This is a genomic window from Priestia endophytica DSM 13796 (assembly GCF_900115845.1).
GTDB classification, from domain to species: domain Bacteria; phylum Bacillota; class Bacilli; order Bacillales; family Bacillaceae_H; genus Bacillus_I; species Bacillus_I endophytica.
The window spans coordinates 1-54,401 of sequence record NZ_FOXX01000020.1 but is presented as its reverse complement, the minus strand read 5'-3'; the positions used below and the strand labels follow the sequence as shown (position 1 = coordinate 54,401).

The 54,401-nt window shown below is 37.0% G+C and carries 56 protein-coding genes, 1 tRNA gene and 3 rRNA genes; 57 read left to right on the top strand and 3 right to left on the bottom strand.

Annotation, left to right across the window (positions count from 1 at the left end; genetic code table 11):
* The 13 genes from BM012_RS23195 to rsmI all read left to right on the top strand — a co-directional run.
* Positions 1-112, top strand: a 23S ribosomal RNA gene (locus BM012_RS23195); the annotation flags it as partial.
* A gap of 71 nt (positions 113-183) precedes the next feature.
* Positions 184-299, top strand: a 5S ribosomal RNA gene (gene rrf / locus BM012_RS23190).
* Between the two features lie 222 nt (positions 300-521).
* On the top strand, positions 522-713 hold the full coding sequence (locus BM012_RS23185) for a sigma factor G inhibitor Gin (protein WP_061803119.1): 192 nt from the start codon (positions 522-524) through the stop codon (positions 711-713).
* Positions 714-828: 115 nt separating this feature from the next.
* Positions 829-2,280: an aminotransferase class I/II-fold pyridoxal phosphate-dependent enzyme gene (locus BM012_RS23180; RefSeq protein ID WP_061803120.1), complete on the top strand. Its 1,452-nt coding sequence runs from the start codon at positions 829-831 to the stop codon at positions 2,278-2,280.
* On the top strand, positions 2,277-2,906 hold the full coding sequence (gene tmk / locus BM012_RS23175; protein ID WP_061803121.1) for a dTMP kinase: 630 nt from the start codon (positions 2,277-2,279) through the stop codon (positions 2,904-2,906). The genes BM012_RS23180 and tmk overlap by 4 nt, the downstream gene beginning before the upstream one ends.
* An 85-nt stretch (positions 2,907-2,991) precedes the next feature.
* Entirely contained in the window at positions 2,992-3,321 is a 330-nt protein-coding gene (locus tag BM012_RS23170) for a cyclic-di-AMP receptor (protein ID WP_061803122.1), read from the top strand.
* A gap of 15 nt (positions 3,322-3,336) precedes the next feature.
* Positions 3,337-3,777, top strand: a complete 441-nt coding sequence (locus BM012_RS23165) for a YaaR family protein (protein ID WP_061803123.1) — start codon at positions 3,337-3,339, stop codon at positions 3,775-3,777.
* 16 nt (positions 3,778-3,793) lie between these two features.
* A complete protein-coding gene (gene holB, locus BM012_RS23160) occupies positions 3,794-4,786 on the top strand; it encodes a DNA polymerase III subunit delta' (RefSeq protein ID WP_074842912.1) in 993 nt (330 codons plus the stop codon).
* Positions 4,787-4,790: 4 nt separating this feature from the next.
* Entirely contained in the window at positions 4,791-5,621 is an 831-nt protein-coding gene (locus BM012_RS23155; protein WP_019395142.1) for a PSP1 domain-containing protein, read from the top strand.
* A gap of 11 nt (positions 5,622-5,632) precedes the next feature.
* Positions 5,633-5,977: a DNA replication initiation control protein YabA gene (yabA, locus tag BM012_RS23150; RefSeq protein ID WP_061803124.1), complete on the top strand. Its 345-nt coding sequence runs from the start codon at positions 5,633-5,635 to the stop codon at positions 5,975-5,977.
* A 58-nt stretch (positions 5,978-6,035) separates the two neighbouring features.
* The gene (locus BM012_RS23145; RefSeq protein WP_061803125.1) at positions 6,036-6,776 is read left to right on the top strand and encodes a tRNA1(Val) (adenine(37)-N6)-methyltransferase; all 741 of its coding nucleotides are present in this window, start codon (positions 6,036-6,038) and stop codon (positions 6,774-6,776) included.
* A complete protein-coding gene (locus BM012_RS23140) occupies positions 6,769-7,026 on the top strand; it encodes a GIY-YIG nuclease family protein (RefSeq protein ID WP_061803126.1) in 258 nt (85 codons plus the stop codon). The genes BM012_RS23145 and BM012_RS23140 overlap by 8 nt, the downstream gene beginning before the upstream one ends.
* Positions 7,026-7,898, top strand: a complete 873-nt coding sequence (gene rsmI, locus BM012_RS23135) for a 16S rRNA (cytidine(1402)-2'-O)-methyltransferase (RefSeq protein ID WP_061803127.1) — start codon at positions 7,026-7,028, stop codon at positions 7,896-7,898. Before BM012_RS23140 ends, rsmI begins: the two co-directional genes overlap by 1 nt.
* A 26-nt stretch (positions 7,899-7,924) precedes the next feature.
* Here the strand turns inward: rsmI and BM012_RS23130 are convergent, their stop codons facing one another.
* On the bottom strand, positions 7,925-8,209 hold the full coding sequence (locus BM012_RS23130; RefSeq protein ID WP_019395137.1) for a transition state genes transcriptional regulator AbrB: 285 nt from the start codon (positions 8,207-8,209) through the stop codon (positions 7,925-7,927).
* A gap of 646 nt (positions 8,210-8,855) precedes the next feature.
* Between BM012_RS23130 and metG the strand changes: the two genes are divergently transcribed.
* The 26 genes from metG (at position 8,856) to BM012_RS23000 (ending at position 33,305) form a co-directional block, all read left to right on the top strand.
* The gene (gene metG / locus BM012_RS23125; RefSeq protein WP_061803128.1) at positions 8,856-10,811 is read left to right on the top strand and encodes a methionine--tRNA ligase; all 1,956 of its coding nucleotides are present in this window, start codon (positions 8,856-8,858) and stop codon (positions 10,809-10,811) included.
* A 98-nt stretch (positions 10,812-10,909) separates the two neighbouring features.
* Positions 10,910-11,680: a TatD family hydrolase gene (locus BM012_RS23120; protein ID WP_061803129.1), complete on the top strand. Its 771-nt coding sequence runs from the start codon at positions 10,910-10,912 to the stop codon at positions 11,678-11,680.
* 222 nt (positions 11,681-11,902) lie between these two features.
* Entirely contained in the window at positions 11,903-13,117 is a 1,215-nt protein-coding gene (locus BM012_RS23115) for a G5 and 3D domain-containing protein (RefSeq protein WP_061803130.1), read from the top strand.
* A gap of 123 nt (positions 13,118-13,240) precedes the next feature.
* On the top strand, positions 13,241-13,795 hold the full coding sequence (gene rnmV / locus BM012_RS23110; RefSeq protein WP_172460186.1) for a ribonuclease M5: 555 nt from the start codon (positions 13,241-13,243) through the stop codon (positions 13,793-13,795).
* A gap of 1 nt (position 13,796) precedes the next feature.
* Complete coding sequence (gene rsmA / locus BM012_RS23105) at positions 13,797-14,672, top strand: 16S rRNA (adenine(1518)-N(6)/adenine(1519)-N(6))-dimethyltransferase RsmA (protein WP_061803132.1); 876 nt, start codon at positions 13,797-13,799, stop codon at positions 14,670-14,672.
* Between the two features lie 103 nt (positions 14,673-14,775).
* A complete protein-coding gene (gene yabG, locus BM012_RS23100; RefSeq protein WP_061803133.1) occupies positions 14,776-15,639 on the top strand; it encodes a sporulation peptidase YabG in 864 nt (287 codons plus the stop codon).
* A gap of 182 nt (positions 15,640-15,821) precedes the next feature.
* Positions 15,822-16,079: a biofilm formation stimulator Veg gene (gene veg, locus BM012_RS23095; RefSeq protein WP_019395129.1), complete on the top strand. Its 258-nt coding sequence runs from the start codon at positions 15,822-15,824 to the stop codon at positions 16,077-16,079.
* Positions 16,080-16,191: 112 nt separating this feature from the next.
* A complete protein-coding gene (locus tag BM012_RS23090; protein ID WP_061803134.1) occupies positions 16,192-16,365 on the top strand; it encodes an alpha/beta-type small acid-soluble spore protein in 174 nt (57 codons plus the stop codon).
* 142 nt (positions 16,366-16,507) lie between these two features.
* On the top strand, positions 16,508-17,374 hold the full coding sequence (gene ispE, locus BM012_RS23085) for a 4-(cytidine 5'-diphospho)-2-C-methyl-D-erythritol kinase (RefSeq protein ID WP_019395127.1): 867 nt from the start codon (positions 16,508-16,510) through the stop codon (positions 17,372-17,374).
* A gap of 55 nt (positions 17,375-17,429) precedes the next feature.
* Positions 17,430-18,254, top strand: a complete 825-nt coding sequence (gene purR, locus BM012_RS23080; RefSeq protein ID WP_019395126.1) for a pur operon repressor — start codon at positions 17,430-17,432, stop codon at positions 18,252-18,254.
* Between the two features lie 21 nt (positions 18,255-18,275).
* A complete protein-coding gene (locus BM012_RS23075) occupies positions 18,276-18,650 on the top strand; it encodes a RidA family protein (RefSeq protein WP_061803135.1) in 375 nt (124 codons plus the stop codon).
* A gap of 214 nt (positions 18,651-18,864) precedes the next feature.
* The gene (gene spoVG / locus BM012_RS23070; protein WP_019395124.1) at positions 18,865-19,155 is read left to right on the top strand and encodes a septation regulator SpoVG; all 291 of its coding nucleotides are present in this window, start codon (positions 18,865-18,867) and stop codon (positions 19,153-19,155) included.
* A gap of 186 nt (positions 19,156-19,341) precedes the next feature.
* Positions 19,342-20,718, top strand: a complete 1,377-nt coding sequence (glmU, locus tag BM012_RS23065; protein WP_061803136.1) for a bifunctional UDP-N-acetylglucosamine diphosphorylase/glucosamine-1-phosphate N-acetyltransferase GlmU — start codon at positions 19,342-19,344, stop codon at positions 20,716-20,718.
* Positions 20,719-20,736: 18 nt separating this feature from the next.
* The gene (locus tag BM012_RS23060; protein WP_019395122.1) at positions 20,737-21,690 is read left to right on the top strand and encodes a ribose-phosphate diphosphokinase; all 954 of its coding nucleotides are present in this window, start codon (positions 20,737-20,739) and stop codon (positions 21,688-21,690) included.
* A 104-nt stretch (positions 21,691-21,794) separates the two neighbouring features.
* Entirely contained in the window at positions 21,795-22,418 is a 624-nt protein-coding gene (locus tag BM012_RS23055; RefSeq protein ID WP_061803137.1) for a 50S ribosomal protein L25/general stress protein Ctc, read from the top strand.
* Between the two features lie 159 nt (positions 22,419-22,577).
* The gene (pth, locus tag BM012_RS23050; protein ID WP_061803138.1) at positions 22,578-23,138 is read left to right on the top strand and encodes an aminoacyl-tRNA hydrolase; all 561 of its coding nucleotides are present in this window, start codon (positions 22,578-22,580) and stop codon (positions 23,136-23,138) included.
* 59 nt (positions 23,139-23,197) lie between these two features.
* On the top strand, positions 23,198-23,428 hold the full coding sequence (locus tag BM012_RS23045; protein WP_046218470.1) for an anti-sigma-F factor Fin: 231 nt from the start codon (positions 23,198-23,200) through the stop codon (positions 23,426-23,428).
* A gap of 71 nt (positions 23,429-23,499) precedes the next feature.
* Positions 23,500-27,039, top strand: a complete 3,540-nt coding sequence (mfd, locus tag BM012_RS23040) for a transcription-repair coupling factor (protein WP_082802503.1) — start codon at positions 23,500-23,502, stop codon at positions 27,037-27,039.
* A 301-nt stretch (positions 27,040-27,340) separates the two neighbouring features.
* Complete coding sequence (gene spoVT / locus BM012_RS23035) at positions 27,341-27,877, top strand: stage V sporulation protein T (protein WP_019395117.1); 537 nt, start codon at positions 27,341-27,343, stop codon at positions 27,875-27,877.
* 193 nt (positions 27,878-28,070) lie between these two features.
* The gene (locus tag BM012_RS23030) at positions 28,071-29,651 is read left to right on the top strand and encodes a putative polysaccharide biosynthesis protein (protein WP_061803140.1); all 1,581 of its coding nucleotides are present in this window, start codon (positions 28,071-28,073) and stop codon (positions 29,649-29,651) included.
* A 13-nt stretch (positions 29,652-29,664) separates the two neighbouring features.
* The gene (yabN, locus tag BM012_RS23025; protein WP_061803141.1) at positions 29,665-31,131 is read left to right on the top strand and encodes a bifunctional methyltransferase/pyrophosphohydrolase YabN; all 1,467 of its coding nucleotides are present in this window, start codon (positions 29,665-29,667) and stop codon (positions 31,129-31,131) included.
* A 17-nt stretch (positions 31,132-31,148) separates the two neighbouring features.
* Positions 31,149-31,415, top strand: a complete 267-nt coding sequence (locus tag BM012_RS23020; protein ID WP_061803142.1) for an RNA-binding S4 domain-containing protein — start codon at positions 31,149-31,151, stop codon at positions 31,413-31,415.
* Between the two features lie 92 nt (positions 31,416-31,507).
* Complete coding sequence (gene yabP, locus BM012_RS23015; RefSeq protein WP_019395113.1) at positions 31,508-31,816, top strand: sporulation protein YabP; 309 nt, start codon at positions 31,508-31,510, stop codon at positions 31,814-31,816.
* The gene (gene yabQ, locus BM012_RS23010; protein ID WP_061803143.1) at positions 31,813-32,436 is read left to right on the top strand and encodes a spore cortex biosynthesis protein YabQ; all 624 of its coding nucleotides are present in this window, start codon (positions 31,813-31,815) and stop codon (positions 32,434-32,436) included. Before yabP ends, yabQ begins: the two co-directional genes overlap by 4 nt.
* Positions 32,437-32,441: 5 nt before the next feature.
* On the top strand, positions 32,442-32,810 hold the full coding sequence (locus BM012_RS23005) for an FtsB family cell division protein (protein WP_061803144.1): 369 nt from the start codon (positions 32,442-32,444) through the stop codon (positions 32,808-32,810).
* A 93-nt stretch (positions 32,811-32,903) separates the two neighbouring features.
* On the top strand, positions 32,904-33,305 hold the full coding sequence (locus BM012_RS23000) for a S1 domain-containing RNA-binding protein (protein ID WP_061803145.1): 402 nt from the start codon (positions 32,904-32,906) through the stop codon (positions 33,303-33,305).
* Between the two features lie 98 nt (positions 33,306-33,403).
* Here the strand turns inward: BM012_RS23000 and bioB are convergent, their stop codons facing one another.
* Positions 33,404-34,384 carry a biotin synthase BioB gene (gene bioB, locus BM012_RS22995; protein WP_061803146.1) on the bottom strand — a complete coding sequence of 327 codons (981 nt, stop codon included), beginning with the start codon at positions 34,382-34,384 and terminating at the stop codon, positions 33,404-33,406.
* Positions 34,385-34,730: 346 nt separating this feature from the next.
* Positions 34,731-34,804, bottom strand: a tRNA-Met gene (locus BM012_RS22990).
* A gap of 264 nt (positions 34,805-35,068) precedes the next feature.
* On the opposite strand from BM012_RS22990, the gene spoIIE reads away from it, so the two are divergent.
* The 18 genes from spoIIE to BM012_RS22900 form a co-directional block, all read left to right on the top strand.
* A complete protein-coding gene (gene spoIIE, locus BM012_RS22985) occupies positions 35,069-37,546 on the top strand; it encodes a stage II sporulation protein E (protein ID WP_061803147.1) in 2,478 nt (825 codons plus the stop codon).
* 84 nt (positions 37,547-37,630) lie between these two features.
* Complete coding sequence (locus BM012_RS22980) at positions 37,631-38,371, top strand: vWA domain-containing protein (RefSeq protein ID WP_061803148.1); 741 nt, start codon at positions 37,631-37,633, stop codon at positions 38,369-38,371.
* Positions 38,337-39,317, top strand: coding sequence for a protein kinase domain-containing protein (locus BM012_RS22975; RefSeq protein WP_061803149.1), 981 nt, complete (start codon positions 38,337-38,339; stop codon positions 39,315-39,317). Before BM012_RS22980 ends, BM012_RS22975 begins: the two co-directional genes overlap by 35 nt.
* An 81-nt stretch (positions 39,318-39,398) precedes the next feature.
* On the top strand, positions 39,399-40,787 hold the full coding sequence (gene tilS / locus BM012_RS22970; RefSeq protein WP_061803150.1) for a tRNA lysidine(34) synthetase TilS: 1,389 nt from the start codon (positions 39,399-39,401) through the stop codon (positions 40,785-40,787).
* A 29-nt stretch (positions 40,788-40,816) separates the two neighbouring features.
* On the top strand, positions 40,817-41,356 hold the full coding sequence (hpt, locus tag BM012_RS22965) for a hypoxanthine phosphoribosyltransferase (RefSeq protein ID WP_061803151.1): 540 nt from the start codon (positions 40,817-40,819) through the stop codon (positions 41,354-41,356).
* 97 nt (positions 41,357-41,453) lie between these two features.
* The gene (ftsH, locus tag BM012_RS22960; RefSeq protein WP_061803152.1) at positions 41,454-43,394 is read left to right on the top strand and encodes an ATP-dependent zinc metalloprotease FtsH; all 1,941 of its coding nucleotides are present in this window, start codon (positions 41,454-41,456) and stop codon (positions 43,392-43,394) included.
* Positions 43,395-43,536: 142 nt separating this feature from the next.
* Entirely contained in the window at positions 43,537-44,310 is a 774-nt protein-coding gene (locus BM012_RS22955; RefSeq protein ID WP_061803153.1) for a type III pantothenate kinase, read from the top strand.
* Positions 44,311-44,333: 23 nt separating this feature from the next.
* Positions 44,334-45,215, top strand: coding sequence for an Hsp33 family molecular chaperone HslO (gene hslO, locus BM012_RS22950; protein ID WP_061803154.1), 882 nt, complete (start codon positions 44,334-44,336; stop codon positions 45,213-45,215).
* Between the two features lie 131 nt (positions 45,216-45,346).
* Entirely contained in the window at positions 45,347-46,291 is a 945-nt protein-coding gene (gene cysK, locus BM012_RS22945; protein ID WP_061803155.1) for a cysteine synthase A, read from the top strand.
* A gap of 131 nt (positions 46,292-46,422) precedes the next feature.
* The gene (gene trpE, locus BM012_RS22940) at positions 46,423-47,850 is read left to right on the top strand and encodes an anthranilate synthase component I (RefSeq protein WP_061803156.1); all 1,428 of its coding nucleotides are present in this window, start codon (positions 46,423-46,425) and stop codon (positions 47,848-47,850) included.
* Positions 47,847-48,428: an aminodeoxychorismate/anthranilate synthase component II gene (gene pabA / locus BM012_RS22935; RefSeq protein WP_061803157.1), complete on the top strand. Its 582-nt coding sequence runs from the start codon at positions 47,847-47,849 to the stop codon at positions 48,426-48,428. Before trpE ends, pabA begins: the two co-directional genes overlap by 4 nt.
* A 2-nt stretch (positions 48,429-48,430) precedes the next feature.
* Positions 48,431-49,291, top strand: coding sequence for an aminodeoxychorismate lyase (pabC, locus tag BM012_RS22930; RefSeq protein ID WP_061803158.1), 861 nt, complete (start codon positions 48,431-48,433; stop codon positions 49,289-49,291).
* Positions 49,292-49,297: 6 nt separating this feature from the next.
* Positions 49,298-50,158 carry a dihydropteroate synthase gene (folP, locus tag BM012_RS22925; protein ID WP_061803159.1) on the top strand — a complete coding sequence of 287 codons (861 nt, stop codon included), beginning with the start codon at positions 49,298-49,300 and terminating at the stop codon, positions 50,156-50,158.
* Entirely contained in the window at positions 50,151-50,513 is a 363-nt protein-coding gene (gene folB / locus BM012_RS22920) for a dihydroneopterin aldolase (protein WP_061803160.1), read from the top strand. Before folP ends, folB begins: the two co-directional genes overlap by 8 nt.
* Positions 50,510-51,040: a 2-amino-4-hydroxy-6-hydroxymethyldihydropteridine diphosphokinase gene (gene folK / locus BM012_RS22915; RefSeq protein WP_061803161.1), complete on the top strand. Its 531-nt coding sequence runs from the start codon at positions 50,510-50,512 to the stop codon at positions 51,038-51,040. The genes folB and folK overlap by 4 nt, the downstream gene beginning before the upstream one ends.
* 100 nt (positions 51,041-51,140) lie before the next feature.
* Complete coding sequence (gene dusB / locus BM012_RS22910; protein ID WP_061803162.1) at positions 51,141-52,139, top strand: tRNA dihydrouridine synthase DusB; 999 nt, start codon at positions 51,141-51,143, stop codon at positions 52,137-52,139.
* Between the two features lie 112 nt (positions 52,140-52,251).
* Entirely contained in the window at positions 52,252-53,742 is a 1,491-nt protein-coding gene (lysS, locus tag BM012_RS22905) for a lysine--tRNA ligase (RefSeq protein WP_061803163.1), read from the top strand.
* 355 nt (positions 53,743-54,097) lie between these two features.
* Positions 54,098-54,401, top strand: a 16S ribosomal RNA gene (locus BM012_RS22900); the annotation flags it as partial.

The window sequence follows — 54,401 nt, the reverse complement described above, 5'->3', positions numbered from 1 at the left end:
TCCCATTCTTCGGAAGTAAGATCCCTGAGAGACGATCAGGTAGATAGGTTAGAGGTGGAAGCATGGTGACATGTGGAGCTGACTAATACTAATCGATCGAGGACTTAACCTAAGAATTGATCATAATCGGATATGTTTTTCCTTGCGCTTGTTATTTAGTTTTGAGTGAACAACTCTATATAGTCTGGTAACCATAGCCAAGAGGTCACACCTGTTCCCATGCCGAACACAGAAGTTAAGCTCTTGAGCGCCGATGGTAGTTGGGACTTTGTCCCTGTGAGAGTAGGACGTTGCCAGGCATCATAGAAAAAAGGCTGATCTATAATAGATCAGCCTTTTTATGTATTTACAAAGAAAAGATATGTTGTCTTCATTTATGGACCATGCACTAGAAGAATGTACTCTTCATATAATACGCTAATTAGTATTTCAGCCTATAATCTAGTTATCTTAAACTCTCTTAATGTGTATATTCTCTAAAGTGCTGGTTATACTGTATTAGTAAGAGGAGGGAGAAATGAATGAAGACGAATCATCAAAAAGAACAATGTATGGTATGTGAGGAATATAGAGAAGAAGGAATTAGGGTATTATTTTCTTTCCTATGTAGAGACTGTGAGAAAGAAATTGTGGATACAGAAACAAATGAAGTAATGTATGATTACTATGTGAAAAAACTAAAGCGAATGAATACATCTAAAGTTGAATTATAGTCTGCTTCTTATTTTAATAAAGAAGCAGTCTTTTTTTTATCGTTATTCTATTGTTTCGCAAGTTCTTTTTATTTGCTACTATTGGTTAAGAGAGATAAAAAAGGAATTGATGAAAATGACATCTCAATCAAACACTCCATTATATTCTAAATTAGTAGACCATATGAGAACAGAACCTTCTTCTTATCATGTGCCAGGACATAAAAATGGAGAGGTCTTTCCTCTTCTTGGAAAATCACTTTTTCACGATTTATTGAAAATAGATGCAACAGAAATAACGGATCTTGATGATCTTCACGCTCCCGAAGGTGTGATTAAAGAAGCACAGGACTTAGCCAAAGAGCTATATAAAGTAGAGCAAACTTTCTTTTTAGTTAACGGTTCAACAGCTGGTAATCTTGCTTCAATTATGTCAGTATGCAAGGATGGCGAACAGATTCTCGTTCAACGTGATTCTCATAAATCTATTTTAAATGCCTTGAAGTTAACAGGAGCCCACCCTTTATTTTTAACTCCAGAGATTGATTCTCAAACTGGATTGTCACTAGGAATAACAGAAGATGATATAAAGCATGCTATTGAGAATTATCCAAACGTTAAAGCTATAGTACTTACAAATCCAAGCTATTACGGTGTTTCTAATAATCTTTGTTCCATTATTAAGCATGCACATGCTAAGGGGATACCAGTTATTGTAGATGAAGCACACGGAGCTCATTTTATTTTAAATGGCTTTCCGATGTCATCTGTCAGTTTAGGAGCAGATATAGTAATTCAATCAGCTCATAAAACATTACCAGCAATGACAATGGGATCATACTTACATGTTCAAGGTGACCTTATTGATAAGGAAGAACTTTCTTACTTTTTATCAATACTTCAATCAAGTAGTCCTTCATATCCTATTATGGCTTCTTTAGATTTAGCTCGCTTTTATCTATTCTCTTTATTAGGGAAAGAAGATTATATTCTTCATTCATTAAAGAAATTTAGAGAAGAAATAGCTTGTATAGACGGTATAACTGTCCTAAATCCTGATTATGTTAATATTAGTCATGATCCCCTAAAGCTTTCTATAAGTCTTGATGGATTATCAGGTTATGACCTTCAAGCTTTATTAGAACAGCGAGGTATATATTGTGAGTTGGCAAATGAAAAGAGCGTACTACTTATTTTGCCGTTAAAAACAAATTTTTATGATGAAAAATTGATCCATAACCTTAAAGAGATTGCTGTACAACAAGTGTCTCAATGTCGGGAACAGGCAGTTTCTAGCTTCTTCTTACATAACTTTAGAAAAAATGTACATCCTCTAGATGTGACATATCAAGAAGGGAAAATCCTGAAAAGAAGAAGGGTTCATATAGATGAGGCAAAAGGAAAAGTAACAGCTAGAAATATAATCCCTTATCCACCTGGAATTCCTCTTTTCATGGAGGGAGAGAAGTTAGGGGAAGATGGGATTTCTTACTTAAAAAAATTAATAAATGAAAATGTACATATTCAAGGAATACAAAAGCCTGAAAATGTAATTGAGATTTTTGTACGAGAGGACGAGGAAGTATGACAGAACGTTTTATTACCTTTGAAGGACCTGAAGGAGCAGGGAAAACTACTATTATAAATAAGCTACAGGAAGAATTAGAAAGTCGCAGTATTCCAGCTATTTTTACAAGAGAACCTGGGGGAATCGAAATCTCCGAGAAGATTAGAAGCATCATTCTAGACAAAGAGCATACAACAATGGATGGCAGAACAGAGGCTCTTCTCTATGCCGCAGCAAGACGTCAACATTTAGTTGAAAAGGTTATACCTTCTTTAAAAGAGGGAAAGTATGTTATATGTGACAGGTTTATTGATAGTTCTTTAGCTTATCAAGGTTACGCAAGAGAAATTGGCCTAGAAGATATTTTTTCTATTAATTCTTTTGCAGTTGATGGCTATATGCCTGATATTACATTTTACTTAGACCTTGATGTTGAAGCAGGATTAGAAAGAATAAATCAAAATAAAGATCGAGAGGTAAATCGCCTTGATTTAGAAACATTAAGTTTTCATAGGAAAGTTAGAGAAGGTTATCTAACTCTTCAAGAGAAATTTCCAGAAAGAATCATAAAGATTGATGCAGATCGAACAGTTTCTGAAGTTTTTGAAGATGTACTTTATCATTTTCAAAGGAAGTATAAACTCTGAAACATTTCGTCATTAGAGAAAATTTCTTGATATAATAAAGGAAAATATGAGAACTATATAACCTTATGGAAAGGGAGTATGTAAAATGAAACTTGTTATAGTAGTGGTTCAAGATGCAGACAGCACAAAATTTTTAGATGCGCTCGTAGAAAATAATTTTCGTGCTACAAAGCTTTCGAGTTCAGGGGGATTCTTGAAATCTGGAAATACAACGCTTATGATTGGTACAGATGATGATCGTGTTGATGAGCTTTTAGAGGTAATTAAGAATAACTGCCAAAACCGCAAGAAATTCGTTTCTCCACTTTCACCTATGGGTGGTAACGTAGATTCTTATATTCCATACCCTGTAGAAGTAGAAGTTGGTGGTGCAACAGTCTTTGTATTACCAGTTGAAGCCTTCCATCAGTTCTAAAATGAAGGGATAAAAATGAAAATTAATCAAGATGCTCCATTATATATTGAGCAAGGTAGACAACAAAGTCAGAAGGTCACGTCTTCCCCGCTAAAATTTCAGGACCTCGTTGGGAAACAGGCAAATAAACTACAGCTGCAACAGCTACAGCAGCTTATGGCAGGAATTGAAGATCAAGGACAGCGCCTTGCTCACTCTCGAACATTACGGGAAATGGCTAAATATAAGATGCTTATAAGGCGTTTTATTAAGGAAGCTGTAGAATTTGGATTAGATCTTAAGGATTCTAGAAGTTTTAGTTATGATGGACAGACCCAAAAACTAACAACTGTTGAAGAGATTGATGAAAAGTTAATAGAGCTTACTAAGGATATAACAAATCAACAAGCAAACTCGATCTCTTTACTAAAAACGTTGGGTGAAATTAAAGGCCTTTTAATTAATTTATATATGTAATTTGAAGTGAGTGAAAATCGTGAAAACATGGAGAGAACTTGAAGACATTCAACCAAAAGTGATGAAAATGATTGAGAACAGTTTAAACAAGGGACGTGTCTCGCATGCATACTTATTTGAAGGCGGACGAGGCACAGGAAAGAAAGATGTAAGCTTTCAAATGGCTAAAAGTTTGTTTTGTACAAATAGGGATGGAGCCAAACCTTGTTCTACTTGTTCAAATTGTAGACGTATTGAATCACAGAATCATCCTGACGTTCATTTCATTTCTCCTGAAGGTCAGTCTATTAAAAAAGAGCAAATTCAATATTTACAAGCAGAGTTTCAGAGGACAGGTGTAGAGTCAAGAAAGAAGCTCTATATTATCGAGCATGTTAACAAGATGACGCCAAACGCAGCAAACAGTTTATTAAAGTTTTTAGAAGAGCCGCATGCAGACACATATGCTATCTTATTAACTGAGCAGGTTCATCAGTTACTTGATACAATTGTGTCAAGATGCCAAGTACTTTCATTTCAACCACTTACTCCACAGGTTTTAGTTGATACCCTTGTTGAACATAGCGTCTCTCCTTCTACTGCACAGTTATTATCTCACTTAACGAATAGCCTTGAAGAAGCTTTACAGTTAAATGAAGATGAATGGTTTGGACTTGCAGGAAAGTTAGTGATAAAATTAAATGAAACATTAGTAACAAGACCAGAACAAGCTCTGTTTTTTATCCAGGAGCAGTGGATTTCCCATTTCAAGGATAAAGAACAGTATGAGAAAGGCTTGCATCTCCTTTTACTATTGTATAGAGATTTAGTGCAGTTACAGGCTGATAATGAACAGACTATCGCTTTTATAGGTTATAGAGAACAACTTAAGAAGCAGGCTTTGCAAACAACACAAAGAAAAAGTGTTCAACGTTTGGAAGCTGTGCTAAAAGCTAAGCAGAAGCTAAGCTCCAATATGAATCCACAGCTATTAATAGAGGAGCTGGTGTTGGAATTACAGGAGGGATAGGAGCTTGTATGAAGTAGTAGGTGTTCGCTTTAAAAAAGCGGGGAAAATATATTATTTTGATCCAGGAGAGCTTAAGGTTGATAATGGAGAATATGTTATCGTTGAAACTGTTCGAGGGGTCGAGTTCGGAAAAGTAGTCATTGGCAGCAAAAAAGTTGAAGAGGATGATATTGTTCTTCCACTGAAGAAAGTGATCCGAATTGCTAATGTAAAAGATAAATTGAGCGTAGAAGAAAACCGACAAGCAACAAAGAAGGCTTATGAGATATGCGTAGAGAAAATTGCTTATCATAAACTTGAAATGAAACTTGTAGACGTTGAGTATACGTTTGATCGAAATAAAGTAATTTTTTATTTTACTGCGGACGGACGCATTGATTTCCGTGAATTAGTTAAAGACTTAGCTTCTATTTTTAGAACACGGATTGAACTTCGCCAGATTGGTGTAAGGGATGAAGCCAAACTTTTAGGTGGTATCGGACCTTGTGGTCGCATGCTTTGTTGTTCTACATTTTTAGGAGACTTTGAACCTGTGTCTATTAAGATGGCAAAAGACCAAAGTTTATCTTTAAATCCTACAAAGATTTCAGGGTTATGTGGCCGTTTGATGTGCTGCTTAAAATATGAGAATGATGAGTATGAGAGTGCAAAAGAAGAATTACCTGATGTAGGAGAGTCTATTAATACGCCAAATGGAAAAGGGCGCGTTGTTGGGCTGAACTTACTAGAACGTATTTTACAAGTAGAACTCTCTGACCGAGAGCGGGTTGTGGAATATACGTTAGATGAAATTATGCATGAAGGGGCTATTTCCATTCAAGCCACTGATCAATGAGGTGTATAGGTTTGGATAAGAAAGAGATATTAGATTCTGTAATGGGTATGGAAGAGCAGATTGGATATCTGTCAAAACAGCTAGGAAGCTTAAAAGAACATCTTGCTGAACTCATTGAAGAAAACCATCACGTGACGTTAGAGAACAAACATCTACGAGAGAGACTTGAAAGAACGGAAACCAAATTAAAATCCAAAAAACCAAAAGAAAATGTACAAAAACAAATTGATATTGGTGAAGGATATGATAATTTAGCTCGTTTGTATCAAGAAGGTTTTCATATTTGCAATGTTCACTACGGAAGTGTTCGGAAAGAAGATTGTCTTTTTTGCTTATCTTTTCTAAATAAAAAGTAAAAGGGGTGCCTAAGGGCACCCTTTTATACGGCTTTAAAAGCAAGAAAGGGAAATGATAATGGTCAATTTAAAACATGATGAGCGTTTGGATTACTTATTAGGAGAAGAGCGTTTGCGTATTATTCAAAGTCCAACTGTCTTCTCCTTTTCTTTAGATGCCGTTTTGTTGGCTAAATTCACATATGTGCCAATTCAAAAAGGAAATATTATCGATTTATGTACAGGAAATGGGGTTATTCCTTTTCTTTTATCAACACGCTCTAAAGCATCAATTACTGGAGTTGAAATTCAGGAGCGACTCTATGATATGGCTACTAGAAGTAATGAATATAATGAGCTACAAAAGCAAATCTCTTTTATTTTAGGTGACTTAAAAGAGATGCCAGCAACGCTCGGCACAGGAAAATATGATGTTGTAACATGTAATCCTCCATATTTTCCAACTCCTCAAAAGGAGGAAAGAAACAAGAATGAACATTATGCTATTGCAAGACACGAGATTTTATGTAATTTAGAAGATGTTATCAAAGCGAGTAGTGCCCTTGTGAAACAAGGAGGGAAAGTAGCGCTTGTTCATAGACCGGGACGTTTGTTAGATATTATAACCTTAATGAGAGAGTATCGTTTGGAACCGAAAAGAATTCAATTTGTTTATCCGAAGGAAGGGAAAGAAGCGAACACCCTCCTTGTAGAAGGAATAAAAGATGGGAAACCTGATTTAAAAATCTTACCGCCTCTATTCGTGTACAATGAAAAAAATGAATATACAAAGGAATTGAACAAAATTCTTTATGGGTGAGCATTTTTTCTATGTTTTAGAATGTCGGGATAAGAGTTTTTACGGTGGATATACAAATAACATGGAAAGACGATTAACAGTGCATAATGAAGGTAAAGGCGCAAAGTATACTCGTGCCCGCCGTCCTGTCGTTTTATTGTACAAAGAAGAATTTGAAACAAAAAGTGAGGCAATGAAAGCAGAATATGCTTTTAAAAAACTAACGAGAAAAGAAAAAGAGCGGTTTTTAGAAGAAAGGAAGAATGAATGATGTGGCAACAAAAAAGCTATCAGCAAAATAGTGAAAAAGGGTCATTATATTTAGTTCCAACTCCAATTGGAAATCTAGAAGATATGACATTTCGTGCTATTCGTTCATTAAAAGAAGCAGATTACATTGCAGCAGAAGATACGAGACAAACAAGGAAGCTCTGCAACCATTTTGAGATTGAGAAGAGCATTATAAGCTACCATGAACATAATAAACAACAAAAAGGAAAAGAAATCATTCATGATTTGCTGCAAGGTAAAACAATTGCTCTTGTAAGCGATGCAGGTATGCCATGTATCTCAGACCCTGGAGTTGATCTTGTTGAACTAGCTTTACAAGAAGAAATTGCAGTTATTCCATTACCAGGTGCAAATGCAGCTCTAACGTCTCTTATTGCTTCTGGCTTAAATACAGAGCATTTTATGTTTTATGGATTTTTACCTCGGCAAAAGAAACACCGTAAGGAAATTATAGAAGAGCTAAATAAGGAAAGAAGAACCCTTATTTTTTATGAGGCTCCACACCGATTAAAAGAAATGCTTCTAGCTATTCATGATGGAATGGGAAACCGCAAAGCAGTCATTTCACGAGAGCTTACAAAGAAATTTGAAGAGTTTATTAGAGGTTCACTAGATGAATTAATTGATTGGTGTAATGATGGAGAAGTACGCGGTGAATTTTGCATTATAGTCGAAGGGAATCAAGGAGATATAAAAGATGATAAAGAAGTCTGGTGGGTTTCTTTATCGATAATTGAACATGTTGATCATTATATACATAAAGGTCAATCAAATAAGGAAGCACTAAAAAGTGTTGCAAAAGATCGGGGAATATCGAAAAGAGAAGTTTATCAAGATTATCATATAAAATAAAAAAGAGAGGAATTCCTCTCTTTTTTTTATTTTGAAGACTCTAAGTTATCTTGAATTTCTTTAATAATTTGTTCTGCACCTTCACGGCTTAAGATTAGACGACCATTAGCAATTTGCATGTTATCGTCAGAAACTTCACCTGTTACTTGGCAAGTCATGTTTGGTTTGTACTTTTTAAGGATAATGCGGTCCTCATCCACATAAATTTCAAGAGCATCCTTTTCAGCAATACCAAGTGTACGACGTAATTCGATTGGAATTACTACACGACCCAATTCATCAACTTTACGAACAATACCTGTAGATTTCATAATTAGTTTCTCCTCCCATGAATAAGCTTTCTCTATATAATTTCGTCAATATTCGACATTTTCTTCTCTGATTTATCATATCAGGATTTCCAAAAGCAGTCAATAATTTATTTCGAAATTGAGCTATTTTATTTAAAAAAAGCTAATTTCAGTAAAAATAGGATATTTAAAGGGATAAAGTACCTTATAAGGTTTAAAATTGTTTAAAATAAGCCTAATATTTACTTTAATTATATTTTATTGAATTAAGCAAAGTTTGACAAGAAATATGCATATTTCGACACGAAACGACAAAATTGGTTTTTTTTACTACCGTTAAAACAAAATGAAAGGAGAGGTGTATCTTTAAAGAAAGTGGGAGAGGATGATAGGAGACTATCTTTTATAAAGGAAGCTAGCTTAATTCTATTGAAGATACCCCTTTTAAAAAGCATTGAGAAAATAGTAATATAGTATATAGAAGAAATTTATTTCATTCATATAAAAGTGAGAAAACTTTCTCAATGCCGGCAAAGGAAAAAAGCGTAGAGAAAGAGCTTTATGTGTGCGCTTTTACTTTTTCTATGATATAACACTCGTATCTAGACGGCTCATAAATACATTCGACATTATATTGATAAAGAAATTAATGGAGGTTTGGCGACATATGACAGAGCAGAAACAAAGTTTTTACATTACGACCCCTATCTACTATCCAAGCGGTAACCTGCATATTGGACATGCTTATACAACGGTAGCTGGGGATGCAATGGCTCGCTATAAACGTTTAAAGGGGTTTGACGTATATTATCTTACAGGAACAGATGAGCATGGACAAAAAATTCAGCGTAAAGCAGAAGAACAAGGGATTACTCCTATTGAGTATGTAGACAATATCGTATCTGGTATTAAATCTCTTTGGAGTAAATTGGATATTTCATATAATGACTTTATCCGTACAACAGAAGAACGTCATAAAGTTGTTGTTGAAAAGATTTTTGATCAACTTGTAAAACAAGGCGACATCTATCTAGACGAATATGAAGGATGGTACTGTACTCCTTGTGAATCATTCTTTACAGATCGTCAGCTTGAGGATGGAAAATGTCCAGATTGTGGCCGTCCAGTAGAGAAAGTTCGAGAAGAATCTTATTTCTTTAAAATGAGTAAATATGCAGATCGTTTACTACAATTTTATGAAGAAAATCCAACGTTCATTCAACCAGAATCTCGTAAAAATGAAATGATCAATAACTTTATTAAACCAGGTCTTGAAGACTTAGCGGTTTCTCGTACAAGCTTTGAGTGGGGAATTAAAGTTCCAAACAATCCTAAGCATGTTGTGTACGTATGGATTGATGCTCTATCAAACTATATTACAGCACTTGGCTATGGAACAGATGATGATACAAAATACCAAAAATATTGGCCAGCAAACGTTCATCTTGTTGGAAAAGAAATTGTACGTTTCCATACTATTTATTGGCCAATTATGTTAATGGCATTAGATTTGCCATTGCCAAACAAAGTATTTGCACATGGTTGGTTATTAATGAAAGATGGAAAGATGTCAAAATCAAAAGGAAATGTTGTTGATCCTGTTACTCTTATTGATCGCTATGGATTAGATGCATTACGCTATTATCTATTACGTGAAGTTCCATTTGGTTCTGATGGAGTCTTTACACCGGAAGGATTTGTTGAGCGTACAAACTTTGATTTAGCAAACGACTTAGGAAATCTTGTGAACCGTACGATTGCGATGATTAACAAGTATTTTGATGGTGAGATCCCGGCTTACAGTGGACCTGTAACAGAATTTGATGAAACTCTTTCTGTATTCCAAAAACAAACGGTTACAAAATATGAAGAAGCAATGGAAAAAATGGAGTTCTCTGTTGCTCTAACAGCTCTATGGCAATTTGTAAGCCGTACGAATAAGTATATTGATGAAACACAGCCATGGGTTCTTGCAAAAGAAGAGGATAAAACGAATCTTGCATCTGTTATGGCTCATTTGGCAGAATCTATTCGTCATATGGCGATTCTTTTACAACCTTTCTTAACTCAAGCACCAAAAGGCATTTTTGCTCAACTTGGACTTGAAGATGAGAAACTTCAAGCATGGGAAAGCCTTCAACAATTCGGAGCAATCCCAGCAGGTGTAAAAGTAGTGAAAAAAGGGCAGCCTCTTTTCCCACGTTTAGATGTGGAAGCTGAGGTGGCTTATATTAAAGAGCAAATGCAAGGTAGCGCTCCAGCTCCAAAGGAAGAGAAGAAAGAAGAAAAGCAGGAAAGCCCAGAAATCACAATTGATGATTTTATGAAAGTGGACCTTCGTGTTGCTCAAGTTCTAAAAGCAGAACCTGTTAAAAAAGCAGACAAGCTACTAAAAATTCAACTTGATCTTGGTTATGAACAGCGTCAAGTTGTGTCAGGTATTGCCAAGTTCTATAAAACTGAAGATTTGGTGGGGAAAAAAGTTATTTGTGTAACTAACTTAAAACCTGTTAAACTTCGCGGAGAACTTTCACAAGGTATGATTTTAGCAGGGGAAGAAAACGGCGTATTGTCTCTAGCTTCTGTTGATCAAACACTAGAAAATGGTGCCCGTGTGAAGTAAAGATGAATTAGCCTCTTCAATTTTTGAAGAGGCTCCTTTTTTACTTTAAAATAGACGTAGTTTCATGTGAAACGAAAAAGATAGAAGAGGTGTTGATTTTGTTATTTGATACACATGTTCACTTAAATGCAGATCAATTTGATGAAGACTTAGAAGAAGTGATTAATCGAGCTCTTGAAGCAGATGTTAAGCAAATGGTTGTTGTTGGATTTGATCGTCCAACAATTACGAAAGCAATGGAGCTTGTAGAAAAATATGATTTCCTGTATGCAAGTGTTGGTTGGCATCCTGTTGATGCAATTGATATGAAAGATGAAGATTTAGAATGGATTGAAGAGCTATCAGCACATCCAAAAGTTGTAGCAATCGGAGAAATGGGATTAGATTATCATTGGGATAAGTCTCCAAAAGATGTGCAAAAAGAAGTTTTTCGTCGTCAGGTTCGTTTAGCTCGTAAAGTAAATCTTCCTATCATCATTCATAATCGTGAAGCAACAGAAGATGTGGTCGAGATTCTAAAAGAAGAGAAAGTTGAAGAAGTTGGCGGGATTATGCACTGCTTTAGTGGAAGTCTTGAAACAGCTAAAGAATGTATAGATATGAACATGCATATCTCATTTGGTGGACCGGTTACATTTAAAAATGCAAAAAAACCGAAAGAAGTGGCAGCAGAGATTCCACTTGATCGATTATTAATTGAAACAGACTGTCCTTATCTTGCTCCACACCCAAATCGTGGAAAGCGAAATGAACCGAGTTACGTTACACTTGTAGCTGAACAAATTGCTGAATTAAGAGGTATTAGTTACCAAGAGCTAACAGAAAAAACAACTGAGAATGCCCAAAAATTATTCGGCATAAATCGATAAATTTTTTAACATTTCTTAAACAGAGCTGTCCGTAAACTCAATGTTTAAAAAGGGTTCTACTCGTCTCCTTCTTCTCATAGGATAGCCTTGTCGACAAGTTGTTCTTCCATTCCACTAGCCTTTTAGACATAATATACTATATCCCTAGCATGGTTAGCGGAGGGTTGACAAGTTGTAGAGGACTCTATATAATCTTCGCGAGAGAAGGAGGCGTTTTTCATCGTGTTAAGAAGTATGAAAAAGCTGTTACCTAATCCTACTCTAAACAAAAGGTTTTTGACGATTGCAGTGAGTATCGCAGCCTTTTTATGTTTAGTAGGATTCGCCGGTTTTAAGGCGAGCCAAACTTCTGTTTCTTTCAGCGCAGACGGCAAAAAAGAAAAATTAAGGACAAATGCCGATACAGTAGAAGAATTGCTGGAAGAACAACATATCAAAGTCAAGGATCAAGATTATCTATCACATAAATTATCAACAGATCTTAAGGAAGGGATGAATGTATCTTGGATACCATCTCGACCCATACAGTTGACTATTGATGACAAGAAGGAAAAGGTATGGACAACAGCAGATACAGTAGAAGGATTATTAAAACAAGAAGGAATAAAGTTGAACGAACATGACAAAGTAAGTCCTAGCCTTAAGAAAGGGATTGAAAAAAATAATCAAGTTCAAATCAACAAAGCCTTTCAATTCACTTTCCACTATAAAGGAGAAACAAAGAAAGTGTGGTCAACTTCGACTACGGTCGCTGACTTTTTAGCCCATCATAAAATACAAAAGGACGATATGGATCAAGTGAATCCAAGTTTATCTACTAAAGTCGAACCAGGTATGAATGTAACGTATACAGATATTGAAAAAGTCACCGATGTAGTGGAAGAACCAGTGAATCATGCTGTTGTAAAAAAAGAAGACCCAACGCTGCCTAAAGGACAAGAGAAGGTTCTTAAAGAGGGACAAGATGGGGTTGTAAAGAAGGAATATGAGATTACGAAAGAAAACGGTCAAAATGTTTCGAAAGAGCTCTTAACAGAAGAGCCTTTAAAAGAGAAACAGGACCGTGTTATTGCTGTTGGTGCAAAAGTTGATAAACCAGTTTCCCAGACAGCTGGTGTCGTAAATGTGTCTTCAAAAGGACAGTCTGGAGAAGAAATTACTGTTTCAGCAACCGCATATACAGCTTCATGTAATGGGTGTTCAGGTACAACAGCAAATGGCATGAATTTAAAAGCAAACCCAAATGCAAAAGTTATTGCTGTTGATCCAAACGTTATACCACTTGGAAGTAAGGTATATGTAGAAGGTTATGGATATGCAACGGCTGCAGACACAGGTGGAGCTATTAAAGGTAACCGAATTGATGTATTTTTTGCTGATAAATCACAGGCCTATAAATGGGGTCGTCGAAATATAACCGTTCGAGTTGTAAATTAATATATAATAGATGAAAGATGCAGAGGGGATTTTTCTCCTCTGTCTTTTTTAGGTTAAAATAAGGTATGTTCTAATATATAAGACGAAACAGATTGAGGAAAGTTTCACCATATGGAGGAAAAAATGAAAATCAAAGAAATTATTGTTGTTGAAGGAAGAGATGACACTACGGCTGTACAACAAGCTGTTGAAGCAGATACAATTGAGACTAATGGTTCCGCTATTAATAAAGCTACAATTGCAAAAATTCAACTCGCTCAACAAACACGAGGTGTTATTGTATTCACAGATCCTGATTATCCAGGAGAGCGGATACGTAAAATTATTAGTGAACATGTTAAAGGATGTAAGCATGCTTTTTTACCAAAACAGCAAGCAAAGCCGAAGAAAGGGAGAGGTCTTGGTGTTGAGCATGCTTCAAGAAAAGATATTCGTGATGCTCTTCAAAATGTGTATGAAGAATTTATTGATATTGAGGAAGAAATTACACATCAAGATCTTATGATTGCAGGTTTGATTGGCGGTAGTGCAGCAAAAAAAAGAAGAGAAATACTAGGGCAGTTTCTGAAGATTGGTTATGCAAATGGAAAACAGCTGCATAAACGACTTCTCATGTTTCAAATTACAAAAGAACAATTCAAAGAAGCAATGGTACGTGTGCTAGAGGAGGAAAAGTAAGATGAAAGATATTGCAACCCCATCGAGAACAAATGAGATATTAAAAAAATATGGATTCACATTTAAAAAAAGTTTAGGTCAAAATTTCCTTATAGATCCTAATATTTTAACAAGTATTGTTCGTTATGCAGAGCTTGATGATAAAAAAGGTGCGATTGAGATTGGACCGGGAATTGGAGCCTTAACAGAGCATTTGGCAAGGACTGCAAAGAAGGTTGTAGCCTTTGAAATTGATCAACGTTTGCTTCCTATTCTAGATGAAACATTAGCTCCTTATGATAACGTGGAAGTCTTGAACCAAGATGTTCTAAAGGCAGATCTCAAAAGTGTATTAGAAGAACAGTTTGCAGGAATAGAAGATATTATGGTTGTAGCAAACCTTCCTTACTATGTGACAACTCCTATTTTGATGAAACTATTAGAAGAAGAGCTTCCGCTTGAAGGTATTGTTGTTATGCTTCAAAAAGAAGTCGGAGACCGCATTTCGGCTAAACCTGGTACAAAAAGTTATGGATCTCTTTCAGTAGCTATTCAATACTATTCTGAACCTGAAACAGTTATGACAGTGCCAAAAACGGTATTTAACCCACAACCGAACGTTGATTCATCTGTTATTCGCTTAAAAATGCGTAAGACCCCACCTGTTAAACTTGATGATTCAGCTTATTTCTTTACGGTTGTCCGTGCTTGTTTTGGACAACGTCGTAAAACAATATTAAATAATTTAACGAATAATTTAGAAGACGGAAAGAAATATAAAAAAGAAATTGAAGAGGCTCTTCAATCTACAAATATTGATCCAAAGCGTCGAGGAGAAACATTGACAATTGAAGAGTTTGCTCTTTTAAGTAATACGTTAAAACGCACGATTGGATAAAAATAACGAGTAGGCAATCACCTTTTCCACACATATTCATACTCTATGGTTAGATAAGTTTGTTTTAACAAATCGACTTTGAGGCTGTGACGGAGTGAATAACATGAATATTAATGTTGGTGATATCGTTGCAAGATCTTCTTATAACAGAGATGTACTATTCAGAGTAATTGATATTCAGGGGGAAATTGCTGTTTTATATGGAGAAGAAGTGAGGCTAGTGGCGGATGCTCCGCTTGATGACCTAGAAGCAGTTCAGAAGCAAGAGTATATGGATAGAAAGTCCAAAGAAGAGCAGCGCATCCAGCGCTCTTTTTCCCTTATTAAACAAGATTATGAACTAACACGAGAGCAAAGTGAATATGAAGCAACAAATGGGTATGAGGAAGAAAAACGTTTTTTTCAACTGCCAGGCAAAGTGCTTCACGTCGACGGAGATGCTAGCTACTTACAAAAGTGTTTAACTTTTTATGAGAAGCTTAACATTCCTGTTTATGGAGTGCATTGCTTGGAGAAGGAAATGCCTCAAAAAGTCCCTGCTTTAATTGACGAAATACGCCCTGACATCCTTGTTATTACAGGACATGATGCTTATTCTAAATCAAAAGGGAAAAAAGGGGAAATTGAGGCCTATAGACACTCAAAACATTTTGTGGAAACAGTGCATGAAGTGCGTAAAAGAATTCCTAATTTAGATCAGCTTGTTATCTTTGCAGGTGCTTGTCAATCACACTTTGAGTCCCTTATTGGAGTTGGAGCAAATTTTGCAAGTTCTCCCTCTCGAGTGAACATTCATGCTCTAGATCCTGTGTATATTGTGGCTAAAATTAGCTTTACACCCTTTACTGAACGTATTCGGGTATGGGATGTATTACGCAATACGTTGACAGGGGAAAAAGGAATAGGTGGAATAGAAACGAAAGGCCTTCTTCGTACTGGTATGCCTTATAATATCTTAGAAGAATGAGTTCTCTCAGGCTGCATGCCTAGGGGACTTTTTTTGTACATAAATTTCGAAAAATAGAAAATAATAATTTTGATAGGATATAGGCGAAATACATATTGACAATATCTATGTACAATTGTTATAATTTTAAATTTGACTCATTGCATGATTCGTGCTATAATGAAGTCAGCGAGGTGGATAGCATGGGAAAAACTTTGGCAGAGATTAAGCAAACATTGGATTTGCAATTGGGAAAGCGCCTTACTTTAAAAGCAAATGGTGGAAGAAGAAAAACCATTGAACGTTCTGGGGTTTTAACAGAAACATATCCGTCTGTTTTTATCGTAGAGCTAGACCAGGCTGAAAACTCTCTTGAGCGAGTGTCTTATAGCTACACAGATATTTTAACGGATACGGTTCAACTAAAGTTCTTTGAAGATCCAGCTAACGGTTTAGCATAGCATAAGCGGGCAGTAAACTTTTGTTTGCTGCTTTTTATTTTGTTTTTCTTGTACATACTAAAACAAGACATCTTTTTGATGTCTATGAGCGCAGTCTTGAAGGAGGATTAGTATGGCGAGAAGACGAATACTTTCGAATAAAGCAAAAGAGGAAATAGCAAAAGAACTTGGGTTCTATGATACTGTAAAAGAACAAGGGTATGGAGCCATAACTTCGAAGGATGCAGGAAACATTGTGAAAAGAGCAGTCGAGATTGCAAAAGCAGGGCTTAATAAGCAAGTATAAATTGGAAAGAAAGAGAAAAAGCCAAAGCCATGCGCTTTGGCTTTTTTGTATAGGCACGAATTTGTCGAATTAAAGACATTCAAATTGTATAATTTATGATAAAATAGCCTTAAACTTGTAGTACGTGGAGTAGGTGAAGAGAATGAAGCTTTCAATGAAAGCACCAGCAAAAATAAATTTATCATTAGATGTATTAGGCAAACGTCCTGATGGGTTTCACGAAGTAGAAATGATTATGACTACAATTGATCTTTCAGATCGAATTGAGCTTGAAGATAGATATGATGGAAAAATATATGTTTCTTCTCACAATCGATATGTACCAGATGATCAGCGGAATTTAGCTTATCAGGCAGCTCAACTATTAAAAGAGCGCTTCAAAGTTTCAAGAGGGGTAACGATTACAATCACAAAAATTATCCCTGTTGCAGCAGGATTAGCTGGAGGAAGCAGTGATGCAGCCGCTACTTTAAAAGGACTAAACCGTTTATGGAATTTAGGTTTGTCAGTAGATCAGTTAGCTGAAATTGGAGCAGAGATTGGTTCTGATGTTTCATTTTGCGTATACGGAGGAACAGCTCTTGCAACAGGTCGTGGAGAAGTGATTCAACATATCGATCATCCTCCAAAATGTTGGGTAGTATTAGCAAAACCTGAACTAGGGGTTTCAACCGCAGAAGTTTACCGTAACTTGAATTTAAAAAACATCGAGCATCCTGATGTACATGGAATGGTTGATGCATTAAAAGAGAAAGATTACGATAAAATGTGTAATCTTGTTGGAAATGTATTGGAAACTGTAACATTAAATCTGTATCCAGAAGTATCTCAGATTAAAGAACAGATGATTAAGTTTGGCGCAGATGCTGTTTTAATGAGCGGAAGCGGTCCCACTGTTTTTGGTCTTGTTCAATATGATTCTCGTATGCAACGTGTGTACAACGGATTGAAAGGTTTTTGCGATAAAGTGTACGCTGTACGCATCATAGGAGAAAGAGTAGTTGATTAAAACCGTATCATAGTGTTATATTTACTTTAAAACATACGGATTTTAGGAGGAAGAGATGAAGTTTAGACGCAGTGGACGACTTATTGATATGACTCATTATTTTCTTCAGCATCCAAGACGGCTTATTCCATTAACATACTTTGCCGATAAGTATAAATCAGCAAAATCATCTATTAGTGAAGACATGGTTATTGTTAAACAAACTTTTGAACAGCAAGGCATCGGAACATTGATTACGCTTCCAGGAGCTGCGGGAGGCGTGAAATTCATTCCAAAAACATCAAAAGAAGAAGCGAAAGCTTTTGTTGATGATTTGTGCGAAATGATTGAAAGCCCTGAACGTTTACTTCCAGGTGGCTACTTATATTTAACAGATATCTTAGGTAACCCAAAAGTTGTAAACAAAATTGGACGTTTATTTGCTTCGACTTTTGCGAATCGAGATATCGATGTTGTAATGACCGTAGCTACAAAAGGAATTCCGCTTGCATATGCTGTTGCTCAATATTTAAATGTACCTGTTGTAATTGTACGTAAGGATAGTAAAGTAACAGAAGGTTCAACAGTGAGCATTAATTATGTTTCAGGATCTTCTAAGCGCATTCAAACAATGCTGCTTGCTAAAAGAAGCTTAAGCATTGGGTCTCGCGTTCTTATTATTGATGATTTTATGAAAGCAGGCGGGACTGTAAATGGAATGATAAGCTTGCTTGAAGAATTTCAGGCTACAGTTGAAGGCATTGGCGTTCTTGTCGAATCAGAAGACATTGAGGAACGTCTTGTTGATGAATATATCTCTCTTGTGAAACTTTGTGATGTTGATACAAGAGGAAAGCAAGTAAGAGTAACAGAAGGCAATTACTTTCAATATTATTCATAAGAAACCTGAGGGGGAAAACGTATGCGCTACATACAAACAGATCAAGCACCGCAAGCAATTGGACCATATTCACAAGGAATTATTGTAAATAATATGCTTTATAGCTCAGGACAAATCCCATTGAGAGCAGATGGAACCCTTGTTGAAGGAAGTATTGAAGAGCAAACAGAGCAAGTCTTTGCAAATCTTCAAGCAATTCTAGAAGAAGCAGGAGCTTCATTTGATACAGTTGTTAAAACAATGGTCTTTCTAGATGATATCAATGACTTTCAAGCTGTAAATGAAGTGTATGGCTGCTACTTTGCTGAACATAAACCAGCTCGTTCTTGTGTAGAAGTTGCGAATCTTCCTAAAGGAGTAGGAATTGAAATTGAAGTTATTGCTCTTGTAAAGTAAGAAAGTAAAGAAAAACTCCCCACAAATTACAATTTGTGGGGAGTTTTTCTATTTTATCACCTTGAAAAGAAGAAAAATCCATCTATTTTTAAAATAATAAAAGATAATGATCTATTTTTTCTGATTTTTAGGAAAAATTTTTGTAGAAGAGAAGGAGATTAGAAAATTCTGTGGAATTATTATGGTAAAGCTTCATGAAAAGGTGGTGAACAGGATGGAAGTAACTGACGTAAGATTACGCCGTGTTAACACAGACGGACGTATGCGAGCTATCGCTTCAATCACATTGGACAACGAGTTCGTAGTACATGATATTAGAGTCATCGATGGAAATAACGGATTGTTTGTAGCTATGCCAAGCAAACGCACTCCAGATGGAGAGTTCCGTGATATTGCCCATCCAATCAACTCAACTACTCGAGGTAAAATTCAAGATGCTGTTTTAGCAGAATATCACCGATTAGGTGAACTAGAAGTTGAATTTGAAGAAGCAGGAGCTTCATAATGATATTTAAAAAGAGCCTATATTTATAGGCTCTTATTTTTGGTTTTTTTCCTCCAAAATCTTCTTGTAAACCCTTTCTTCATAAAAAACTCTGTAAAAAATATGTACTTTTCATCGTTTTCTTGAAATACCTTCATATTTAAGATATATTTTTAATGGATAAAAAGGACAAACTGGAGGTCCATTATGACAAATAGATATGCGGTTATATTGGCTGCTGGGCAAGGAACAAGGATGAAATCATCTCTTTACAAGGTGTTGCACCCTGTATGTGGGAAACCTATGGTTGAACATGTTGTAGATCAGCTAAGAACCCTAAACCTTGACAGCATTGTAACAATTGTTGGGCATGGTGCAGAAATGGTGAAAACACAGCTTGGTGATCGTAGCCTTTATGCACTACAGGAAGAACAGCTTGGAACGGCTCATGCAGTAATGCAAGCAGATTCAGTTTTGAAAGATAAGAAAGGAACAACAATTGTTGTTTGTGGAGACACACCGCTTATTACAAGCGAAACAATTGAAGCTGTTCTAAATTATCATGATCAAAACGAAGCAAAAGCAACAATTCTAACAGCACACACGGATAATCCAACAGGATATGGTCGTATTGTCCGCAATGAAGAAGGTCATGTTTTAAAGATTGTGGAACACAAAGATGCAACAGAGCAAGAGAGAGAAATTGGTGAAATTAATACTGGGACGTATTGCTTTGATAATGAATTCTTATTTTCTGTGCTTTCTCAAGTATCAAATGATAATGTTCAGGGAGAATATTACTTACCCGATGTTATTGAGATTCTTCAATCAAAAGGTGAAAAAGTGTTAGCATATCAAACAGATGATTTTGCGGAAACACTAGGTGTTAACGATCGCTATGCACTTTCACAAGCAGAAGCTACAATGCGCGCGCGTATTAATAAGAAACATATGTTAAATGGGGTTACAATTCAAGACCCTGCAAACACATATATTTCAGCTGATGCAGAAATTGGCCGTGATACAGTTCTATTACCTGGCGTTGTAATTAATGGTAAAGTATCAATTGGTGAACGCAGCGTTATTGGACCACACTCTGAGTTGAAAGACTGCCAAATTGGTGAAGAAACAACAATTCGTCAATCAGTTGTGCACGATAGTGAAGTAGGTCATAAAGTAAATATTGGTCCTTTTGCTCATATTCGTCCTCAATCTTTAATTGGTGATGAAGTACGTGTAGGCAATTTTGTAGAGATTAAGAAATCTACTTTTGGTAAAGGAAGCAAAGCTTCTCACTTAAGCTATATTGGTGATGCAGAAGTTGGCAAAGATGTGAACCTTGGTTGTGGTTCAATCACTGTAAATTATGATGGAAAAAATAAATTCTTAACCAAGATCGAAGACGGTGCTTTTGTTGGGTGCAACTCTAACTTAATTGCTCCTGTTACAGTAGGAAGTGGAGCGTATGTAGCGGCTGGTTCAACAATCACAGATGATGTACCAGGCGAAGCACTATCTATTGCTCGTGCGAAACAAGTGAATAAAGAAGATTACGCAAATAAAATAAATAACAAAAAGTCCTAACGGAGGGTACTCATTATTATGTCAAGAGATTATACTTCTGAAAAAATTAAAGTTTTTTCCTTAAATTCAAATCCTGCTTTAGCAGAAGAAATTGCTAAAGTAATTGGAGTTGGGCTAGGGAAATGTTCAGTTACTCGTTTTAGTGATGGAGAAGTTCAAGTTAACATTGAAGAAAGTATTCGCGGCTGTGATGTTTTTATTGTTCAGTCTACAAGTGCACCTGTTAACGAACGACTAATGGAACTTCTTATTATGATTGATGCACTTAAGCGTGCAGCAGCTAAAACAATCACAATTGTTATCCCTTACTATGGTTATGCTCGTCAAGATCGTAAAGCTCGTGCTCGTGAGCCAATCACAGCTAAGCTTGTAGCAAACCTTCTTGAAACAGCAGGAGCGCATCGCGTGATTGCACTTGATTTACATGCTCCTCAAATTCAAGGTTTCTTTGACATCTTAATTGATCACCTTATGGCAGTGCCTATCCTAGGAGAGTACTTTAAAGGAAAAGAGTTAGATGATATTGTAATCGTTTCTCCAGATCACGGCGGTGTAACAAGAGCAAGAAAGCTTGCAGATCGCTTAAAAGCTCCGATTGCGATTATTGATAAGCGTCGCCCACGTCCAAACGTAGCAGAAGTTATGAACATTGTTGGACAAGTTGAAGGAAAAACAGCAATCCTAATTGATGATATGATTGATACAGCAGGTACAATCACACTTGCTGCAAATGCACTTGTAGAAGCAGGAGCAACACAAGTTTATGCTTGTTGTACACACCCAGTGCTTTCAGGCCCTGCGATTGATCGTATCCAAAACTCTAAAATCAAAGAGCTTGTTGTTACAAATTCTATTGCACTTACAGATGAAAAGAAAATTGATAAAGTAACACAGCTATCTGTTGCACCTCTAATTGGAGAAGCAATTATTCGCGTTTACGAAGATCAATCTGTTAGTACACTTTTTGATTGATTTGTAATTGTATTTTACCTTTTATGTTTAGCAATCTTTAAAAAAGGGTATTTCTAATACTGTACACAAATAAAGAGAAACTAAAACATGGAAGGTGAAGTAGATTGAGTAATCAATTACAAGCACACGTACGTGAAGATTTAAAACGTTCAGCAACTAGAAAATTACGTGAAGATGGCAGTGTCCCTGCTGTTGTATATGGATATAATCAAAATTCAAAGTCTATTTTTCTTGATTCTATAGACTTCATTAAAACAATGCGTGAAGTAGGTCGAAACGGTGTATTAACACTTGTTGTTGAGAAAGATAAGTTCCCTGTAATGCTACATGATGTTCAAGTTGATCCATTAAAAGATCAAGTTGTACATGCTGACTTTTATGTTGTAAACATGAAAGAAGAAGTAGATGCAGAAGTGACAATCTCTCTTGTGGGAGAGCCAGCAGGAGTTAAAGATGGCGGAGTGTTATCACAAGCATTAAACGAAATTTCAGTTCGGGCTCTTCCAAATGATGTTCCGTCTGTGATTGAAGTAGATGTGTCTCATTTAGGCATCAACGATTCTATCACAATTTCGGACATCCCAAAAGAAGGCAAGTACGAAATTACAAATGAAGACTTAGAAGAAACAATTGCTTCTGTACTTCCTCCTCGACAAGTAGAGGAAGTTGAAGATGAAACAGCGGCAGAAGAGACAGAACAAACTGAAGAAGCAAAAGATGGAGAATAAAAGTACAGGACGTAACCTTTTGATGGTTACGTCTTTTGCTATGAACAAGTAACTGCAGCTAAAAGAGAAATGGTTAGTTACTTGTGTGGAAAGAGCCAATTTGTGCTAAAATAAAAGAAGCACAATAAACTTAATAACAGGTGAAAGGGGTACCAAAAGTTGAAAGTGATTGTAGGTTTAGGGAACCCTGGGAAACAATATGAGCGTACACGCCACAATATTGGATTTATGATTGTTGATGAACTCTCTGATCATTTCAATATTCCTTTGAATCAAACAAAGTTTAATGGAATGTTTGGGATGGGGCATGTTCAAGGCGAAAAAGTATGCTTGTTAAAGCCTCTTACATATATGAATTTATCTGGCGAATCTCTTCGTCCACTTATGGATTACTACGATGTGGAGATTGAAGATATTGTTGTTATCTATGATGATCTAGATTTACCAGCAGGTAAAATTCGTTTAAGGCAGAAGGGCAGCCCAGGAGGTCATAATGGAATTAAGTCCATTATTCAGCACGTACACACTGATCAATTCAAACGAGTTCGTGTTGGAATTGGTCGCCCTCAAACAAATATGAAAGTTGTTGATTATGTTCTTGGCCGATTCACAGATGATGAGATGATAAGCATGAAGGAAGCTATGGAACGTTCTGTCCTAGCTTGTGAGAAATGGCTAAATGAACCGTTTTTAAATGTTATGAACACGTACAATAGCTAATAGAATAAGATATAGAGAACATGTCCATACTAAGGGTAAAATACTTAGGAGGACCTTTTATGTCTATTCACTATGTATGCAGACACTGCGGACATAAAGTAGGTACGTTAGAGGAAAAAGTCGTTGATACAGAGAAATTAGGATTTAATCATTTAACAAATGAGGAACGAACTTCGTTCATTCAATATGCAGAAGACGGAAGTATGTCAGTGAATGTAATTTGTGAAGATTGCCAAGAAGCTTTAGAACGAAATCCAGATTTTCATCAGTATTCAACATTTATACAGTAATACGCTTTGGTTGTAATATACCAAAGCATTTTCTATTTGAGTTACGTTGTTTTAAAGAGGAGGAGACGATGTTGCAAGGATTAAAGAGACACTTCGAGCATCATAAAGAAATCGAAGGAATTTTAAATGGAGTCCAAGAAGGAATTAAAGAGCAGCTTGTTACGGGGATCTCGGGTTCTGCACGCGCAGTATTGATGGCAAGTCTCTATGAAAAAGAGGAAGGGAAACGGCCTCTTTTAGTTGTAACCCATAACTTATATCAAGCACAGAAGGTACATGATGATCTTACAAATCTGTTGCCTGAACAAGACGTATTTCTCTATCCTGTAAACGACGTACTTGCTTCAGAATTTGGTACGGCAAGTCCTGAATTAAGAGCACAGCGCCTAGAAGTGTTAAACTTCTGGAACAGGGAAGAAAAAGGAGTTGTTGTTGCTCCATTGCAGGGGATATTGCAGCTTCTTCCACCTAAGTCAGTTTGGAATAAAAATCAGCTTACATTTCAAGTTGGTGTAGACATTGATGTAGAGTATGCTATTGCAAAGATTAACGGACTTGGTTATGAACGAGCTTCAATGGTTTCAACACCAGGAGAGTTTAGCGTACGCGGAGGCATTATTGATATTTACCCTCTTACAGAAGAAAATCCAGTCAGAATTGAATTGTTTGATACCGAGGTAGATTCAATTCGAACTTTCACAGCTGAAGAGCAACGTTCAGTAGATAAGCTAGAGAGCATTACAATTGGTCCTGCGACAGAATTACTTCTTACAGAAGAACAGCTTATTCAAGGTGCAAAGTCACTAGAAGCAGCTCTTTCGAAAACTTTAAAGAAAGTGAAGGATGAAACTGTAAAAGAGCAGCTTGTTGAAAAAGTTCAATATGAGATTGAACAGCTTAAAAATAAGCAGATTTTTGATGATGTCTCAAAATATTTTCATCTTCTTTATGAAGAAGCAGCTAGTTTACTAGATTACCTACCTGAAAATGGTGCTGTGTTCTTCGATGAAATTACAAGAGTACATGAAGCATCAGAACAGTTAAAGAAAGATGAAGCTGATTGGGTTACAAATCAGCTTATGGTTGGAGAATTTGTACATGACGTCCCGCTTTCTCACAACATGGCAACCCTTCTTCAAAAGCATAAAGCGCCATTTATCTATATGTCATTATTTTTGAAACATGTTCCAAATACAAGTCCGCAAAACATTGTAAATATCTCTTTTAAAGCAATGCAGCAGTTTCACGGGCAGATGAATTTGTTCAAGGGAGAAGTTGAGCGTTGGGTTAAAAACAACTTTACGATTGTTGTACTTGGTCCAACTTTGGAACGAGTAGATAAACTGGAGTCTGTTCTTCGCGACTATGATCTTGACTCTGTTATTTTGAAAGAAGATTCACAGCTCATTCCAGGCACAATTCAAATTGTAGAAGGTGATTTACAGTCTGGATTTGAGCTCCCAATGCAGAAGCTTGTTGTGATTACAGAAGAAGAGTTATTTAAGAAGCGTGTTAAAAAATCAAAGAGACGTCAAAAACTTTCAAATGCAGAGCGAATTAAAAGTTATTCAGAGCTTAATGTTGGTGATTATGTTGTTCACGTAAATCATGGAATTGGTAAATATCTAGGCATTGAAACGTTAGAAATCAACGGTCTTCACAAAGATTATCTGAACATCCGATATGAAGGCACAGATAAACTATACGTACCTGTTGAACAGATTGACCAAGTACAGAAATATGTTGGTTCTGAAGGCAAAGAGCCTAAGCTCTATAAATTGGGCGGTAACGATTGGAAGAAAGTGAAGCGTAAAGTAGAGGCATCTGTTCAAGATATCGCAGATGATCTTATTAAACTTTATGCAGAACGTGAAGCAAGTAAGGGATATCCATTTGCTCCTGATAGTGATATGCAACGTGCGTTTGAGGCATCTTTCCCATATCAAGAAACAGAAGATCAACTGCGCTCAATTGCGGAAGTGAAGAAAGATATGGAACGCATCCGTCCTATGGATCGCCTTCTTTGTGGAGATGTTGGATATGGAAAGACCGAAGTTGCTATAAGAGCAGCATTCAAAGCCATTCATGAGGGAAAACAAGTGGCTTTTCTTGTGCCGACTACAATACTAGCTCAGCAGCACTATGAAACAATCCGTGAACGTTTTCAAGACTATCCAATTAACATTGGCCTTTTAAGCCGTTTTAGAACAAGAAAGCAGCAACAAGAAACAGCAAAAGGACTAAAATCAGGGGTTATAGATATTGTGATTGGAACACATCGCTTGCTTTCTAAAGATATTAAGTATAAAGATTTAGGGCTACTTATTATTGATGAAGAACAGCGTTTTGGCGTTACACATAAGGAAAAAATAAAACAGCTAAAAGCTAATATTGATGTTCTAACATTGACAGCAACGCCAATTCCAAGAACATTGCATATGTCGATGCTTGGGGTTCGCGATTTATCTGTTATTGAAACACCTCCTGAAAACCGTTTTCCTGTGCAAACTTATGTACTTGAATATAACCCTCCACTTGTAAGGGAAGCAATTGAACGTGAACTTGCTAGAGATGGGCAAGTGTACTTCCTTTATAACCGTGTAGAAGATATTGAGCGTAAAGCAGAAGAAATCTCAAACCTTGTTCCTGATGCACGTGTTGCTTATGCGCACGGTAAGATGAATGAAACGGAGCTTGAAGCAGCTGTGTTAAGTTTCTTAGAAGGAGAATATGACGTTTTAGTGAGTACAACTATCATTGAAACAGGTGTTGATATTCCAAATGTTAATACATTGATTGTACATGATGCAGATCGTATGGGACTTTCACAGCTTTATCAGCTACGCGGACGTGTTGGTCGTTCAAATCGAGTTGCATATGCTTATTTCACATATCGTAAAGACAAAGCTCTAAGTGAAGTAGCTGAGCAAAGACTGCAAGCAATTAAAGAGTTTACGGAGCTTGGTTCTGGATTTAAGATTGCAATGCGTGATTTATCCATTCGTGGAGCAGGGAACTTACTAGGAGCCCAACAGCATGGCTTTATTGACTCTGTTGGTTTTGATTTATACTCACAAATGCTTAAAGAAGCAATTGAAGAGAGACAAGGCAGCGGGGAAGAAGAGAAAGTGGATGTTGAGATTAATATTAACCTTGATGCCTACATCCCAGATCAATATATTGTAGACGGTAGAATGAAAATTGATATGTACAAACGATTCCGCGGGATTGAAAGTCTCGAAGATCTTGAAGATTTGAAAGAAGAAATGATGGATCGCTTTGGTGATTATCCTGCTGAAGTGGGCTACTTATTTAAAGTTGCTGAAATGAAAGTGTACGCAGCTGAGAATGGAGTAGAATCTGTTATGCAATCTAAGACAGAAATCTCTATTCTCCTAACGGAGAAGGCAAGTGCCGAGATTGATGGACAGAAGCTATTTCAGTTAGGAAATGAGTTTGGACGAATGATGGGGTTTGGTATGGAAGGAAACCGTGTCAAAGTTGTAGCAAATATTAACCGTCTAAAAGAAGCTGAATGGCTTCCGATGATTTTGAAATTCGTAAAAAATCTAAAAGATGTTCGAAAAGAACAAAAGGTGAAATCTGTCTAACTTTTTATGAACAAAGCACACTTTCTAGAATGATACATTAATGACAAATATGACATTAAAATTAAAATATTACAAGTAGCCAATATTATGTTAACAACGATTGTCTTTCTGTTCAAAACACTCCATAATGGGGTAGTAATGACTAAATGTGGCATAAAATCGTATAAAACGTCGCTTTTTATAAAAAAAACCAACTATTTGCGTATAGAAGTTAATATGTGAAGGATACTAACTTCAACATTGGTGATAAATTCAACCATGACCAATTATTCATCATCTTATGAAAGTGAGGCTTTGTTTCATGAAAGCAACAGGTATAGTTCGCAGAATTGATGATTTGGGGCGTGTTGTAATCCCAAAAGAAATTAGAAGAACATTAAGGATTCGCGAAGGAGATCCACTAGAGATTTTCGTTGATCGCGATGGTGAAGTGATTTTAAAGAAATACTCACCAATCAGCGAATTAAGTGACTTCGCGAAAGAATACGCTGAAGCATTATATGACAGTTTAGGTAACCCAATCTTAGTTTGTGACCGAGATTACTTCATTGCAATCGCAGGAGCATCTAAAAAGGATTATCTGAACAAAAGTGTAGGCCAGCTTCTTGAGACAACAATGGAAAATCGTAGTTCTACTATTGTTACAGAAGAGAAGACAATTGAGCTTGCAGATGGTCATGAAGAAAAAGTATCGTCATATACAATTGGACCTATTATTGCCAATGGAGACCCAATTGGAGCTGTCGTTATCTTCTCAAAAGAAGGAACAGTCTCAGAAATTGAGCACAAGGCTGTTCAGACAGCAGCTGGATTCCTTTCTCGTCAAATGGAACAATAATTAGTAAAGGTCTACTTATTTTTATCTATCTTTATAAACCAGATACTTAAGCGTATAAAAGAAAGAAGAGATATCAACAAGCACTCTGCTGCTTGGGTATCTCTTCTTTTTTTAGGTGAAGGGATATAGAGCATAATAGAAAGTAGCGTGATATAATACAGGTGTTGTAAATGGGTTAAAGAAGGTAGACGATATGAAAAGAAAAAACAAAATTCGTTCTTCAATGATTTGGAATGGAGCGATTATCCTTACGATTTCAGGGCTCATTACTAAAGTGTTAAGTGCTGTATATCGTATTCCATATCACTACTTATCAGGTGATATTGGATTTTATATTTATCAACAAATTTATCCGTTTTACGGCATTTCTGTGTTCTTAAGTACATTTGGTTTTCCTGTTGTCATTTCAAAATTGTTAACAGAACAAAATTCAGAGAGAGAACGAAGAGAAGTTGTTAGAGTTTCCTTTGTATTTCTCCTCCTATTTAGTGGGTTTCTTGCTCTTTTTCAATATACAACAGCTGATTATATTGCCGGAGCAATGGAAGACAAAGGGCTTACTCCCCTTATTCAACTTGTATCTCTTTCCTACTTGTTTATTCCATTCATGGCCGTGATTAGAGGATATTATCAAGGTGAGAATAATATGTTTCCAACCGCTCTATCACAAGTGACGGAGCAGTTCGTTCGAGTAGGATGTATCTTGCTTTTTGTGTATCTTTTCATCCAAACAAGACAAAGTATTTACGATGTAGGGGCTGCTGCTATACTAGGTTCATTAATCGGCAGCGGAGCAGCACTAATTGTTTTACTTTCCTTTGTCCTTCGATTAAGGAGAGAGAAAGTAGGATCAGTGCGTCTGTTAGGCTCTTTTCGAATTATAAGGAAATTAGTTTCTCAAGGGTTTTGGGTTTGCTTAAGCGGAATGAGTCTTTTGTTTATGCAACTTATTGATTCATTTACACTATATGGCGAGCTAACCTCAGGAGGAATTGATGAGATTACGGCTAAAGTGTTAAAGGGAGTATATGATAGAGGGTTGCCTCTTATTCAACTTGGAACGGTTGTTGGCACGGCTTTCTCTTTATCCCTTGTTCCTGTTATTTCAACAGCTTTTCTACAAAAGGATCGAAGGCTTCTTCAGTATAAGGCAAGCTTAGCTCTACGTGTAGGAACGGTTGTTGGCTTTGGAGCAGCTGGTGGTTTATGTCTTATTATTAAACCAACAAATGCTATGCTTTATGGAGATTACAGAGGCTCTGATGTTCTTGCTATATTAAGTATTACAGTGGCATTCACAACTCTAGCTGCAACAAGCTCAGCTATTATTCAAGGGATGAATAGAGTCTATATACCAGCTCTCTCAGTGCTCATAGGTATCATTGTTAAGTGGCAATTAAACGAATTGTTAGTTCCTTCTTTCGGAACAAAAGGAGCTGCATTTGCTTCTGTGATGTGCTTTGCTTTCATTACGTTTGGAAATGTAACGTATTTGCGGGTTATTCGTGTGCTTCCACGGCTTTCTTTTTCCTCACTTTATACAGTGTTGAAAGCATTATTGGTTATGGCGGTTGTTCTAATAGTTTATCAACTCTTATGGCCAGTTATAGTGAGAGATGAAGGAAATCAACATGCACTAGTTGCCCTAACAAGTGTTGTACTTGGAGGTCTAGTTTATATGAGTACAATTTTGAAGATGGGGATGTTTACATTAGAGGAGCTTGCAATGCTTCCACTTGGAGGCAAGCTTGCAAAGTTAGGACGGAAGAGATAAGAAAGGTGATAAAATGGCAAAAAAGATTACAGTACTTGGTCTAGGTGCAGGTGACTATGATCAACTTACAATTGGCACATTAAAAATTCTTCAAGGAACAAAAGAAGGATATATTAGAACAAAGCACCATCCACTCGTCTCTCAGTTAGAAGCAGAGGGCATTACTTTCCAATCCTTCGATGATAGTTATGAAGCGTTTAAGACATTTGAAGAAGTATATGAACATATCTCAAATGTCTTAATTGAAAAAGCTGCAAAAGAAGATGTATTATACGTTGTACCAGGCCATCCGATGGTTGCAGAACAGACTGTACAGCTTCTTTTGCAAAAAGGGAAAGAGAAAGAAGTGGAAATTGAAATTAGCGGAGGCCAAAGCTTTTTAGATCCGTTATTTACGGCAGTGGAAATAGATCCTATCGAAGGCTTTCAACTTCTTGATGGAACAAGCCTAAAGAAGGACGAAATTCAAGTTACACAACATGTAATCATTGCTCAAGTCTATGATGGATTTGTTGCTTCAGATGTAAAACTTGTTCTAATGGAGAAACTTCCTAACGAGTATCCCGTTTATATTGTAAGGTCAGCAGGAAGTCAGAACGAAAATGTTCAAAAAGTGCAGTTATACGAACTTGATCATCATATTCGAGAGGTTGATAATCTTTTGACGCTTTACATACCTCCTGTAAAAGATGAAGAAGTGTTGTACAAACAGTTTCCAACACTCCGCTCTATTATTGCAACATTAAGGGGTCCTGACGGCTGTCCGTGGGATCAGAAGCAAACACATGAATCACTACGATCTTATGTGTTAGAGGAAGCGTACGAGCTCATTGAAGCAATTGATAATGGGGATGATGATCATATTGTAGAAGAGCTCGGAGACATCCTTCTTCAAGTAATGCTACATGCTCAAATTGGAGAAGATGAAGGCATGTTCACTGTTGATGATGTGATTGAAGGCATATCTGCCAAAATGGTTCGTCGCCATCCTCACGTTTTTGGCAAGAAAGAAGCAAATAATGTGGAAGATGTGTTAACAAATTGGGAAGAAATAAAAAAACAAGAGAAGCAAGATCGTGAGTCTATTTTAGACGGAATTCCATTATCAATGCCTTCACTATTAAAGGCTTATCATATCCAGAAAAAAGTCTCTAAAGTGGGCTTTGACTGGGATGATGTTGCTCCGATGTACGATAAAGTACAAGAAGAGCTCGAAGAATTTAAACAAGAAGTTAAAAAATCAACAGAAGTGACCGAAGAAATGATGGAAGAGTTCGGTGACATTTTGACGGCCATTGTTAATGTGGCTCGCTATTATAAAATCGATCCTGAAGTAGCCTTGGCTAAAAGCAATGCAAAATTCATAAATAGGTTCAATTATATTGAAGAACGGGTAAAAGAACGAGGGGCGGACTTTAGAGATTTTTCTCTTGAGCAGCTTGATGAGTTCTGGAATGAAGCAAAGAAAAAAGGTTTATAGATAGAAAGGTGAGTAAGATGAGACTTGATAAATTTCTTAAAGTATCAAGATTAATAAAACGTCGTACGTTAGCAAAAGAAGTGGCAGATCAAGGTCGTATCACTGTTAACGACCAAGAAGCAAAAGCTAGTACGAAATTAAAAGAGAATGATGTATTAAAGATTAAATTTGGCACAAAAGAAGTGACAGTAAAAATTAATGCACTTCAAGAAACAGCTAAAAAAGAAGAAGCCTCTTCTCTTTACACAATTGTAAAAGAAGAGTATACATCAGAAAGAAAGTAGGCTTGTTCTAAATAGCTCTTCCACCTCATATACCTAATGTGAAAAGACTCGTGTGAGGATCTCATGAATTCATTAGATGAGGTGAGGGGACAATGAATCAATATCATGATATGACAGGGGGCACAAAGGATACAAGTGCACCCAACCACGATATAGTGATGAAAGGCCGTAGACTTCTTGATATTACAGGTGTAAAGCAAGTGGAGAGTTTTGATACAGAAGAATTCTTGCTTGAGACGGTAATGGGTTTTCTTTCAATAAGAGGACAAAATTTACAAATGAAGAACTTAGATGTAGATAAGGGAATCGTATCGATTAAAGGTAAAATTTTTGATATAGTGTATCTAGAAGCAAACCAGTCGGAGAAAGCTAAAGGATTCTTTAGCAAGCTGTTCCGATGACCCTAAATGTTCAGTTTTATACGATGGTAGCAATGGCGCTCACAGGATCATACCTTGGGGCTGCCATTGATACGTATCGTTTTTTCTTTAATCGACAGTTAGTTTCTCGCTGGATTGTATTTTGCCATGATATTGTATTTTGGCTTTTGCAAGCCGTTCTTATCTTCTATGTATTGTTCGTTGTAAATGAAGGGGAGCTACGGTTCTATATTTTTCTTGCCCTGTTATGTGGGTTTGCCGCATATCAAAGCTTATTTAAGAAACCGTATCAATCGCTGTTAACCTTTCTTGTACGAGCCGTCGTTTCTCTATACTTATTTGTCGTTCGACTTATAAAAGGACTTGTTGTTAAACCAATATGGTTCATTATCCAGACTCTTATTGCCATCGTACTTTATGTAGGTAATCTTCTTTTCACTGTAACACTTACCGTGTTGAAGATTTTCTTATTCCCCTTAGCTTGGCTTCTCAGAATCATTTGGAGAATGTTGCCGACTTCAGTCCAACAATTTTGTTACCGTTTTTTTCAATCTTTAAAAGGATTTTCCGTAAAAATCAAGAATATAACAATTGGGCTTAAACAGTATTTGCTGTTCTGGAAACGGAAAAAGGAGGAGTAGTGAACGTGGGAGTAAGAAAAAGTAAAAATGTAACCTCGCTACCTTCAAGCCATGTGGAAACCCAACAAAAACAACTGGATTCCAAAAGTCGTCGCCGTGTTGGACTTATTAGGCGTCTCACTGTTTTTGGCATCTTTGCTCTCATCTTTAGTATCTTTATTACTGTAAAGCTTTTTTCACAGCAGTCAGCTATTGAAGAGAAGAAAGCAGAACATAAGCAGTTAACAGAAGAATTAACGAAGCTTGAGAAGAAAGAGAAAAGCCTCAATACGGAGATTAAGCAGTTGAACGACGATGATTATATAAAGAAGTTAGCAGGAAAAGATTATTTCTTAACTGAAGATGGACAGATTATTTTCAATGTAAAAGATTAACGGCACTTTATGTGCGTTGACAGCGTGAAATTTAGTTTTGTATAATATATAATAAATTGACTTTTTTACATTTTAAGGAGGAGCATTTTTTTTATGTCAATCGAAGTAGGCAGCAAGTTACAAGGTAAAGTAACAGGTATTACACATTTCGGAGCGTTTGTTGAGCTTTCAGAAGGTACAACTGGACTTGTTCACATTAGTGAAGTAGCTGACAACTATGTAAAAGACATTCGCGAACATCTTCAAGTCGGTGATCAAGTAGAAGTAAAGGTCATCAATATTGAGAAAGATGGAAAGATCGGCTTATCAATTAAGAAAGCAAAAGATTCATATCGTCCACCAAGAAAGCGTCAAGAACGTCCTAGCAATCGTCCAAATACAGAGAACTTTGAGCAAAAAATGTCGCGTTTTTTAAAGGATAGTGAAGATCGTCTTGCTTCCCTAAAACGTAACACAGAGTCAAAACGTGGCGGTCGTGGAGCGAGAAGAGGTTAACTTGCTGCTGATGAAGCGATAAATGAACTACTGTGAGTAATAATGCTCATCTTTTATAGATACGCATAAGAGCAGCCTAATCATTAGGCTGCTCTTTTTTATAGCGCACATTCCTCGATTTCAAATCCCAAATCTTCAATCATTTTATGGTCATATTCTGCCTCTTGTCCATCTGTTGTTAAATAATCTCCAACAAAAATAGAATTAGCTGCATAGAGCCCTAAAGGCTGAAGCGAACGAAGGTTTACTTCACGACCACCTGAAATACGAATTTCTTTGCTTGGATTGATAAATCTCATGAGAGCAAGGATTTTTAAGCATGCTAGTGGTTCTAGTGGTTTTTGGTCCTGCAAAGGAGTACCTTTAATTGCATGAAGAAAATTAACAGGAATTGAATCAACATTAAGATCTCTCAATGAAACAGCAATCTCATAGATTTGTTCATTTGTTTCACCCATCCCAAAAATACAGCCTGAGCAAGGAGAGATTCCTGATTTCTTCACTTCGTTCACTGTACTTACTCTATCTTCATATGTATGAGTAGATACAATGGAAGAATGGTTGTCTCGATGGGTATTGAGATTGTGGTTATAGCGATGAACACCAGCTTGTTGCAGTCTCTGTGCTTTTTCTTCATTAAGGAATCCTAAACATGCACAAATTTTTAGAGAGGTTGTTTTTGTGATTTCTTCCACAGCTCCCGCAACTTCCTCAACGTCCCGTTTTGAAGGGGCTCTACCACTTGCCACAATACAGTAGGTCCCTGCTTGACGTTTTATAGCTTCCTGTGCTCCTGCTATAATTGTTTCTTTGTCTAGCATAGGATATTTCTCAATAGAAGCGTTTGACACAATAGATTGTGAACAGTATCCACAATTCTCAGGACAGAGTCCACTTTTGGCATTAATAATCATATTGAGCTTTACTTTGTTCCCAAAATAATGAGAGCGAATAGTATAAGCTGCATTCATGATTGAGAGAACTTCAACATTATGAGCTTCAAGAATTTCTAGTGCCTCTTTCTTTTCTAGTAGTTCACCTTCTAATACTTTTCTAGCTAAATTAGTCCATTTTGACATAGCTTTCACTCCATTTCTACTAAATGTTAACTTTATAATAATAAAGGTTAACATTTAGTAGGGAGACTGACAATTATCAAAACGTGTCGCTAATCCATGGATTTAATAGATTAATAATCAATTTAATATTTTAGAAAAATTTATTTTATACATATAGCCTTTCCTTAAGGGGGTTTTTAAGAATAAAGGTTTTATTTCAATATAAAAAATAAAGTAGGAATTTTATTTTTGAAAAACAAGAAAATTAAAATGTTAAGAGATATAGTAGTATTAAAGGAATGCAGAAAAAGTGGAAAAACGAAAAAACCCCTTCGTACGACAATGTACGAAGGGGTTTTTGTAGAAATAGCGGCGGAGGGGATCGAACCCCCGACCTCACGGGTATGAACCGTACGCTCTAGCCAGCTGAGCTACACCGCCAATTAAAGACAAATTAAATCATACTATGACTATAGAGAAGTGTCAATACATTTGGTATATAAAGAGAAATAAACAACTTTTATAACGAGTTACGCCATTTATCTTAGAGCTTAATAGAGAAGAGTCTAACATTTTGTATAGTTTTTGAAAGTTCAGTAGAAAAGAGTCGAACGATTTTTTTAAACAACCCCTTCTTTTGACAAAAAAAAGAATTTGTCCTCTGTATAATGAGCACTAAGTATTTCTATACAGGTGGTGAACGAAGTGGAGAAGACAGAAAGAAACTATGCCAGTCCAATCCCGAATTTAGTAGCAGATCGAACAAAGAAGGAGACGTCAAAATTTTTCCTAGGTCTTCAGCTTAAGTTGGAGAATCTGCTGTTTCAAAGTGGTTTACTCATCCTGATTACCGGATTTTTATTAGGACGAGCTCTTATTCTTATGGAGATTATGCCGTTTGCTCTTCCGTTTGTAGCAGCGGTTTATGTTATGAAGAAAGAGAAGCTCGGGGTAAGTGCTTTAGCCGTTCTAGGTGGGGCATTTACCATTTCCGTTGAGAAAGGTGCCTTTGTTCTTTTATGCGTTTTTGCCTTCCTCATTTTATACAAGGTAAGTGGATTTCTCTCAGTTGAACCTGCGCGAAAACTACCGCTTATCGTTTTTGTAACAATGCTTATTGTAAACCTCTCTCTTTCTTACACATCAGCTTGGACGCTTACAGTATATGACGTTACACTTGCAGTTGTAGAGTCAGGCTTAAGCTTTATTTTAACAATGATTTTCCTTCAAAGTATTCCGCTTATCTCACAAAAGATTAATCCACATGCTTTAAAGATAGAAGAAGTCATTTGTTTAATCATCCTTCTTGCTTCTGTTATGACAGGAACAACTGGATGGGAGATTTATGGGCTTTCCATCGAACATATTTTATCTCGTTACTTGGTTATTGTTTTTGCTTTTGTAGCAGGAGCAACTGTTGGCTCAACAGTTGGGGTTGTGACGGGTTTAATTCTAAGTCTTGCAAATGTCTCAAGTTTGTATGAAATGAGTTTGCTTGCTTTTTCAGGCCTTCTTGGTGGGTTATTAAAGGATGGGAAAAAACTTGGCGTATCGTTAGGTCTTATCGTTGGGACATTGCTTATTAGCTTGTACAGCAAGCCAGATGAAATTCTTTCACTCAACTTGTACGAATCACTTGTTGCGGTTGGCTTATTTTTACTAACACCAAAAGGGATAATCGGCAAAATTAGCAAACTTGTTCCTGGAACAGCTGAGCACAGCAATGAGCAACAGCAATATTTGCGAAAAGTGCGTGATGTAACAGCTAATCGTGTTGAACAGTTCTCAAATGTATTTGAAGCCTTGTCTTCTAGCTTCTCCAAAAATACATTTTATGATAATGAACAGAATGAAGAAAAAGAAGTTGACTATTTTTTAAGTAATGTGACAGAAAAAACGTGTCAATTATGTTTTAAGAAAGAGCAGTGCTGGGGGGCACAGCTTGATACAACTTATGATTATATGACAGAGATTATGCAAGAAGTTGAGAATGGAACGATGAAAACAAATCAACGTTTGAATCGTGAATGGGACAAGCATTGTGTGAAATCGAAGAAAATGATTGAAACAATGGAAAAGGAGCTCACCTATTTCTATGCAAATAAGCAGCTCAAGCAACAAATTATTGAAAGTCGCAAAATTGTGGCAGAGCAACTTTCAGGTGTTTCTCAAGTAATGAAAGATTTTGCTGATGAAATTCAAAAAGAGCGTCAGCACCTTTATGTTCAAGAGGAGCAAATTGTTGAGGCTTTAAAAGGGTTTGGGATAGAAGTGAATCAGATTGAAATCTATAACCTTGAACAAGGAAATGTGGATATTGAAATGTGGGTTCCTTATTGTGAAGGACGTGGAGAATGTGAAAAACTTATTGCCCCGCTCCTTTCAGATATTTTAAATGAAACCGTGATTGTAAAAGAAGAAAAATGTGCTCCTTATCCTCAAGGATATTGTCATGCTTCCTTCTGTTCTGCACAAGCTTATGTGGTGGAAACAGGAGTAGCTCATGCGGCAAAAGGCGGTGGATTTATTTCTGGGGATAGTTACTCCATCATTGAACTTAGTCGCAATAAACACGCTATTGCAATTAGTGATGGAATGGGAAATGGAGAGCGTGCACATTGTGAAAGTACAGATACGCTTCAGCTTCTAAAACAAATTCTCAAAACGGGTATTGAAGAAAAGATGGCCATTAAATCTGTGAATTCTATTTTGGCATTAAGAACAAATGAGGAGATGTATTCAACGCTTGATCTTGCTATGGTAGATTTACAAGATGCAAATGCCAAATTCCTTAAGATCGGTTCAATCCCAAGCTTTATCAAGCGAGGGAACAAAATTATTAAAATACAAGCTAACAATCTACCAATTGGGATTATTGATGAATTTGAAGTTGATGTGGTAAGTGAGAAACTAAAAGCAGGAGATTTGCTTATTATGATGAGCGATGGGGTATTTGAAGGGCCTCGCCACGTTGAAAATTACGAAATGTGGATGAAACGCAAGATTAGCGAGATTGAAACAGATCATCCGCAAGAAGTAGCGGACATTATTATGGAAGAAGTTATTAGAACAAAAGCAGGAGTTATTGATGATGATATGACGGTGGTTGTTACAAAGATTCAGCATAACATTCCAAAATGGTCATCAATCCCTGTTCATTCTCAAGCTCAAAAACAAGCATAGACAATGAGATCTCCTTCTCTTATAAGGTATATACCGAGACATTTTCGTCCATGATGGTAATACCGAATTTGAGGAGGAGATCTTGTGCGAAACGGGACAATTAAACAAATTCTATTAATTACAGACGGTTATTCAAATACTGGGGAAGATCCAGTTGCAATGGCTGCTCTTGCAAAAGAACAAGGCATTACTGTAAATGTCATCGGAGTTATGGAAAAGGATTTGATTGATGAACAGAGTACAAATGAGATTGAGAACATCGCAATGTCTGGTGGAGGCGTTAGTCAAGTTGTCTATGCACAAAATTTATCTCAAACAGTCCAGATGGTTACACGCCAAGCGATGACTCAAACTATTCATGGGGTTGTAAACAAAGAACTTCAACAAATTCTAGGATCTGAAACGAAATTGGAAGACCTTCCTCCAGAGAAGCGTGGGGAAGTAATGGAAGTTGTAGATGATTTAGGTGAAACGTCTAATTTAGATATTCTCATTCTGGTAGATATGAGTGCAAGTATGAAAAGTAAACTACCAACGGTTAAAGAGGCGTTGCTTGATTTATCGCTAAGTTTAAATGCACGGATTGGATATAACAATTACTCTATCTTTTTATTTCCTGGGAAAAAGAAAGATGTAGAGAAACTTCTAGACTGGACCCCTAATCTTAATAAAGTTTCTGCAATTTTTCCAAAGCTCACAGCTGGAGGAATCACCCCAACAGGTCCAGCACTTGAGGAAGCAGTAAAACATTTTAAGAAAAAACGCTCAACGAGAGGGCGGCTTGAAGAATATGATGAGAGATCAATTGAGGAATCAGGTTTGTAATTTAAAATCAGGGACAGCTATTTCAGGAAAATGGCATTCTCATAAATATTACATTGTACGTAAATTAGGAGAAGGTGCAACAGGAGTTGTGTATCTTGCTCAAAATGAGAATGACGAACAGGTAGCTTTAAAAATTAGCTTTGCAAATATGTCTGTGACAGCAGAGGTAAATGTGCTAAAACAGCTAAGTAAGGTCCATGGAAAAGTCCTTGGGCCTTCTTTGTTAGATGTAGATGACTGGGCTGTAAAACAAGGAACAGTGATGCTTTCTTTTTATGTGATGGAATATTTAAAAGGAGAAGGTTTTCTTCCCTTTATTTCTCGTAAAGGGGAGGAATGGATAAGCGTTCTTGTTCTTCAGCTTCTCGGAGACTTGGAAGGTTTACATCAAGCAGGATGGACATTCGGGGATCTAAAGCCTGACAATTTAATTGTAACCACAAATCCCTTTAGACTTCGCTTGTTAGATGTTGGAGGAACGACACAGCATGGTAGGGCTATTAAAGAGTTTACCGAATTCTTTGATCGTGGATATTGGGGATTAGGATCAAGGAAAGCAGATGGAGCTTATGATTTATTTGCTGTTGCTATGATTTTTATCAATGGAGCTTATCCAAAGCAATTCCCAAAACAAGAACAGCCACTAAAGCAGCTTGAAAAGTGTATTGATGAAAAAAAGATTCTTCGTCCATATAAAAAGCCGCTTATGAAAGCCTTAAAAGGGGAATATAGTGCAGCAAGTTACATGAAAAATGATATTTTAAACGTTGTTAAAGGAGGAGATAAAAAACCTCAATCTTCATCATCCACGAATAACACTACTTATGCAACGACAGGCCGTAGAAGACGCGTCAAGCGTAAAAAGAAACGAACAGCTGAAACATTCTTTCTTCTTATATCTGTAGCTATTGCTTATTTTGTTTATTTTTTTATACAAGTTTGGTAGTTATTATTTGAACAAAATTCTTTATTCATACTTCCTCATCATTTACTCTAGAGAGAGACGCAAAATATAAGGATGACAAAGATGAAGACAAAAGTTGAAAAGTTTATAAGAAAACATTGTTTACTGAAAGAAAATGATAATGTTATTGTAGGAGTTTCGGGAGGACCTGATTCTCTAGCTCTTTTACACTTGCTTTGGAGCCTAAAAAAAGAGTGGAATATCGAAGTGATAGCGGCTCACCTTGACCATATGTTCCGAGGAGAACAATCTAGAGAGGATCTTCTATATGTGAAAAACTTTTGCTTTAAGCATGATATCCCATGTGAAGCTATAAGTAGAGATGTAGAAGCATATAAGAAAAAACACCATTTGAGCTCTCAAATTGCAGCGAGAGAATGCCGTTATCAGTTTTATGAAGATGTAATGAAAAAGCATAAAGGGACAAAATTGGCTCTTGCTCATCATGGAGATGACCAAGTTGAAACCATTTTAATGAGGTTGACGAGAGGAACGACAATGAAAGGGGCGGCAGGAATGGCTCCTTCACGATCTTTTGCCAATGGAGCTCTCATTCGCCCTTTTTTAGCTCTTACAAAGGATGAGATTGAAGTATATTGTCAACACTATGAATTGCACCCACGTATAGATCCATCAAATAGTGATGATAAATACACAAGAAATCGCTTTCGAAAGCTTCTTCCATTCTTTAAAAAAGAAAATGAGCATGTTCATACACATTTTCAGCAATTTAGTGAAAAATTATTAGAAGATCAAAGCTATTTAGAGGAATTAACTTATGATATGATGAATACAGTAATAGTTGATAAAACGCCTGAATATGTAAAGCTTTTACGGCAGGACTTTTTAAGAATGCGGAAACCTTTACAAAGGAGGGGGATTCAACTAATATTAAACTATCTCTATAAAGAGATTCCTCTAGCTTTATCCTCGGCGCATATCGATCAGCTTTTCGCTTTTTTCAAAGAGGAGCAACCTTCTGGGATGCTTCATTTCCCTAAAGGCTTATATGTTATTCGCTCTTATGAAACATGTTTATTTACTTTTGAAAAGCCAAGAGTCGAGCCGTACTGTTTTTCCTTGCATATACCTGGAAGAGTTACGTTACCAACAGGTCGCGAAATTGTTTGTGAAATACATAAAACTGAAACAGGAAAACTTAAGAAAGGCCACGACTTTTTTCATTTACCTTTAAACGAAAAAGCAAAATTACCAAATTTGATTGTAAGAAGTCGAAAAACAGGTGATAAAATACGTTTAAAAGGTATGAATGGGAGGAAAAAAGTAAAGGATATCTTCATTGATAACAAAATTCCGAAATCTGAACGTGAAGCTTGGCCAATTGTTATGTTGGATAACGAGGAAATCCTTTGGATACCAGGATTGAAAAAATCCCATTATGAGGTAGACAACATACAGGAACAAAAGTATGTTACCTTATACTATAAGTAGCAAACAACTTCTAGGAGGCAAGCAGGTACATGAAGGTAGACATTAAAGAAGTATTAATTAGTGAAGAACAGTTGCAAGAAAAAGTAAAAGAATTAGGGAAAGTACTATCAGAAGAGTACAAAGATCGTTTCCCACTCGCTATTGGCGTCTTAAAAGGTGCTATGCCATTTATGGGTGATTTACTCAAACGAGTAGATACATACTTAGAAATGGACTTTATGGATGTGTCAAGCTATGGGAATTCTACCGTTTCTTCAGGCGAAGTCAAAATTATTAAAGATTTAGACACATCTGTTGAAGGACGCGACATCCTAATTATCGAAGATATTATTGATAGTGGATTAACACTAAGTTACTTAGTTGAGCTTTTCCGTTACCGTAAAGCTAAATCAATCAAAATTGTAACACTTCTTGATAAGCCGTCAGGACGTAAATCTGATATTGAAGCAGACTATATTGGATTTGAAGTACCGAATGCATTCGTTGTTGGTTATGGTCTTGATTATCAAGAGAAATACCGCAACCTGCCTTACATTGGTGTCCTAAAACCAGAAGTATATTCATCATAAGAACATAAGGGTCTATGGCAGGGTGTATTTGTTGTATAGGTTGAAATTTCTATGATACTATTGAGTATGATTTGTTTACTGTGGGAGGAGGTAAGTAATGAATCGGATCTTCCGTAATACCATATTTTATTTACTGATATTTTTGGTAATTATTGGTGTTGTTAGCATTTTTAGTGGTTCAAACAACCAAACAACACAGCTTAATTACAATAAATTTATCGAGCATCTTGATAAAGGTGAAGTAGATCACGTTACTTTAAAACCTGAGCGAGGTGTGCTGGAAGTTCGAGGTCAATTAGATTCATACAGCAAAGACCAAGAATTTGTTACGTTTGTACCAGATACAGGTCAAATTGTTGAAAAACTAGATAATAAACTTCAATCAGCAGATGTTGATTATAAACCAGCTGAGGAAACAAGCGGATGGGTGACTTTCTTTACTTCCATCATTCCGTTTATTATCATCTTTATTCTCTTCTTCTTCTTACTTAACCAAGCTCAAGGCGGCGGCAGTCGTGTAATGAACTTTGGTAAAAGTAAAGCTAAACTTTATAGCGAAGAGAAGAAAAAAGTTAAGTTTAAAGACGTAGCGGGTGCTGACGAAGAGAAGCAAGAACTTGTTGAAGTTGTTGATTTCTTGAAGGATCCTCGCAAATTCTCAGAAGTAGGTGCGCGTATTCCAAAAGGAGTTCTTCTTGTGGGACCTCCAGGGACAGGTAAAACATTACTTGCTCGTGCTGTAGCTGGTGAAGCAGGAACACCATTCTTCTCCATCAGTGGTTCTGATTTTGTTGAAATGTTTGTCGGTGTCGGAGCTTCTCGTGTTCGTGACTTGTTTGAAAACGCGAAGAAAAATGCACCGTGTATTATCTTTATAGATGAGATTGATGCAGTAGGTCGTCAACGTGGCGCTGGATTAGGTGGCGGTCATGACGAGCGTGAACAAACGCTAAACCAATTGCTTGTTGAAATGGATGGTTTCGGAGCGAATGAAGGAATTATCATTATTGCTGCAACAAACCGCCCTGATATTCTAGATCCTGCATTACTACGTCCAGGACGCTTTGACCGTCAAATTACGGTAGATCGTCCAGATGTAAATGGTCGTGAAGCAGTACTTCGTGTACATGCTCGCAACAAGCCGCTTGATGAGTCTGTTGATTTACGTACGATTGCTCTTCGTACACCAGGATTCTCTGGTGCCGATCTTGAAAACTTATTAAACGAAGCTGCTCTCGTAGCTGCCCGCCTTGATAAGAAGAAAATTGATATGACTGATATCGATGAAGCAACAGATCGCGTTATCGCAGGTCCTGCGAAGAAGAGCCGCGTTATTTCGAAGAAAGAGCGTAATATTGTTGCCTTCCATGAATCAGGTCATACAATCATTGGACTTGTTCTTGATGAAGCTGATATGGTTCATAAAGTAACAATCGTGCCTCGTGGCCAAGCTGGTGGTTATGCTGTAATGCTTCCAAAAGAAGACCGTTACTTCATGACGAAGCCAGAGCTTCTTGATAAGATTACAGGTCTACTTGGTGGACGTGTAGCTGAGGAAGTAACATTTGGCGAAGTAAGCACAGGAGCTCACAATGACTTCCAACGTGCAACGAGCATCGCTCGTAAAATGGTTACTGAATATGGAATGAGCGATAAACTTGGACCAATGCAGTTTGGTCAATCACAAGGTGGTCAAGTGTTCCTAGGACGCGATATCAATAGTGAACAAAACTACAGTGATGCAATTGCTCATGAAATTGATTTAGAAGTTCAGCGTATCATTAAAGAATGTTATGCACGTGCAAAAGAGATCATTGTTAACCATCGTGAACAATTTGACTTGATTGCAAACACACTTCTTGAGGTTGAAACATTAGAAGCGAAGCAAATCCGCAGTCTTTTCGAAGATGGTAAGCTTCCAGAAGGAGACCGTAATTTGTCTCTTAAAAAATCTCAGCCTAATGAAAACGGTGAAGATGTGAAGGTAAACATCCAACCGAAAAAAGAAGATGAAGATCAAGAAGATAAGAACGAATAAAAAAAGGCGCTCAACTGAGCGCCTTTTTTATTGTTAACATAGATGATGAACGGGTAAATTATGAAAGAATAGAAACGCCCGACTTTTTTATGTAATATAGAGTGAGATGAGGATAGAAATAAAGATAAAGTGGTGATGGGCGTTGATTTTTGTTATAGATGTGGGAAATACAAACACAGTATTAGGTGTTTATGAAGGAAATGAGTTAAAATATCATTGGCGTATCGAAACGGGCCGTAATAAAACAGAAGATGAATTTGGCATGGTAATTAAAGAGCTTTTTAATCATGTTGGATTAACGTTTGCTTCAATAGAAGGAATTATCATTTCTTCTGTTGTTCCCCCTATAATGTTTTCACTTGAAAGAATGTGTCTAAAGTATTTTCATCTCAAACCTGTTATAGTAGGTCCAGGAGTGAAGACGGGCTTAAACATTAAGTATGACAATCCAAGAGAAGTAGGGGCAGACCGCATTGTTAATGCTGTAGGAGCCATTCATCATTATGGAACTCCTTTAATTATTATTGATTTTGGTACAGCCACTACGTATTGCTATGTTGATGAAAAGAAACATTATAGAGGAGGCGCAATTGCCCCAGGAATTAATATTTCTACAGAAGCTCTTTATTCTAGAACTTCAAAGCTTCCTCGGATTGAGATTGTGCAGCCTGAAAGTGTTATTGGTACAAATACGGTTACAGCAATGCAATCTGGTATCTTATATGGATATGTAGGACAAGTGGAAGGAATTGTTTCCCGTATGAAAGCTCAAGCTCCTCCTGAAACAAAAGTAATTGCTACAGGAGGATTAGCTAATTTAATTGCAACAGAGTCAGATATGATTGATATTGTGGACCCGTTCTTAACGTTAAAGGGACTTCAGTTAATATATGCTCGTAATTTCGAGCTAATTTAAACCAAGGAAGGTGTTTTAAAAGGATGAAAGATTATCTTGTAAAAGCGTTGGCTTATAATGGTCAAATTCGCGCATATGCAGTTCAGACAACTGAAACAGTTGGAGAAGCTCAACGAAGACATAATTCATGGCCAACAGCTTCAGCAGCCCTTGGGCGTGCAATGACAGCGAGCGTTATGATGGGAGCTATGTTAAAAGGTGAAAATAAAATTACGGTAAAGGTAGAAGGAGGAGGTCCGATTGGCGCAATCATTGTTGATAGCGATGCAAAAGGACATGTACGTGGTTATGTTTCAAAACCTCAAACACACTTTCCTTCTAAAGCACCAGGCAAATTAGATGTTTCAAGAGCTGTTGGCTCAACAGGAATGCTTACTGTTGTAAAAGACTTGGGGTTAAGAGACCATTTTACAGGTCAAGTTCCCCTTGCATCTGGAGAGCTTGGAGATGACTTTACGTACTACTTTGCATCATCGGAACAAGTGCCTTCATCTGTTGGATTAGGGGTCCTCGTAAATCCAGATAACAGCATTTTAGCTGCAGGAGGATTCATCATTCAGCTTATGCCTGGTACTGATGAGGAAACAATCACAGCGATTGAAGAAAGTCTAAGTAAAGTGCCGCCAATTTCTAAGCTTATTCAAGAAGGCTTGTCTCCCGAGGAAATTTTAGAAAAGCTTTTAGGAAAAGAAAATGTAGAAGTATTAGAAACAATGCCTGTTGAGTTTTCTTGTCATTGTTCAAGAGAGCGTCTTTCAAATGCTCTTATTAGCCTAGGTGTAGAAGAACTTCAGGCAATGATTGATGAAGATGGTGGAGCAGAAGCTCAATGCCATTTCTGTAATGAAGAGTATCAGTTCACAAAAGAAGAACTTGAAGAATTAAAAGCTCAAGCGAAAGCCTAAAGGAAAGCGCATGGAAGCATGCGCTTTCCTTTTTCTTTAAAAAAATGGGTAAATAGATTGACAATTCATATAATAATTGTTATATTCTCTATAAAACCAATAAAAATACTAGGGATTATAGAGGTGATCTTATGACACGCGTAGGAAATTCAATTACAGACTTAATTGGTCAAACACCAGTTGTTAAATTAAATCGCATTGTTGAAGAAGATATGGCAGATGTGTATTTAAAACTTGAATTCATGAATCCTGGAAGTAGCGTAAAAGACCGTATTGGTCTTGCAATGATTGAAAGTGCTGAGCAAGAGGGAGTTTTAAAAGCTGGTGACACAATCATTGAGCCAACAAGTGGAAACACGGGAATCGGTCTTGCGATGGTTGCTGCTGCAAAAGGCTACAAAGCTATTTTAGTAATGCCAGATACGATGAGTATGGAGCGTCGCAACCTTCTTCGTGCATATGGAGCAGATCTCGTTCTTACTCCTGGTGCAGAAGGAATGAACGGAGCTATTAAGAAAGCAGAGGAGCTTTCTAAAGCACATGGTTACTTTATGCCACAGCAGTTCAAGAATGAAGCAAACCCAAAAGTTCATCGTGAAACAACAGGAAAAGAAATTGTAGAACAAATGGGTGATCAACTAGATGCATTTATCGCTGGTGTTGGTACAGGTGGAACAGTATCGGGTGTTGGAAGCGTATTAAAAGAGAAGTACGAGAACGTGAAAATTTATGCTGTTGAGCCAACAGGTTCACCTGTATTATCAGGAGGTCAGCCTGGTCCTCATAAAATCCAAGGAATTGGAGCTGGATTTATTCCAAATACGTTAGATACGGAAGTGTATGACGGAGTTATTCCAGTAGAGAATGAAGCAGCATTTGAATATGCGCGTAAAGCAGCTAGAAATGAAGGAATCCTAGGCGGTATTTCTTCTGGAGCAGCTATTTATGCAGCGTTAAAAGTAGCAAAAGAATTGGGTAAAGGTAAGAAAGTTCTAGCAATTATCCCAAGTAACGGTGAGCGTTACTTAAGTACACCTCTTTATAAATTTGAGGAAGAAGAACAAAGCGCAAAATAAATCTTAAAAACCTCCCTGCTATTAGGGAGGTTTTTTTATTAGTAGAAACTCCTAGTGAAGAAAAATAAAGAATCATGTACAATGAAAAGTAAAGAGATAAAATAGCAAAAATGGTGTAGGAGCGTGAGGGTGTGCAACAAAGAAAAGCTTGGGGAGAAGCGGTTTCCATCCCAAAAGAACACTGGTTCAAGAAATTTCAGTTTCTGGCAAACGACCATAAAAAACATATGGTATTAGAGAGCGGGCGCAGTGGCCGCTACAGTATGATTGGATTAGATCCAATAGCATCATTAAAAGGTAAGAATAATATGCTTACTATTGAGAAAAATGGGGAGACGATGGTGATAGAAGGAAATCCTCTTCATGCAATGAAGGACTGGTTAGCTCAATATCATATAGAGACAAATAGTGAACTTCCTCCTTTCCAAGGTGGAGCTATTGGGTATATTAGTTATGATTATGTGCGCTATATTGAGAAACTGCCAGAGTTAGCAGCTGATGATTTGAATTTGCCAGAGCTCCATTTCTTCGTTTTTCAAGATGTCTTTGTTTATGACCATTCAACAGAACAGCTTTGGGTGATTGTAACAGATGAGAAAGAAAATATAACCCAAGCTCAATTACGACTTAGTCATTATATGAATATGTGGCTTGAGGCACCTATTCAACCCATTTCATATGAGAATAACTATTTTATGGCAGAACGGAAACAAGATACATTTTCGATGGATGAAGAAAAGTTTTCAAAAGCTGTTCACGATATTCATGAATATATCTCTTCAGGTGATGTATTTCAGGTGAATATTGCAGTTCGTCAAACAAGGCAGCTTAAGTCGCACCCAATGGAAGTGTATGAGCAGCTTCGTTTATTAAATCCTTCTCCTTATATGTCTTACTTACAGTTTGAAGATTTCCAAATTGTGAGTGCTTCACCTGAGCTTTTAGTGAAGAAGCGTAAAAATGAAGTAAGCACAAGGCCGATTGCAGGCACTCGTTCTAGAGGTCGAACAGCTGAAGAAGATGAGCAGCTTGCAGAAGAACTACTCTCAAATGAGAAAGAACGTGCTGAGCATATCATGCTTGTGGATTTAGAGCGAAATGACTTGGGGAGAGTTTGTAAATATGGTACTGTAGAAGTAGATGAATTAATGACAATTGAGCGTTATTCTCATGTTATGCACATCGTCTCTAATGTGAAAGGACAGCTTGCAGAAGGGAATGAGTGGACTGACGTTGTTGATGCAACATTTCCGGGAGGCACAATTACAGGGGCACCTAAAGTGCGTACGATGGAAATCATTGAAGAAATTGAACCGGTGAGAAGAGGAGTTTATACAGGCTCAATTGGTTGGATTGGCTTTGATGAAAATATGGAGTTGAATATTGCTATTCGCTCTATGGTTGTAAAAGGCGGACAAGCACATGTGCAAGCAGGAGCGGGTATTGTAATTGATTCACATCCGCAATATGAGTATAAAGAGTCTTTAAAGAAAGCAGAAGCCTTATGGCGTGCAAAAGAGTTGAGTGAATATGAGCTGAGTGGAGGTAGCAGAGTATGATTTTAATGATTGATAATTATGATTCATTTACATTTAATTTAGTGCAATATCTAGGTGAATTAGGTGAAGAACTAGTTGTAAAGCGTAATGACGAAATTACGCTTGAGGAAATTGAAGCAATGCGTCCTGACTTTTTGATGATTTCTCCAGGTCCTTGTAGTCCAAATGAAGCCGGAATAAGCCTTGAAGCCATTTCTCGATTTGCAGGAGAAATCCCGATTTTTGGAGTTTGTTTAGGTCACCAATCCATCGCCCAAGCTTTTGGAGGGCAGGTGATCCGTGCTGAATATCTTATGCATGGTAAAACATCAGAGATTTCTCATAATGGAGAAACCATTTTTAAGGAGTTAGCTAATCCTTTCACAGCGACACGTTATCATTCTTTAATTGTTGAAAGAGAAACGCTTCCAGACTGCTTTGAAATAACGGCAGAAACTGATAAAGGTGAAATTATGGCTATCCGTCATAAGTCTCTTCCAATTGAAGGTGTCCAATTTCACCCAGAATCCATCATGACTTCTTTTGGGAAAGAGATGCTAAGAAGCTTTATTAATACGTATCAAAGAGAAGTGCAATAATTATGCATATTTTTTTAAATAATAAATTGGTTCAGAAACAAGAAGCTATGATTTCTCCTTATGATCATGGCTTCTTGTATGGTTTAGGGGTGTTTGAAACGCTCAGACTCTATGATGGACATCCTTTTCTCCTTGATGATCATTTAGAACGTCTAGAAAATGGTTTGAAGGAACTGAATATAAAATGGAGATACTCAAAGAAAGATGTTCTTTCTTGGTTTAAAGATCTCTCACATAAAAATAATCTACAGAATGCTTACATTCGTTTGAATATATCAGCGGGAGTTGATGATCTTGGTCTTTCAACAGACATGTATGAAGAACCAACGATCATCGTCTATATGAAGGAGCTTACAAAGAATCCTCTTCTTGTAAAAGAGGGGGTTATCTTAAGAACAAGGCGTAATACTCCTGAAGGAAACTATCGTTTGAAGTCTCATCATTATTTGAATAACGTACTTGCTAAACGAGAGCTTAGCAGTGTGAAGCAAGAAGGAATTTTTCTAACGGAAGACGGAGATATAGCAGAAGGGATTGTTTCTAATCTGTTCTTTGTGAAAAACGGAGCTGTGTATACGCCATCTCTTAAAACAGGAATTTTAGGCGGTGTAACAAGACAATTTGTTATGGCGCTTTTAACGTCACTATCTATCCCTGTTCATGAAGGGTTCTTTTCGTTAGAGGACTTGCTTGAGAGTGATGAAGTTTTTATGACGAATTCTATTCAAGAGATTTTTTCAATTTCTAACATTGGAGATAGAAGATACCAGTATGGGGAAAGTTCGTTAGCTAGTGTTCTTCGGAACCATTATAAGCATATGACACAGACAAGCTGGAGTTATAAGGATATAGGGAGGAAGTAAAAGAAAATGACTGTAAATACGCTACCGAGAAAAGGCGTCATTGATGCACACCCTTTTCAACTAGATTATCATAATAAGACGCTCATTATGGGGATTTTGAATGTAACTCCTGATTCTTTCTCAGATGGTGGAAAGTATAATCACCTTGATCGTGCTATTGAACACGCGCAGCTTATGGTAGATCAGGGAGCAGATATTATCGACCTTGGTGGGGAATCAACAAGACCAGGACATGAACCAGTGGGCTTAGAAGAAGAGCTTCGCCGTGTAGTTCCTGCTGTGGAAGCCCTTAGTAAAAATGTAAAGATTCCAATATCAGTTGATACGTACAAAGCAGAAGTTGCTCGTCAGGCATTGGAAGCTGGGGCACATATTATTAACGATATTTGGGGGGCGAAAGCAGATCCTAAAATGGCAGAAGTTGCAGCTTCGTACAACGTGCCTATTGTAATTATGCACAATAGAGAAAATCGTAATTATACAAACTTGATGGCGGACATTATTGCAGACCTTTATGAGAGCATTAAGATTGTAAAAGCAGCAGGTGTAAAGGATGAGAAAATTATTCTAGATCCTGGAATCGGATTTGCTAAAGGGTTAGAAGAAAATATTGCCGTTATGAGAAACTTAGATCAATTTCAATCGCTTGGCTATCCTGTACTACTTGGAACGTCTCGCAAAGGAATGATCGGAAAAGTACTTAATCTAGAAAATCCTGCAGATCGCATGGAAGGTACTGCTGCAACTGTGGGTCTAGGAATTTCAAAAGGCACAGATATTGTACGTGTACATGATGTATTAGAAATTGCACGTTTTTCTAAGATGATGGATGTGCTTGTTGGTAAAGGAGACATTCCGCGTGGATAAGATTTTTTTAAATAAAATGCAATTTTATGGTTATCATGGAGTTTTTTCAGAAGAGAACAAGCTTGGACAACCTTTTGAAGTGGACTTAACAGTAGAGCGAGATTTAAGAAAAGCTGGGCAAAGTGATGATCTTGAGGCAACGGTCAATTATGCAGAGCTTTTTAATCTTTGCAAAGACGTTATGGAGAACAGGGTTTTTAAGCTTGTTGAGACAGTGGCTGAAACAATTGCCTCTGAAGTCTTTGAAAAATTCTCTTCAGTTGAGGCCTGTACAGTTAAAATATATAAGAAAAGTCCGCCAATTAATGGTCATTATGATTCGGTTGGAGTTGAGATTCAAAGGAGTCGTTCATGAATAATGTAGCATATATTGGAATGGGTTCTAATATGGAAGATAGATTTAATTATTTAAAAGAAGGTATTCTCTTGCTGCATAAAGAGAAAAATATTACACTAACAAACCTTTCTTCCATTTATGAAACAGCTCCTGTTGGGTATACAGAGCAGTCTGCTTTTTTAAACATGGTTGTAGAAGTTGAAACAACGTATAATCCTCAAGAGCTGTTATCTTGTTTGCAAAAAATTGAGGCAGCTTGTCATAGAGAGCGGATTATTCGATGGGGACCACGAACCCTAGACCTTGACATTTTGCTTTATAATAATGAAGATATAAAAGAAGAGAATTTATCTGTTCCACATCCACGGATTCTTGAACGGGCTTTTGTGCTTGCTCCCCTTGTGGAAATCGCTCCTTCAGCTTGCATTTTAGGCGATAACCATTTTCTATCTTCTCTCACTTCTAAACTTTCGGTTGAGCAAGGCATTGAAATATGGAAACTGAGAGATGAGAAAGATATCTTTTCTCTTTTAGAAATAAATTAATATCTTTACAATAGAACTTATACTTTATTTTTAGAGATGACAAGTAATCTTCTGAGAGATTACTTGTCTATATTCATGTAATACAATAGGAGGTACAAGCATGCTTCAAATTGGAGATATTAAATTTGATAATCCAGTTGTTTTAGCACCAATGGCAGGCGTTTGTAATGCAGCATTCCGCCTTACAGTAAAAGAATTTGGTGCAGGATTAGTTTGTGCAGAGATGGTGAGTGATAAGGCCATTCTTTATAAAAATGCTAAGACAATGGGAATGCTTCATATAGATCCACGTGAAAAACCAATGAGTTTACAAATCTTTGGTGGGGAAAAAGAAACACTTGTAGAAGCAGCTCAGTTTGTAGATAAAAATACAACAGCAGACATCATTGACATTAACATGGGGTGTCCGGTACCTAAAATCACTAAATGTGATGCAGGGGCAAAGTGGCTTCTAGATCCAAATAAAATTTATGAAATGGTTTCAGCAGTTGTAGATGCTGTAGATAAACCTGTTACTGTAAAAATGCGTATGGGCTGGGATGAAGACCATATCTTTGCAATTGAAAATGCAAGAGCAGTAGAACGTGCAGGCGGAAAAGCAGTTGCTCTTCATGGGCGTACACGTGTACAAATGTATGAAGGAACAGCAAATTGGGACATCATCCGTGATGTAAAACAAGCAGTCTCTATTCCTGTTATCGGAAACGGAGATGTAAACACACCGCAAGATGCAAAGAGAATGCTTGATGAAACAGGGGTTGACGGCGTAATGATCGGTCGTGCTGCTCTTGGTAACCCATGGATGATTTATCGTACTGTTCAATATCTAAAAACAGGGGAATTAGCTCCAGAACCAACAGTAAGAGAGAAAATGGATATTTGTAAGCTTCACCTTGATCGTTTAATCGACCTAAAAGGCGAAAATGTAGCTGTTCGTGAAATGCGTAAACATGCTGCTTGGTATTTAAAAGGTGTTCGAGGCAATGCAAGAGTGAGAAATGAGATTAATCAATGTGAAACAAGAGAGAGTCTTGTAACACTAGTGAATACTTTTACAGAAGAAGTAGAAGCAAAACAAAAAGACTCTCAGGCTATTTGACACATAAAACAGTGTTCACCTATAATTACGAACAGAAGAATGTGCGCTGATTGCCAGTGATTTGCTGGCCTTTTTTCTGTTTAAGATTTAAAAAATAGATGGAGATGATGAAATGAGTCAGGAAGAATTAAATGACCAACTGATAGTACGTCGTGAAAAAATGAAAGAACTTCAAGAGCAAGGAATTGATCCATTTGGTAAACGCTTTGAGCGTTCACATAGTTCAAATGAACTTCTAGAAGCTTATGATCAGTTTTCAAAAGAAGAGCTAGCAGAAAAAGAAGAAGAAACTTCAATTAGTTTTGCTGGACGTATTATGACAAAGCGTGGTAAAGGAAAAGCTGGATTTGCTCATGTTCAAGATTTGAATGGTCAAATCCAAATCTACGTGCGTAAAGATAGTGTAGGAGAAGAGCAGTATGAGCTTTTCAAAAACGCTGATATTGGGGATATTGTTGGAATTGAGGGAGTTATGTTCAAAACGAAAGTAGGAGAGCTTTCTATTAAAGCTACTTCTTTCACACTTCTTTCAAAAGCATTACGTCCACTTCCGGATAAATATCATGGATTAAAAGATATTGAGCAACGTTACCGTCAACGTTACCTAGATTTGATTACAAATCCAGAAAGTCGTCAAACGTTTGTAACGCGCAGCCGTATTATTCAATCTATGCGTCGCTACCTTGATGGACAAGGGTTCTTAGAAGTTGAAACACCAATGATGCACTCTATCGCTGGTGGAGCATCTGCTCGCCCATTTGTGACTCATCATAATGCTCTTGATATTGAACTTTACATGCGTATTGCCATTGAATTACACCTTAAACGTCTAATTGTAGGTGGGTTAGAGAGAGTATATGAAATTGGCCGTGTATTCCGTAATGAAGGAGTTTCAACACGTCATAACCCTGAATTTACAATGCTTGAGCTTTACGAAGCATATGCAGATTATAAAGACGTAATGAGCTTAACTGAGAACATGATTGCTCATATTGCTCAAGAAGTTCTTGGTACAACAACGGTTCAATATGGAGAAGATGAAATTAACCTTGCTCCAGAGTGGACAAGACTTCATATGGCTGACGCTGTTAAGCAATATACAGGTGTTGATTTCTGGAAAGAGATGACTGATGAGGAAGCTCATGCTCTTGCAAAGGAACACGGTGTAGAAGTAACAGAACATATGCAGTTTGGTCATGTTTTAAATGAATTCTTCGAACAAAAGGTAGAACATGAACTTGTACAACCAACATTCATCTATGGTCATCCTGTTGAGATTTCTCCGTTAGCGAAGAAAAATGACGAAGACCCGCGTTTCACAGATCGTTTTGAGCTATTTATTGTGCGCCGCGAGCATGCAAATGCCTTTACAGAGTTAAATGATCCAATCGATCAACGTGAACGTTTCGAGGCTCAGCTTAAAGAGCGTGAACAAGGAAACGATGAAGCTCATGAGATGGATGACGATTTTATTGAAGCATTAGAGTATGGAATGGCTCCAACTGGAGGACTTGGTATTGGAATCGATCGTCTAGTTATGCTTTTAACAAATTCTCCTTCTATTCGTGACGTTCTTCTGTTCCCTCAAATGCGCCAAAAATAAGTGGTTTTATAACTACCTTAGAAGGGTAGTAAGGTATTCAAGTGAAATAAAACTTCACTTGAATACCTTTTTTTAAAAAATGTTATAAAACTTATTGACGCATTATTTAAATGATGATATATTATTAATTGTCGCTGAAACACAGCACAAAAAAAGAGGTTAATAAAACTTCTGAAAAAGTTGTTGACTTTAAAAAGTTAACATGGTAAGATATAAAAGTTGCTGCTGATAAGCAATGGTGATTGACCTTTGAAAACTGAACAAAATACGTCAACGTTAATTCTATTTTATTTTTAAAACAATGTTTCTTATTAGAAACAAAAAGCTATGGACATCGAAAGATGAAACCAAACTTTCTATGGAGAGTTTGATCCTGGCTCAGGACGAACGCTGGCGGCGTGCCTAATACATGCAAGTCGAGCGGAGTTTTGAAAAGCTTGCTTTTCAAAACTTAGCGGCGGACGGGTGAGTAACACGTGGGCAACCTGCCCTTGAGACGGGGATAACTCCGGGAAACCGGAGCTAATACCGGATAACACATATCTTCGCATGAGGATATGTTAGAAGGTGGCTTTTAGCTACCACTCAAGGATGGGCCCGCGGCGCATTAGCTAGTTGGTGAGGTAACGGCTCACCAAGGCGACGATGCGTAGCCGACC

Bases quoted from the DNA above. Each gene is read 5' to 3' on its own strand.
- rsmA (WP_061803132.1), top strand. From the start codon at position 13,797: ATGAAAGATATTGCAACCCCATCGAGAACAAATGAGATATTAAAAAAA.
- ispE (WP_019395127.1), top strand. From the start codon at position 16,508: ATGAAGCTTTCAATGAAAGCACCAGCAAAAATAAATTTATCATTAGAT.
- yabG (WP_061803133.1), top strand. From the start codon at position 14,776: ATGAATATTAATGTTGGTGATATCGTTGCAAGATCTTCTTATAACAGA.
- rsmI (WP_061803127.1), top strand. From the start codon at position 7,026: ATGTGGCAACAAAAAAGCTATCAGCAAAATAGTGAAAAAGGGTCATTA.
- BM012_RS23090 (WP_061803134.1), top strand. From the start codon at position 16,192: ATGGCGAGAAGACGAATACTTTCGAATAAAGCAAAAGAGGAAATAGCA.
- BM012_RS23185 (WP_061803119.1), top strand. From the start codon at position 522: ATGAAGACGAATCATCAAAAAGAACAATGTATGGTATGTGAGGAATAT.
- BM012_RS23020 (WP_061803142.1), top strand. From the start codon at position 31,149: ATGAGACTTGATAAATTTCTTAAAGTATCAAGATTAATAAAACGTCGT.
- BM012_RS23180 (WP_061803120.1), top strand. From the start codon at position 829: ATGACATCTCAATCAAACACTCCATTATATTCTAAATTAGTAGACCAT.
- BM012_RS23170 (WP_061803122.1), top strand. From the start codon at position 2,992: ATGAAACTTGTTATAGTAGTGGTTCAAGATGCAGACAGCACAAAATTT.
- yabP (WP_019395113.1), top strand. From the start codon at position 31,508: ATGAATCAATATCATGATATGACAGGGGGCACAAAGGATACAAGTGCA.
- spoVG (WP_019395124.1), top strand. From the start codon at position 18,865: ATGGAAGTAACTGACGTAAGATTACGCCGTGTTAACACAGACGGACGT.
- BM012_RS23130 (WP_019395137.1), bottom strand. From the start codon at position 8,209: ATGAAATCTACAGGTATTGTTCGTAAAGTTGATGAATTGGGTCGTGTA.
- BM012_RS22975 (WP_061803149.1), top strand. From the start codon at position 38,337: ATGATGAGAGATCAATTGAGGAATCAGGTTTGTAATTTAAAATCAGGG.
- lysS (WP_061803163.1), top strand. From the start codon at position 52,252: ATGAGTCAGGAAGAATTAAATGACCAACTGATAGTACGTCGTGAAAAA.
- ftsH (WP_061803152.1), top strand. From the start codon at position 41,454: ATGAATCGGATCTTCCGTAATACCATATTTTATTTACTGATATTTTTG.
- bioB (WP_061803146.1), bottom strand. From the start codon at position 34,384: ATGTCAAAATGGACTAATTTAGCTAGAAAAGTATTAGAAGGTGAACTA.
- folK (WP_061803161.1), top strand. From the start codon at position 50,510: ATGAATAATGTAGCATATATTGGAATGGGTTCTAATATGGAAGATAGA.
- BM012_RS23165 (WP_061803123.1), top strand. From the start codon at position 3,337: ATGAAAATTAATCAAGATGCTCCATTATATATTGAGCAAGGTAGACAA.
- hslO (WP_061803154.1), top strand. From the start codon at position 44,334: ATGAAAGATTATCTTGTAAAAGCGTTGGCTTATAATGGTCAAATTCGC.
- veg (WP_019395129.1), top strand. From the start codon at position 15,822: ATGGGAAAAACTTTGGCAGAGATTAAGCAAACATTGGATTTGCAATTG.
- BM012_RS23145 (WP_061803125.1), top strand. From the start codon at position 6,036: ATGGTCAATTTAAAACATGATGAGCGTTTGGATTACTTATTAGGAGAA.
- folP (WP_061803159.1), top strand. From the start codon at position 49,298: ATGACTGTAAATACGCTACCGAGAAAAGGCGTCATTGATGCACACCCT.
- yabQ (WP_061803143.1), top strand. From the start codon at position 31,813: ATGACCCTAAATGTTCAGTTTTATACGATGGTAGCAATGGCGCTCACA.
- glmU (WP_061803136.1), top strand. From the start codon at position 19,342: ATGACAAATAGATATGCGGTTATATTGGCTGCTGGGCAAGGAACAAGG.
- purR (WP_019395126.1), top strand. From the start codon at position 17,430: ATGAAGTTTAGACGCAGTGGACGACTTATTGATATGACTCATTATTTT.
- tilS (WP_061803150.1), top strand. From the start codon at position 39,399: ATGAAGACAAAAGTTGAAAAGTTTATAAGAAAACATTGTTTACTGAAA.
- BM012_RS23140 (WP_061803126.1), top strand. From the start codon at position 6,769: ATGGGTGAGCATTTTTTCTATGTTTTAGAATGTCGGGATAAGAGTTTT.
- hpt (WP_061803151.1), top strand. From the start codon at position 40,817: ATGAAGGTAGACATTAAAGAAGTATTAATTAGTGAAGAACAGTTGCAA.
- cysK (WP_061803155.1), top strand. From the start codon at position 45,347: ATGACACGCGTAGGAAATTCAATTACAGACTTAATTGGTCAAACACCA.
- BM012_RS23000 (WP_061803145.1), top strand. From the start codon at position 32,904: ATGTCAATCGAAGTAGGCAGCAAGTTACAAGGTAAAGTAACAGGTATT.
- BM012_RS23030 (WP_061803140.1), top strand. From the start codon at position 28,071: ATGAAAAGAAAAAACAAAATTCGTTCTTCAATGATTTGGAATGGAGCG.
- metG (WP_061803128.1), top strand. From the start codon at position 8,856: ATGACAGAGCAGAAACAAAGTTTTTACATTACGACCCCTATCTACTAT.
- spoVT (WP_019395117.1), top strand. From the start codon at position 27,341: ATGAAAGCAACAGGTATAGTTCGCAGAATTGATGATTTGGGGCGTGTT.
- BM012_RS23045 (WP_046218470.1), top strand. From the start codon at position 23,198: ATGTCTATTCACTATGTATGCAGACACTGCGGACATAAAGTAGGTACG.
- yabN (WP_061803141.1), top strand. From the start codon at position 29,665: ATGGCAAAAAAGATTACAGTACTTGGTCTAGGTGCAGGTGACTATGAT.
- pabC (WP_061803158.1), top strand. From the start codon at position 48,431: ATGCATATTTTTTTAAATAATAAATTGGTTCAGAAACAAGAAGCTATG.
- rnmV (WP_172460186.1), top strand. From the start codon at position 13,241: ATGAAAATCAAAGAAATTATTGTTGTTGAAGGAAGAGATGACACTACG.
- tmk (WP_061803121.1), top strand. From the start codon at position 2,277: ATGACAGAACGTTTTATTACCTTTGAAGGACCTGAAGGAGCAGGGAAA.
- pabA (WP_061803157.1), top strand. From the start codon at position 47,847: ATGATTTTAATGATTGATAATTATGATTCATTTACATTTAATTTAGTG.
- BM012_RS23060 (WP_019395122.1), top strand. From the start codon at position 20,737: ATGTCAAGAGATTATACTTCTGAAAAAATTAAAGTTTTTTCCTTAAAT.
- BM012_RS23075 (WP_061803135.1), top strand. From the start codon at position 18,276: ATGCGCTACATACAAACAGATCAAGCACCGCAAGCAATTGGACCATAT.
- dusB (WP_061803162.1), top strand. From the start codon at position 51,141: ATGCTTCAAATTGGAGATATTAAATTTGATAATCCAGTTGTTTTAGCA.